At 29.2% G+C, this 57,671-nt stretch carries 51 protein-coding genes and 2 pseudogenes (2 of these 53 only partly in view); 27 read left to right on the forward strand and 26 right to left on the reverse strand.

Going from position 1 to position 57,671, the window contains the following annotated elements; all coding sequences use genetic code 11:
- The 5 genes in view from CHB63_RS00850 to CHB63_RS00870 are tightly spaced (at most 13 nt apart) and all read right to left on the reverse strand, a layout consistent with a single transcriptional unit that may run on beyond the window.
- Positions 1 to 732: the start of a glycosyl hydrolase gene (locus CHB63_RS00850; RefSeq protein ID WP_141107232.1), read on the reverse strand. The gene continues 831 nt to the left of window position 1, outside the view; the window shows 732 of its 1,563 coding nt (coding positions 1-732); its start codon is at positions 730 to 732; its stop codon lies off the left edge, out of view.
- 2 nt (positions 733 to 734) lie between these two features.
- Entirely contained in the window at positions 735 to 1,916 is a 1,182-nt protein-coding gene (locus CHB63_RS00855; RefSeq protein ID WP_089376546.1) for an AGE family epimerase/isomerase, read from the reverse strand.
- Entirely contained in the window at positions 1,916 to 3,097 is a 1,182-nt protein-coding gene (locus CHB63_RS00860) for a glycoside hydrolase family 130 protein (RefSeq protein WP_089376547.1), read from the reverse strand. Before CHB63_RS00860 ends, CHB63_RS00855 begins: the two co-directional genes overlap by 1 nt.
- 13 nt (positions 3,098 to 3,110) lie before the next feature.
- Positions 3,111 to 4,949, reverse strand: a complete 1,839-nt coding sequence (locus CHB63_RS00865) for a sodium:solute symporter family protein (protein WP_089376548.1) — start codon at positions 4,947 to 4,949, stop codon at positions 3,111 to 3,113.
- Between the two features lie 7 nt (positions 4,950 to 4,956).
- On the reverse strand, positions 4,957 to 6,099 hold the full coding sequence (locus CHB63_RS00870; RefSeq protein ID WP_089376549.1) for a glycoside hydrolase family 26 protein: 1,143 nt from the start codon (positions 6,097 to 6,099) through the stop codon (positions 4,957 to 4,959).
- Positions 6,100 to 6,529: 430 nt separating this feature from the next.
- On the opposite strand from CHB63_RS00870, the gene CHB63_RS00875 reads away from it, so the two are divergent.
- From CHB63_RS00875 to CHB63_RS00895, 5 genes are all read left to right on the forward strand, one after another.
- On the forward strand, positions 6,530 to 9,694 hold the full coding sequence (locus CHB63_RS00875; RefSeq protein ID WP_089376550.1) for a SusC/RagA family TonB-linked outer membrane protein: 3,165 nt from the start codon (positions 6,530 to 6,532) through the stop codon (positions 9,692 to 9,694).
- 22 nt (positions 9,695 to 9,716) lie between these two features.
- Positions 9,717 to 11,312, forward strand: coding sequence for a RagB/SusD family nutrient uptake outer membrane protein (locus tag CHB63_RS00880; RefSeq protein WP_176420171.1), 1,596 nt, complete (start codon positions 9,717 to 9,719; stop codon positions 11,310 to 11,312).
- A gap of 10 nt (positions 11,313 to 11,322) precedes the next feature.
- Positions 11,323 to 12,420: a hypothetical protein gene (locus CHB63_RS00885; RefSeq protein WP_141107233.1), complete on the forward strand. Its 1,098-nt coding sequence runs from the start codon at positions 11,323 to 11,325 to the stop codon at positions 12,418 to 12,420.
- 22 nt (positions 12,421 to 12,442) lie between these two features.
- Positions 12,443 to 14,887, forward strand: coding sequence for a glycan-binding surface protein (locus CHB63_RS00890; protein WP_176420173.1), 2,445 nt, complete (start codon positions 12,443 to 12,445; stop codon positions 14,885 to 14,887).
- A gap of 99 nt (positions 14,888 to 14,986) precedes the next feature.
- Positions 14,987 to 16,192, forward strand: coding sequence for a glycoside hydrolase family 27 protein (locus CHB63_RS00895; protein WP_089376554.1), 1,206 nt, complete (start codon positions 14,987 to 14,989; stop codon positions 16,190 to 16,192).
- Positions 16,193 to 16,283: 91 nt separating this feature from the next.
- Here the strand turns inward: CHB63_RS00895 and CHB63_RS00900 are convergent, their stop codons facing one another.
- Complete coding sequence (locus tag CHB63_RS00900; protein ID WP_089376555.1) at positions 16,284 to 16,649, reverse strand: hypothetical protein; 366 nt, start codon at positions 16,647 to 16,649, stop codon at positions 16,284 to 16,286.
- A gap of 479 nt (positions 16,650 to 17,128) precedes the next feature.
- Between CHB63_RS00900 and CHB63_RS00905 the strand changes: the two genes are divergently transcribed.
- Together CHB63_RS00905 and CHB63_RS00910 are read left to right on the forward strand one after the other, a co-directional pair.
- Positions 17,129 to 17,395: a hypothetical protein gene (locus CHB63_RS00905; protein ID WP_089376556.1), complete on the forward strand. Its 267-nt coding sequence runs from the start codon at positions 17,129 to 17,131 to the stop codon at positions 17,393 to 17,395.
- A gap of 119 nt (positions 17,396 to 17,514) precedes the next feature.
- Positions 17,515 to 17,727 carry a hypothetical protein gene (locus CHB63_RS00910; RefSeq protein WP_089376557.1) on the forward strand — a complete coding sequence of 71 codons (213 nt, stop codon included), beginning with the start codon at positions 17,515 to 17,517 and terminating at the stop codon, positions 17,725 to 17,727.
- Here the strand turns inward: CHB63_RS00910 and CHB63_RS00915 are convergent.
- Positions 17,724 to 18,671 carry a hydrogen peroxide-inducible genes activator gene (locus tag CHB63_RS00915; RefSeq protein ID WP_089376558.1) on the reverse strand — a complete coding sequence of 316 codons (948 nt, stop codon included), beginning with the start codon at positions 18,669 to 18,671 and terminating at the stop codon, positions 17,724 to 17,726. The two genes, CHB63_RS00910 and CHB63_RS00915, sit on opposite strands and share 4 nt — an antisense overlap.
- 124 nt (positions 18,672 to 18,795) lie before the next feature.
- On the opposite strand from CHB63_RS00915, the gene CHB63_RS00920 reads away from it, so the two are divergent.
- Complete coding sequence (locus CHB63_RS00920) at positions 18,796 to 19,266, forward strand: Dps family protein (protein ID WP_089376559.1); 471 nt, start codon at positions 18,796 to 18,798, stop codon at positions 19,264 to 19,266.
- Positions 19,267 to 19,329: 63 nt separating this feature from the next.
- On the opposite strand, the gene CHB63_RS00925 is transcribed toward CHB63_RS00920, so the two are convergent.
- From CHB63_RS00925 to CHB63_RS00940, 4 genes are read right to left on the reverse strand one after another with little or no spacing between them, the layout of a single operon-like run.
- Positions 19,330 to 20,136, reverse strand: a complete 807-nt coding sequence (locus CHB63_RS00925; protein WP_089376560.1) for a lysophospholipid acyltransferase family protein — start codon at positions 20,134 to 20,136, stop codon at positions 19,330 to 19,332.
- 36 nt (positions 20,137 to 20,172) lie between these two features.
- A complete protein-coding gene (locus CHB63_RS00930; RefSeq protein ID WP_089376561.1) occupies positions 20,173 to 20,808 on the reverse strand; it encodes an NUDIX hydrolase in 636 nt (211 codons plus the stop codon).
- Between the two features lies 1 nt (position 20,809).
- Positions 20,810 to 21,421: a trimeric intracellular cation channel family protein gene (locus CHB63_RS00935; protein WP_089376562.1), complete on the reverse strand. Its 612-nt coding sequence runs from the start codon at positions 21,419 to 21,421 to the stop codon at positions 20,810 to 20,812.
- Positions 21,421 to 22,140, reverse strand: a complete 720-nt coding sequence (locus CHB63_RS00940) for an RDD family protein (protein ID WP_089376563.1) — start codon at positions 22,138 to 22,140, stop codon at positions 21,421 to 21,423. The genes CHB63_RS00935 and CHB63_RS00940 overlap by 1 nt, the downstream gene beginning before the upstream one ends.
- 104 nt (positions 22,141 to 22,244) lie before the next feature.
- On the opposite strand from CHB63_RS00940, the gene CHB63_RS00945 reads away from it, so the two are divergent.
- From CHB63_RS00945 to CHB63_RS00970, 6 genes are all read left to right on the forward strand, one after another.
- Positions 22,245 to 23,213: a stage II sporulation protein M gene (locus CHB63_RS00945; RefSeq protein ID WP_089376564.1), complete on the forward strand. Its 969-nt coding sequence runs from the start codon at positions 22,245 to 22,247 to the stop codon at positions 23,211 to 23,213.
- A complete protein-coding gene (locus tag CHB63_RS00950) occupies positions 23,203 to 24,096 on the forward strand; it encodes a glycerophosphoryl diester phosphodiesterase membrane domain-containing protein (RefSeq protein ID WP_089376565.1) in 894 nt (297 codons plus the stop codon). The genes CHB63_RS00945 and CHB63_RS00950 overlap by 11 nt, the downstream gene beginning before the upstream one ends.
- Before the next feature lie 12 nt (positions 24,097 to 24,108).
- Positions 24,109 to 24,849, forward strand: a complete 741-nt coding sequence (locus tag CHB63_RS00955; protein ID WP_089376566.1) for a DUF4129 domain-containing protein — start codon at positions 24,109 to 24,111, stop codon at positions 24,847 to 24,849.
- Position 24,850: 1 nt separating this feature from the next.
- Positions 24,851 to 26,056, forward strand: a complete 1,206-nt coding sequence (locus tag CHB63_RS00960) for a DUF4350 domain-containing protein (protein ID WP_176420175.1) — start codon at positions 24,851 to 24,853, stop codon at positions 26,054 to 26,056.
- Positions 26,046 to 27,029, forward strand: coding sequence for an AAA family ATPase (locus CHB63_RS00965; protein WP_089377538.1), 984 nt, complete (start codon positions 26,046 to 26,048; stop codon positions 27,027 to 27,029). Before CHB63_RS00960 ends, CHB63_RS00965 begins: the two co-directional genes overlap by 11 nt.
- A 183-nt stretch (positions 27,030 to 27,212) precedes the next feature.
- Positions 27,213 to 28,544, forward strand: coding sequence for a DUF58 domain-containing protein (locus CHB63_RS00970; protein WP_089376568.1), 1,332 nt, complete (start codon positions 27,213 to 27,215; stop codon positions 28,542 to 28,544).
- Between the two features lie 458 nt (positions 28,545 to 29,002).
- Here CHB63_RS00970 and CHB63_RS00975 read toward each other — a convergent pair whose 3' ends face one another.
- From CHB63_RS00975 to CHB63_RS00985, 3 genes are all read right to left on the reverse strand, one after another.
- Positions 29,003 to 29,737, reverse strand: a complete 735-nt coding sequence (locus CHB63_RS00975) for a LytR/AlgR family response regulator transcription factor (protein WP_089376569.1) — start codon at positions 29,735 to 29,737, stop codon at positions 29,003 to 29,005.
- Between the two features lies 1 nt (position 29,738).
- On the reverse strand, positions 29,739 to 31,466 hold the full coding sequence (locus CHB63_RS00980) for a tetratricopeptide repeat-containing sensor histidine kinase (RefSeq protein ID WP_176420177.1): 1,728 nt from the start codon (positions 31,464 to 31,466) through the stop codon (positions 29,739 to 29,741).
- Positions 31,467 to 31,646: 180 nt separating this feature from the next.
- Positions 31,647 to 32,063 (reverse strand): hypothetical protein, encoded by a 417-nt coding sequence (locus tag CHB63_RS00985; protein ID WP_089376571.1) that lies wholly within the window; start codon positions 32,061 to 32,063, stop codon positions 31,647 to 31,649.
- A 287-nt stretch (positions 32,064 to 32,350) separates the two neighbouring features.
- Here CHB63_RS00985 and makC (CHB63_RS00990) point away from each other — a divergent pair, with 287 nt between their 5' ends.
- The 8 genes and pseudogenes from makC (CHB63_RS00990) to CHB63_RS01020 form a co-directional block, all read left to right on the forward strand.
- Positions 32,351 to 32,743, forward strand: coding sequence for an alpha-pore-forming tripartite toxin MakABE regulator (gene makC / locus CHB63_RS00990; protein ID WP_089376572.1), 393 nt, complete (start codon positions 32,351 to 32,353; stop codon positions 32,741 to 32,743).
- 31 nt (positions 32,744 to 32,774) lie between these two features.
- Complete coding sequence (gene makC, locus CHB63_RS00995) at positions 32,775 to 33,170, forward strand: alpha-pore-forming tripartite toxin MakABE regulator (protein ID WP_089376573.1); 396 nt, start codon at positions 32,775 to 32,777, stop codon at positions 33,168 to 33,170.
- Between the two features lie 31 nt (positions 33,171 to 33,201).
- The gene (gene makB / locus CHB63_RS01000; protein ID WP_089376574.1) at positions 33,202 to 34,260 is read left to right on the forward strand and encodes an alpha-pore-forming cytotoxin subunit MakB; all 1,059 of its coding nucleotides are present in this window, start codon (positions 33,202 to 33,204) and stop codon (positions 34,258 to 34,260) included.
- 11 nt (positions 34,261 to 34,271) lie between these two features.
- A complete protein-coding gene (makA, locus tag CHB63_RS01005) occupies positions 34,272 to 35,363 on the forward strand; it encodes an alpha-pore-forming cytotoxin MakA (RefSeq protein WP_089376575.1) in 1,092 nt (363 codons plus the stop codon).
- Between the two features lie 63 nt (positions 35,364 to 35,426).
- A complete protein-coding gene (makE, locus tag CHB63_RS01010) occupies positions 35,427 to 36,482 on the forward strand; it encodes an alpha-pore-forming cytotoxin subunit MakE (RefSeq protein ID WP_141107234.1) in 1,056 nt (351 codons plus the stop codon).
- Between the two features lie 473 nt (positions 36,483 to 36,955).
- A pseudogene (locus tag CHB63_RS17025) lies at positions 36,956 to 37,039 on the forward strand (hypothetical protein); the annotation flags it as partial.
- A 13-nt stretch (positions 37,040 to 37,052) separates the two neighbouring features.
- Positions 37,053 to 38,159: a GH25 family lysozyme gene (locus tag CHB63_RS01015; RefSeq protein ID WP_089376577.1), complete on the forward strand. Its 1,107-nt coding sequence runs from the start codon at positions 37,053 to 37,055 to the stop codon at positions 38,157 to 38,159.
- Positions 38,160 to 38,494: 335 nt separating this feature from the next.
- A pseudogene (locus tag CHB63_RS01020) lies at positions 38,495 to 38,733 on the forward strand (DUF58 domain-containing protein); the annotation flags it as partial.
- Here CHB63_RS01020 and ppgK read toward each other — a convergent pair.
- The 10 genes from ppgK to CHB63_RS01070 form a co-directional block, all read right to left on the reverse strand.
- Complete coding sequence (gene ppgK, locus CHB63_RS01025) at positions 38,726 to 39,469, reverse strand: polyphosphate--glucose phosphotransferase (RefSeq protein WP_089376579.1); 744 nt, start codon at positions 39,467 to 39,469, stop codon at positions 38,726 to 38,728. The pseudogene CHB63_RS01020 and the gene ppgK overlap by 8 nt on opposite strands.
- 118 nt (positions 39,470 to 39,587) lie before the next feature.
- Complete coding sequence (locus CHB63_RS01030) at positions 39,588 to 40,436, reverse strand: mechanosensitive ion channel family protein (protein ID WP_089376580.1); 849 nt, start codon at positions 40,434 to 40,436, stop codon at positions 39,588 to 39,590.
- A gap of 48 nt (positions 40,437 to 40,484) precedes the next feature.
- Positions 40,485 to 41,138, reverse strand: coding sequence for an alpha/beta hydrolase (locus tag CHB63_RS01035; protein WP_089376581.1), 654 nt, complete (start codon positions 41,136 to 41,138; stop codon positions 40,485 to 40,487).
- Positions 41,139 to 41,197: 59 nt separating this feature from the next.
- Complete coding sequence (locus CHB63_RS01040; RefSeq protein WP_089376582.1) at positions 41,198 to 41,524, reverse strand: DUF4870 domain-containing protein; 327 nt, start codon at positions 41,522 to 41,524, stop codon at positions 41,198 to 41,200.
- A gap of 42 nt (positions 41,525 to 41,566) precedes the next feature.
- A complete protein-coding gene (locus tag CHB63_RS01045) occupies positions 41,567 to 42,820 on the reverse strand; it encodes a dihydroorotase (protein WP_089376583.1) in 1,254 nt (417 codons plus the stop codon).
- The gene (locus CHB63_RS01050) at positions 42,817 to 44,775 is read right to left on the reverse strand and encodes a BatA domain-containing protein (protein WP_089376584.1); all 1,959 of its coding nucleotides are present in this window, start codon (positions 44,773 to 44,775) and stop codon (positions 42,817 to 42,819) included. Before CHB63_RS01050 ends, CHB63_RS01045 begins: the two co-directional genes overlap by 4 nt.
- A 41-nt stretch (positions 44,776 to 44,816) precedes the next feature.
- A complete protein-coding gene (locus tag CHB63_RS01055; RefSeq protein WP_089376585.1) occupies positions 44,817 to 45,551 on the reverse strand; it encodes a 5'-methylthioadenosine/adenosylhomocysteine nucleosidase in 735 nt (244 codons plus the stop codon).
- A gap of 9 nt (positions 45,552 to 45,560) precedes the next feature.
- Positions 45,561 to 46,223 carry an ABC transporter ATP-binding protein gene (locus CHB63_RS01060; RefSeq protein WP_089376586.1) on the reverse strand — a complete coding sequence of 221 codons (663 nt, stop codon included), beginning with the start codon at positions 46,221 to 46,223 and terminating at the stop codon, positions 45,561 to 45,563.
- Positions 46,224 to 46,275: 52 nt separating this feature from the next.
- The gene (locus tag CHB63_RS01065; protein WP_089376587.1) at positions 46,276 to 48,675 is read right to left on the reverse strand and encodes a DUF5916 domain-containing protein; all 2,400 of its coding nucleotides are present in this window, start codon (positions 48,673 to 48,675) and stop codon (positions 46,276 to 46,278) included.
- Between the two features lie 110 nt (positions 48,676 to 48,785).
- Positions 48,786 to 51,194 (reverse strand): DUF5916 domain-containing protein, encoded by a 2,409-nt coding sequence (locus CHB63_RS01070; RefSeq protein WP_245856725.1) that lies wholly within the window; start codon positions 51,192 to 51,194, stop codon positions 48,786 to 48,788.
- A gap of 624 nt (positions 51,195 to 51,818) precedes the next feature.
- Here CHB63_RS01070 and sucC point away from each other — a divergent pair.
- Positions 51,819 to 53,012 carry an ADP-forming succinate--CoA ligase subunit beta gene (gene sucC, locus CHB63_RS01075; RefSeq protein WP_089376589.1) on the forward strand — a complete coding sequence of 398 codons (1,194 nt, stop codon included), beginning with the start codon at positions 51,819 to 51,821 and terminating at the stop codon, positions 53,010 to 53,012.
- Between the two features lie 111 nt (positions 53,013 to 53,123).
- Here the strand turns inward: sucC and CHB63_RS01080 are convergent, their stop codons facing one another.
- Together CHB63_RS01080 and CHB63_RS01085 are read right to left on the reverse strand one after the other, a co-directional pair.
- Positions 53,124 to 53,492 carry a PUR family DNA/RNA-binding protein gene (locus CHB63_RS01080; RefSeq protein WP_089376590.1) on the reverse strand — a complete coding sequence of 123 codons (369 nt, stop codon included), beginning with the start codon at positions 53,490 to 53,492 and terminating at the stop codon, positions 53,124 to 53,126.
- Positions 53,493 to 53,572: 80 nt separating this feature from the next.
- On the reverse strand, positions 53,573 to 55,327 hold the full coding sequence (locus CHB63_RS01085; protein WP_089376591.1) for an ABC transporter ATP-binding protein: 1,755 nt from the start codon (positions 55,325 to 55,327) through the stop codon (positions 53,573 to 53,575).
- A gap of 173 nt (positions 55,328 to 55,500) precedes the next feature.
- Between CHB63_RS01085 and nusB the strand changes: the two genes are divergently transcribed.
- The 4 genes from nusB to CHB63_RS01105 all read left to right on the forward strand — a co-directional run.
- On the forward strand, positions 55,501 to 56,439 hold the full coding sequence (nusB, locus tag CHB63_RS01090; RefSeq protein ID WP_089376592.1) for a transcription antitermination factor NusB: 939 nt from the start codon (positions 55,501 to 55,503) through the stop codon (positions 56,437 to 56,439).
- 33 nt (positions 56,440 to 56,472) lie between these two features.
- Complete coding sequence (locus tag CHB63_RS01095) at positions 56,473 to 56,925, forward strand: DUF1573 domain-containing protein (RefSeq protein WP_089376593.1); 453 nt, start codon at positions 56,473 to 56,475, stop codon at positions 56,923 to 56,925.
- A 29-nt stretch (positions 56,926 to 56,954) separates the two neighbouring features.
- A complete protein-coding gene (gene yajC, locus CHB63_RS01100; RefSeq protein WP_089376594.1) occupies positions 56,955 to 57,275 on the forward strand; it encodes a preprotein translocase subunit YajC in 321 nt (106 codons plus the stop codon).
- 72 nt (positions 57,276 to 57,347) lie between these two features.
- Positions 57,348 to 57,671, forward strand: the beginning of a protein-coding gene (locus tag CHB63_RS01105) for a CdaR family protein (RefSeq protein WP_089376595.1). It continues 645 nt past the right edge of the window; only the first 324 of its 969 coding nucleotides appear in the window; the start codon lies at positions 57,348 to 57,350; its stop codon lies beyond the right edge, outside the window.

Here is a 57,671-nt window from a genome sequence, read left to right on the forward strand (position 1 = left end):
AATTTGCTCTTGTTGATAAAACCAGTTTGAAGAATTTCCATTATTTTGATCATCAGTAATAAACATAAAATCCGAACCTAATAAACCTGGGTCACTTCCTGTTAATTTTTTAATATCAGAATCTCCAGTATTGTCATTGTAAAAAGAATTAAAAGCATCTTGTTGTCCAATAATAAAACTAGATTTAGACATTGTTTTTAAATTGTAAAACAAGGCTACTGTTTCATCGGTTGCATTTGGATTTACCATATATGATCTCGTTTCTTCAGGTAAAAGAATGAATTCTTCTACAACCAAAGGTTTGTCTTCAATGGTAACAATAGCTTTACTAGAAGCGCTTATAGTTACATTATTATTGTTTGTACTTGATAGCGTAATAATAACTGTTTCATCACCTTCCTCTTCATTATCATCAATAATTACAACTGGAATAGTGTAGGTTGTTGTTTCTCTGGGAATTGAAATATTGCTCTCAATAGTTTCATAATCCGTTCCATTTATTGCACTTCCAGATATTGAAAATGAAACATTTGTAATCGTGCTAAGAGACTTACTTAACGTAATTTTAAATTCTCCATTGGTTGTAGGTTCTGATCCTGAAAAATTTGTTGTAATTTTTATAGTTGCAGTTTCAACTTGTGGTTCAGGATCTGGAGTATCTGAACTTTTCGAACAACTATTCAGAAAAGATATTGAAACAATAAATAGTAATAATATTAGATTTTTTTTCATTTTTAATTGTTTAATACAATGCAGGCTCTGGAATTATGATAAGGCGCTTTCCACATTCCAATTTTGTAATCATTTGAATATAGTTTTCCATTTTTATCAACTCTCCAAAACCACTCACCATTTTTATGGTCAATAATTTTTGTTTGAATAAAATTTAAAATTTTAGATGATATTAAAAGGTATTTTTCATCACCAGTAATATTATAAACATATCTAAGTCCAACCAGCGCTTCGGCTTGTGGCCACCAATGTTTGTCACCGTCTAAGACATTTGTTTCGGGCTCAAATTCATTCATAACACCTCCATCAACATCTATACCGTGTTTTATAAAAGTATCAGCAATTAACACAGCAACCCTCTCTGTTTCAGATAGTAATTCTTTATTTTCAATAACCTTTGCAGCCTCTATTAATAACCATGCTGTTTCAATATCGTGACCGAAAGAAATAACACTACTTTTTAAATTCCATTGTTCATCAAAAAATAAATTTAAGTTATTGTTTGAGTTTAAAAATTTGGTTAAAAATAAATTTATAAGTTCTGAAAGATCATTTTTTAAATTTTCATTTTTATAAACTTTATAAAGATTTGTATAAGCTTCTAAAACATGTAAATGAGTATTCATTGTTTTAGCCTCATTCTCATCTTTATCACTTAATCTCATATCTTCAATTGGAGACCAATCTTTATTAAACGCTTCAATATATCCTTTATATTTAGTGTCTCTGGCATTTTTTTCAATTAAATTATAGAGTTCTATAGCCCAATTGAGGGTATCTTTATTTTTTGAAAATATATAGTATTCAGACAATGCATATATCATAAATGCTTGTGCATAAACTTGTTTTCGAGTATTTATAGGATTTCCATTGGAATCTAATTCCCAATAAACACCGCCAAATTCTTCATCGTTAAAGTGAGTTTTTAAATAATTATAAGATCGTTCACAAATCGAATTATAGGCATCGGTTTTTAAATGATTTGAAGCGGCTGAGAAAGACCATAAAATACGAGAATTTAAAATTATTCCTTTTGATGCATTAGGTATAAGGTTATTATTATGATCACGTTCTCCTACAAAACCTCCATTTATTTCATCAATAGTATTTGTACTCCAATATGTTAGTATATTTTGAAGCTCTTTACCTAATTCAATGGATACTTTTTCTGCTAATGGATGCATTAATATAATCCTTTATTTTTTTCAATTAAATCTAAAATTGTTTGAACTGAACCAGCTGATGTAAATGTATCTTCAGGACTATTTGTTACATAATCAACTAATTTTTCAACTGAAGAAACTGCAACGTGCATACGAGTATCTGATGATGCGTAGTAAATATAAATCGAACCATCTTCATTTTCAATCCAACCATTTGTAAATAAAACATTGGAAACATCACCTAATGTTTCTTTATAATTTGGTGCCATAAAATAACCTGCAGGATGATGAATAACTTTAGTAACATTATCTAAAGCAGTCATAAACATATATAAGGTATATCTTAAACCAGCTGCAGTATTACGAACCCCATGAGCTAAATGTAACCAACCTTTTGATGTTTTTATAGGTGCAGGACCTTGTCCGTTTTTTAATTCATAAACAGTATGATATACTTTATTTGTGAATATTTTTTCATCTGTCACAATTGGGTTTGTTATGTCTTTTACATAACCAAAACCAATTCCACCGCCACTTCCGATGTCTATAAATCCATCTTGTGGTCTTGTATATAAACCATATTGTCCGTTTATAAATTCCGGATGTAAAACAACATTACGTTGTTGACCAGTATTTGATACCAAATCAGGTAATCGTTCCCAGGTTAATAAATCTTTTGTACGTACAATTCCTGCATTAGCAATTGCTGAACTTGTATCTTCACTTGGAGCATTTGGATCTTTTCTTTCAGTACAAAAGATTCCATAAATCCAACCATCTTCGTGTTTTATTAAACGCATATCATATACGTTTGTATCTGGGTTTCCTTTAATTTGGGGAATTACACAAGGTTTATCCCAAAACTTAAAATTATCAATACCATTAGGGCTTTCAGCTATTGCAAAAAATGATTTTCTATCATTTCCTTCAACTCTTGCACATAATAAGAATTTACCGTCTATTTTAATTGCACCTGAATTAAAAGCAGCATTAATCCCAATTCTTTCTAATCCAAAAGGGTTAGTTTGAGAATTTAAATCATATCTCCAATGTATTGGGGCGTGTTCAGCTGTTAATACAGGGTTTTTATATCTTTGATAAATCCCATTTGTTTTTGAAATAGGTTTATTTTTTTTCTTAATTAATTTAGCGTGACGCTTTAATTCTTTATCAAGAGTTTTAATTCTCATGTTAAGTTCCATCTTTTGTATTTTTTTAATCTAATTTTTCATTTAATTTATTCCACCAGAATTTTTTCAATAAGAATAAGCACACTACTAATAAAGCAAGTGAAATATATACAGGGGTACTTTGTCTAAAAATAATATACATTGGAATAATAACCAGAGCAGTTTGTGCAACAATACCAATTGCTACATTAAACATATCTAATTTAAAGTCTTTATTCTTTTTAAAGTATGGGTTTTCAGCAACACAAAGATCATTAATTGGCCCCCAGAAACCCCAAGGTCTCACATTTTTATAAAAATCTTTCAATACAGCTTCTTCAGTTGGAGGTGCAGAATAAGTTCCAATGATACTTCCAATTATTGATACTGCTAATAATACTGGAAATAAGTACAATTCGTTTTCTACATGAATTAACATTGGAGCAAAATAAGCTGCTAATAGTCCGGCAACCATTCCCCAGAAAAATCCTTCACCATTAAATCTCCACCAGTGCCATTTTAAGATATTTGCAGCTACATAACTACCGTATAATACAGATACAATTATGTTTAATACTGAATTTACATCTTCAGCGAAAAAACCTAAAACAATACTAACTACAACAACTACAACACCAGTTATATAGTTCATGTTTTTAATTTGATTTGTGGTAGCGTTAGGTTTTGCATATTTTAAATAAATATCGTTAACCAAATAAGCTTGAGCAGCATTTAATGTTCCTGCAAAAGTTGACATAAATGCAGCAATAAGTCCAGCCAATAACAATCCTAGTAAACCAACTGGAACAAATTCTTTTATTGCTGTTGGTAGAATTAATTCGAAATCAATATTGCCAGCAGAATTCATTAAATCTAATTTTTCATAATAAATTAATGCTAAAGCGGCAAAACCAGCAATCATTAAATATCTAATTGGCATTAATATTACAGATACAAATCCGCTCATTTTTGAAGCTTCAACTGCATTTTTAGTAGATAATATTTTTTGCATATCGTATGTTGGAGCAGGACCAGCAATACTTACTAGAATTCCTTTAAATACCATCATTATAAAGAAGTAGGTAAATAAACTATACCCATCAGACCTTATTTTATCATTTACTTCTGGGATAATTTGTGCCCAATCCATATTTAATTCAAAACCAAAGAATGGACTCAGCCAACCATCAGGAACACTTAAAGGGTGTGCTCCAATTGCTTGGAACCCTAAATAACCAATTACTAAAGCAGCAACCGTCATAATTGCAAATTGAACAACATCTGCCCAAACAATACCAGACATACCACCTAATAATGAATAAAATACAGCAAAAAGAGTAAAAATTACACCATAAAAATGAGGAACATATTCTGGAGTAACTGTAAAAGGAACATAGTTACTAACAACCTCCCAAGGAATAAATATTTCAATAAATTTTCCTAAACCTATAAACCCATATGCTAAATAACCCAAACAAACAACAAGAGCAAAAACTACTACAATAATATGAGATAGTTTTGCCCCTTTACCAAATCCAAAACGTGTTCCAATCCATTCAGCACCAGTTGTTGCATTAGATCGTCTCAGCCATTTAGAAAGATAAACCATTAAAAATATTTGATTGAAAACTGGCCAAATCCAAGGTAGCCAAGCACTTTTAATTCCGTAAACAAACATTAATGTAACTAACCAAATTGTACCTGAAATATCAAACATTCCCGATGCATTAGAAAGACCAAGCATATACCAAGGAATAGATTTTCCACCTAATAAATAGTCATCTTTACTTCGTTGTGCTCTTTTTCTAAGCACAAGACCTATTACAACTATTGTAACTAAGTACAATAATATTATTAGGATGTCAACGGTATTTAATAATTTCATAAATGAGTTAGTTTAAGTTAGAATTAATATCTTTTAAAAAAAGTGTTTTTGGCAGTGATTCAAATTGCTTAAAGTCATCTTCGCTCACATGACCTTTATAAGGCATATAATGATGATCTAATCGACCATTCCTCCAAAATAAAATATAAGAAATACCAGAATTTTCTATTGCTGGGTAAACTACTTCGGTAAACCATTTTGGTGTTTGAATTGTTTCGAGTCCTGTTTCTGTAAAAGCGAAAAGTTTATTTTTTTCAGTTGCTATATTTTTTACAATATTTAAATCGTTGATTACAGAATTTTTATAAGTATCAGAGTTTTTAAAGTCATAAATGTCAATTCCTAAAATATCAACAAATTCATCCCCAGGGTAGCATCTTAGATAATCGTCATTTGGATTTAATTTGTTTGGAGAGTATGCATATAATAGATTGTGTATGTTGTGTTTATCTCTTAACAAAACAACGGTTTCTTGCCATAATTGTTTGTAATCTGTAGTAGAGCAATTACCTTCACCCCACCAAAACCATCCGCCATTCATTTCATGATATGGCCTGAAAATTATTGGTATTTCTTCACCATTATATCTAAGTGTCTTTAAAAAATCTGCAACTCTGCTAACCCATAATTCATATTTATCTTTATGAATGCCTCCATTAATAATATCTTTTACAGCAGGAGTTTTATCCCAAGAATCACTTCCTGAAGTTGGATTGTCTAAATGCCAGCTAATAGTAATAATACCACCTTTTTTATGCGCATCTATAATTAATTTTCTCATACTGTTAAAATTAACAGAATCTAAATTAAATTCATGTGCCAATTCTAGATGGCCGATATCAAAACCATATACGGCAGGAAAGTCTCCAACAACTTCATTAACATCACTTTTAATTAAAGTTGTATCATTTTCATAATTCCAACCAATTCCGTAAGAGGTTGCATCTTGGTGTCCAATGGCAAAACCCTTTTTAGCAATATTTGCTAATTTTTTATGTAATGATATTACATTTTTTGAAGCTGTTTTATCAACTAATATAGGTTTCTTTAATTCTTCTTTTTTTATTGGACTGCATGAAAATAAAGCAGAAACAATTATTAATGTAGTTAAAAATTTAGTCACTTTAGTTTGATGATATGTATTAATCATTTTTGTTTAGTTGAAATATTGAAAAAATCTGCTATAAAGATAAAAAGATAATATGTATAAATTATAATTTTCAAATTTAACGATATAGTAACCTATTTGATGATATTATTTTATCAAAACGCTAAAAGAAAATTACATTTTTATTTTTTGGCTATGAAAATTGACTAATTTATACTAGTTATTATTCTCCTGTTTTCCCTTGTAATACTTGAAGTTTTTGTTAATAATTAGTAGGCGAGTTATGCATTTAAAAGTTTTTAAAAAGGATTAGTTGAATTTATTTTATTGATATATGACAAAATAATATTAACTAAAACTTAACATTTGATTTAATTTTGAGAAGAAGTAAAAAGTAACGTCATTTTTTACGAAAATAATAATTTGAAGAATTTAAAAGTTTTAAAAATTAATTAGTACAAATACCAAAAATATGCAAAAGTTTAATTTAAAAAACATTTATTATGGTACAAAACAATACTACTTATTAGTACTATTTTGTTTTGTAGGTCAATTAATGATGGCGCAAAGCCAAGTTAAGGGAGTCGTTCAAGATTCAGGAGGATTAACTTTACCAGGAGTTAATATTATTGAAAAAGGAACAAGCAATGGGGTTGTTACAGATTTTGATGGTAATTTCACAATATCAGTTCAAAGTAACGCTACTTTAGTTTTTAGTTATGTTGGTTTTGATACTCAGGAAATTTTAGTTTCTGGAAGATCAATTATTAATGTAACCTTAAAAGAAAACCTTGAAAGTTTAGATGAGGTTGTTGTTATTGGTTATGGATCACAATTAAAAGAGGATATTAGTGGGTCAGTTGCTACTGTTGATACAAAAGCCTTAGAGAATGTTCCACAGGTTGGGATAGACCAATTAATACAAGGTAGAGCAGCTGGTGTCTCTGTAACTTTAAATTCAGGGCAACCTGGAGCCGCAGTTTCGGTAAAAATTCGTGGTGTAAATTCAATTCAGGGATCAAGTGAACCATTATATGTTATTGATGGAATTCCAGTTTCTGGAGATTCAAGAAATATAGGTACAAGTGGTAGAACTGCAATAGATAGAAATAGTGAAGGTCAAAATGGAGTGAGTCCACTTGCAGCTATTAACCCAAATGATATTGAATCAGTTAACATTTTAAAAGATGCCTCTGCAACTGCAATTTATGGTTCAAGAGGATCTAACGGGGTTGTAATTATTACAACTAAAAAAGGTAAAAATCAAAAAGGAAAGTTAGCGTACAGTACCTTTTTCGGTATTCAACAACCAACAAACATTATGGATGTGTTGGATTTACCTGGATATGCAAGACTGCAAAATGAAATGGGTGTGATTTTTGGTTTAAATGAGAGTATTGAATTTCTAAGACCAGAACTTTTAGGAAAAGGTACAAACTGGCAAAAAGAAATTTTTGACATAGCCTATATGAAAAGTCACCAATTATCATTTTCGGGTGGTAGCGATGGTACAAATTACTACATTTCAGGAAGTCATATGGATCAAGAAGGTGTTGTAATTGGATCTGGTTTTAATCGTTCTTCAGTTAGATTAAATATTGAATCAAAAATTAATGATAAATTAAGAGTTGGAGCAAATATTACTGCAAGTAGAACAGATGAGAAAATAATTATGAATGGTTATAGTAGAGGTATAATATCTTTAGCACTACAAAATAACCCAGCACTAGCAGTTTTTAATCCAGATGGATCATATGCGGGGCCAATTACTCCAAATGAAATTTCTCTAGCAGTTCAAAATCCTATAGCAACTGTAAATAGTGTTTCAAATAAATTATTGAGAGACAGAATTTTCGCAAACGTTTTTGGAGAATTTAAAGTTGTTGATGGTCTTACGTATAGAGCTGAATTTGGTGGTGATTTTGGAAATAACAGAAATGATAGATTTCAAAAGACCTATTCTTATGGAAATATTTCAGTGGATGCAAATGGTTTAAATAAAAGAAGAGAAAATAACGATTTTTGGGTTATTAAAAACTTATTAACGTATAGCAAAAATTTTAATGATAAACATGATTTAACAGTTTTAGCAGGTCATGAAGTTCAAGAGTCTTCTTGGGGAGGTATTGTTGCAAATGCTGTTGGGTTTGTAGATAATGATGTGCCAACACTTGGTTTATCAAACACAAGTGGAGATACAAATGATGAGTATAAAGGAAGTACTGCTTTAGTATCTTATTTAAGTAGAGCAATTTATTCTTTTGATAATAAGTACAATGTAACCGCCTCAATTAGAGCAGATGGTTCTTCAAAATTTGCAGATGGACAAAAATGGGGGTATTTCCCCTCTATATCGGCATCTTGGAAATTATCAAAGGAAGATTTCTTAAAAGATTTTGAGCATTTACAAAATATTAAAATATATGGTGGTTATGGAGAGGTAGGAAATCAGAATATTCCAAATTTTGCTTATGGTTCTCGTTTAAATGCGGTTTCAACAGGAACAGGAACTGGGTTTGAAGTAGCAAATTTTGCAAACCCAGATCTTACTTGGGAATCTTCAAGACAAATAAATTTTGGAGTTGATTTTTCGGCTTTTGATTCTCGTTTAAATACTACAGTAGAACTTTATAAAAAAATTTCGAGTGATTTCTTATATCAGTTAGCATTAACTTCATTTGTAACAGGAGGGATTGGAACACCTGGTTCAATTGCCGCTCCTTGGGTTAACTTAGGAGAAATGGAAAATAAAGGTATTGATGTAACACTTAGTTATAATACAATAAGTAATGGTGATTTTTCTTGGAATTCAACGTTAACACTTTCACATTATAAAAATACAGTAAATGAATTGGTAGGTGATTATACAATTAATGGATCAACTAGTTTAGATGATACCAACCAGGTTTTAACTAGAACTAGAGTTGGTGATCCAATTGGAATGTTCTATGGTTACCAGGTTGAAGGTATTTTTAGAACAATGAGTGATCTAGAAACTGCACCTATTCAATTTGGACAGGCTATTGGTGATAATAGTGTAATAAGTAGAACATGGTTAGGTGATGTTAAATTTAGAGATGTAAATGGAGACAATATGATTGATGAGAATGATAGAACTGTAATTGGAAATCCACATCCGGATCTTACTTTTGGTTTTCAAAATACATTTAGATATAAAGATTTTGATTTTGCAATGTTTATACAAGGTTCTTATGGTAACGATGTGTTTAATGCCATTGGTAGAACTCTTACAGCAACAAACTTAACATATAGAAATCAACTTTCATCGGTGTTAGATTACTGGTCAGTTGCTAATCCAAATGGAACCGCTCCAAGATTTACAAGTAATTCTACTCCAAATATTAACATATCTGACAGATATATTGAAGATGGTTCTTATTTAAGAATTCAAAATGTTAGATTAGGTTATTCATTACCTTCCGATATAGCTAAAAAAGCTGGAATGAGTAAATTAAAAATTTATGGAAGTATTCAGAACTTACACACATTTACAAGCTATTCAGGATATGATCCAGAAGTAGGTTCTCTAAATCAAAATGCTTTATTAATGGGAGTTGATAACGGTCGTTATCCAACGCCAAGAACTTTTACTTTAGGTATTGATGTTGAATTTTAATCACTTTAAAAAGAAATATATAATGAAAAATATAATAAAAAATATAATGAAAATTAAATTTCTCTTAGCTACCGTGGTTTTGTTAACCTTTGGAGCATGTGGTGATGATTTTTTAGATAGACCACCAGAAGATTCTTACAATGTCGCAGATTTCTATAAAACTGTAGACCAAGTAAATACAGCAACAAATGCTCTTTATTCAAAGCCTTGGTTTGATTATGTATCAAACGTTTCATGGTGTATTGGAGAGTTAAGTTCTGGAAACGGAAGAACATATGATCCAAGAAATCAAGATTTTATGACATTTGCAATAACAGGTAATCATAATACACTTGGGCAGGCTTGGACATCTTTATATGCAGTTGTTGCTCAATCAAATGCAATAATTAATTTAATTCCTGATGCTGCCGGAGAGGACGTTCCTCAAGATTTGGTAAATAATGTAGTAGGAGAAGCAAAATTTATTAGAGCTACAGCATATTTTTATTTAGTAAGAATATTTGGTGCAGTTCCAATTATTTTAGATAATGTTGAATATGTTGATCAGGCTGAGATTCCAAAAAACACAGTTGATGATATTTATACACTTATTAAAAAAGATTTGGAGTTTGCTGCTACTAATTGTTATTCTAAAATTAGAGGTGGAAATTTTGATGCAAATGCAAAAGTATCTAGTGGTTCCGCAAAAGCAATGTTATCTAAAGTTTATCTTTATGAAGAGAACTACCAAATGGCTTATACCTTATCAAATGAGGTAATTTCATCTGGAGAGTTTAAATTATTAGGTGGAACTGAAGAAGATGGATATCCTGGTAGTTATTATGATTTGTTTTTAACAGAAAATGATAACAATCCAGAAACTATTTTCTCACTTCAATGGGGTACTTCAGGTGAATATGCAGAAGGTAATGCAGTACAATCATTATACGGTGCTTCTGGTATTACAGGTTTTTCTGATGGTTGGTCTGCAATAGGTCCATCATTAGATTTACAAGATGCGTATGAAGATAAAGTATTAGATGAGCGTTATTACGCTACTATTATGGATCCAGGTTCTTTTTACCCGGATTTAAATGGTGGATATACAGCATCCGATAATATTAACTTTCAGGATACAGGAGTTGGTATTAAAAAGTATGTTGTTGGTAACCCTGCTAATTTAGGTGGTGGAGCACAACAAAGTTATCCTAATAATACATATATTTTAAGATATGCGGAGTTGTTATTAATACATGCTGAAGCCATAGTTAAAGGTGGAGGTGGAACTTTATCCGAAGCTAAAAGATCTATTGATAAAGTAAGAAATAGAGCTGGTTTAGGTTCTCTTGTTTCAGACCCAACTTTTGAAGATGTTTTTCAAGAAAGACGTATCGAGTTAGCATTTGAAATGGAATTTTGGTTTGATGTTGCAAGGCTGGAAACTCAAGATGCCATTAGTTATTTAGCTGAAAGAGAAAGAGGAACTTGGAATACAGATACTGACCCAAGAACTGTAAATACATTACAGTATACGCCAACTCCAGATAAATTATTGTTCCCTTATCCAACAAGTGAAACAATTAATAATCCGGCATTATTAGCAGCTCCGGTTGCTTTTGATTTTACAAAATATAACTAAAATGAAAGTCATGAAAATAAAAAATAAATTAACGAAATTTCCATTTTTATTGATTATGGTAATTTCATTAGGACTTTTTTACACATCTTGTGAAAATGAGTTTGCTGTAGATAAAATTAGTCTGAGCACTGACCCACCTGTAATTAAGAGCGTTAGTGAAGCAAGAGAAGATGCGCCTGTTCAACAAGGTGTTGTAGAGAATATCTATTATATAAGAGGAGAAAATTTAGGTTCAGTAACATCAATTCAATATAATGGATTTGAAGCAGGATTTAACCCTGTGTATGTTTCTGAAAATTTCATAATTTCTAAAATTCCAGAAGGAGCTCCATATATTAGTGATAGTAATACATTAAGATTAGAAACTTTAAATGGGGTTGCTAATTATGATTTTTCTTTGTTAGCATTAGAAGAGTTTACAGAAGAAATAATTGATGGAAAAAGCGCTGTAATTCTTCATGGTGGTGATTTTACAGATGTAAACAGAGTTTTATTTGTAAGTGGGACTGAAGAAACAGGAGATTTAGTTGAAAGAGAAGCTACGATTATGTCAGTTTCTCAATCTCAGGTTGCTGTAGAAGTTCCTGCTGGAGTTGTACAAGCATTTATTTATGTTTTTACATCTAGAGGTGCTGTTATACAATCCGCTTCATATGGATTTAATTACCCTTTATTCACAGATGAATTTAGTCCAGGTTGGGAAATGGGCGGATGGGATGGTGACAATGCCTTGTCATCTTCGATAGCCTTAGGTTCAACTTCAATTGAAAGATTTGCAACCGCAAACTGGGGAGGGTTAACATTTACACCCGGTGATGAATCAGAAGATTTAATATGGTCAGATTACCGTACGGTTTCATTTCAAATATATTCTGCTAATTCTTCAACAAAGAGATTGAAAGTAGCTTGGAATGACTTTTCAAATGCGGAATTCTATATTACTTTGGTACCAAACCAATGGACAAAATTCGTACTTCCTATGTCAGGATTTTATCCTGCAGGAACCGCTCCTGAAAAAATTACAAGAATTGACTTTCAAATGGCAGCTGAAGATGGTGATAGTGGACCATATTTATATTATTTAGATCAATTCGGATTTATTCAATAGTTAAAAACTTTAAAAAATGATTATGGTTAAAATATCAAAAATATTATATCGATATGTGTTCGCTTTTATAGCGTTAACATTTATAACCTCTTGTGATGAAGATGAAGTAAAATATCCTCTTTTAGGAGAAGAGCCTAGAAATTTAACAGAGATTTTATCAGAAACACCTGATTTATCATCTTTATTAAATGCTTTATCTCAAGTTGGTTTAGACGAAACATTAGGTACGCAAACAACATATACGTTGTTTGCACCTAATAACAATGCCTTTAGTGGTGTTGATTTTGCAGCAATGGATTCAGCAGCGCTATCAAACATTTTATTAAATCATTTGATAGAAACAGGTACAGCTGATTTTACTTCTAAAATGGCAACCGGTTATTTACAATCTATGGCGACTGGTCCAGGAGGAAACAATCTTAGTTTTTACACAAATAATAGTGGTAGCATAATTTTTAATGGTGTTGCATCATTAGTTAGTGGTGCTTATGATAAAGGAGCTACAAATGGAATTTTACATACTGTAGATGCATTATTATTACCACCAACTGTAGTTGCGCATGCAAGAGCAAATTCAGAGTATACAATGTTTGCTGATGCAATTGCGGCAGCAGATTTATCTGAAACACTAAATGGAGCAGGACCTTTTACAGTATTTGCTCCAAACAATACAGCATTTTCTAGTTTTTTAACAGAAGTTAATGGTGCTTTTGGTTGGTCATCTTTAGGAGATATTCCTGTGGATATTTTAAAAGATGTTATTCAATCTCATGTTGTTTCAGGAGTTAATTTTGAAGCATCTGCGGTTGATGGAAAATCTCCAGTGACTATGCAGGGAGGATCTATTTCGGTAGCTGGAACTGTTATTGATGATGCAACTTATTCAAATGCTAACATTGTTTTAACAGATATACAAGGTGTTAATGGAATTGTTCATGGAATTGATAAAGTTTTATTGTCAGAAGAAGTATTCCAATCAGTTTTAAGTGCAACTCTAAATATGGCAGATAGATGTGCAGATAAAGGTTATACAACTTTCTTGGCGGCGATTGATAAAGCAGGTATGACCGAAGATTTTAAAAATAATGAACTTACTGGGTTTATACCTACAAATGATGCTTTCACAATATTTTTTATTGGCATAGAAAATTATGGAAGTTTAGATGATTTTGTTACAGAAGAAGATATAGCAGTGTTAAAAGGCTTATTAGAATATCATTTATATGCTGGAAAATTATTGTCAAGTAATTTAACCGATGGAGGAACTATAACGACTCTTTTAGGTGATGATATAGCTATTGATTTAAGTGGAGATAATCCTAAATTAATTCCATCTTTTTCAGAAGGAGCTAAAGCAACAATAGAGAATTTAAATATTGGGGCTTCAAATGGTGTTATTCATCAAATAAATAAAATATTAATTCCAAGTGACTTAGCACAAAGTTTAGGTATTGCCGGTGCAGGTGGTTTACAACCTGTAGCAGATAATGCTTTTGTCTATTTTGATTTTAATGGAAATGGATTTGATTCTTGGTGGGGAGATGTAGCTGGAAACCCGGTTTCTGATGCTGCAGCAAGTGCTGATGGAACACCGTTTTTTGATGCTACTGGAGTACAAGGTGGAGGATGGAATGGATTATTCTTTAGAAATGGTGGAAATAACTTTACGCCAGCAGCTATTGGAACTAACCTAGAAGCTTATGAATTTAAGTTTGATATTAATATGAAAGCTCCAACAACTGGAGTTATTAAATTTAGATTCCAAGGTTCTATAGGAGATGTATTTTATGACTATGATCTTTCTCAAATAGAAGAATCTGGTTGGGTTACAGTTGTTTTACCAGCAAATTTATTAGGTGTATCTGATTTTAGTTTAGTAGATGGCGAATTTGGAGCTGCTTATAGTGGTGATTCAATGTTAAACTTCTCACTAGATAATGTGCGTTTTGAAGAAGCAGGAGGAGGAATAGAACCAGTTGCTGATGATGCATATGTATATTTTGATTTTAACGGAGCTGGTTTCGATTCATGGTGGGGAGATGTTCCTGGAAACCCAGTAACGGATGCTGCAAATAGCGCAGATGGAACACCATTTTTTAATGCTACAGGAGTACAAGGTGGCGGTTGGAATGGTTTATTCTTTAGAAATGGAGGAGATAACTTTACACCAGCAGCTATTGGTACAGATATTAATAATTATGCTTTTAAGTTCGATATAAATGTTATTGAAGCTTTTGCAGATGGTGTAATTAAATTTAGATTTCAAGGTTCTATAGGTGATGTGTTTTATAGTTATGATCCAACAGAATTAGAAGGTGGTAAAGGTTGGCAAACTATTACAATTCCTGCATCTACATTAGGCGTGTCAGATTTTAGTCAGGTAGATGGTGAGTTTGGTGCAGCTTATAGTGATGGAACTTCTATGTTGAACTTTTCTTTAGACAATATTAGATTTGAAAAATTATAAAAGTCTTACATTATTTACGAATGATTTAAGTTAATAAATTAATAAATTTATACCCTGTAAAATAAAATGTTTTACAGGGTTTTATTAAATTTGAAAAAAATGAAAAAAATAGTAATCTTAATTTTAGTATTTACTTCAATAAATACTTTTTCACAAAAATTTGAAGGTTTAGCAGAAACACCACCTTTAGGATGGAACAGTTGGAATACTTTTGCAACTGATATAAATGAACAACTTGTAAAAGATATTGCAGATAAATTTGTAGAATTAGGTTTAAAAGAAGCCGGTTATGAATATATCGTTTTAGATGATGGATGGATGGCAAAAGAGCGTGATACTCATGGAAATTTAATTGCAGATCCAATAAAATTTCCTAGCGGAATGAAAGCCCTTGCTGACTATATTCATTCTAAAGGATTAAAGTTTGGATTGTATAACTGCGCTGGTTCAAAAACTTGTGCTGGTTATCCAGGTAGTCGTGGTTTTGAATATCAAGATGCGAGATCTTATGCTTCTTGGGATGTAGATTATTTAAAATATGATTGGTGTAATACAGATAAATTAAATGCTGAAGGCGCTTATATAACAATGAGAGATGCTTTAAAAGCAGCTGGAAGGCCAGTTGTATTTAGCATATGTGAATGGGGTGATAACGAGCCTTGGAAATGGGCTAAAGATGTTGGTCATGCTTGGAGAGTAACAGGAGATATTATTAATTGTTGGGATTGTGAAGTCGGTCACGGATCTTGGTCTTCCTGGGGAGTTTGGAAAATTATTAATATGAGAAAAGATATTCGTAAAGTTGCTGGGCCAGGGCATTGGAATGACTTTGATATGATGGAAGTTGGTAATGGAATGGCAGATGCAGAAGATAGAACGCATTTTGCAATGTGGACAATGTTAACATCACCTTTAATAATGGGGAACGATTTAAGAGTTGCTTCTAAAGAAACTATTAAGACACTTGCAAATAAAGAGGTTATTGCTGTAAATCAAGATAAGTTAGGAATTCAGGGATTTCGTTTTTCAAATGAAGGTGATTTTGAAATTTGGATAAAACCTCTTGAAAATGATGCTTGGGCAATTACATTTGTTAATATGAGTGATAAACCATTAAGTTTAAATTTTGATTGGGAGAAACATGATATTGGAGATGATGTGAATGGCAAAAGAATGGAAGCTAAACAACAAAAATTTAAAATTAGAGATTTATTTAACCATAAAAATTTAGGAGATACTTCAAAAAATTTAATGGCTGAGATTCAATCCCATGATGTTTTAATGGTAAAACTAGAGAAAAAATAAGATTAATTTTTAATAAAATAACCAGTAAAAGCCTCTGATTAGAGGCTTTTACTGGTTATAGGTAATAAGTTGTTAAACAATTATTTTTTTGTTAACAAGCTTCTGAAATATGATCCTTTAGCGGAAATCTAAACACAGCCTTACAAATAATATTTTCATTGGGATTATTTTCAACTTCAACAACAACCATTAGCTGTAATTCAGATTGACTTAATTTTTTGATTTGCGATTTTAATAATAAACGATCTCCTAAATGGGCATTTTTTAGAATTTGTAATTTATACAATTGAGGAATTGGGTAAGCAATATGAGTTTGCTTATTTATAACATCTTTTGAAAAATGTTCCATTTCATTATATAAAATATTTGAAAGTAAGGCATTGCTTTTATTTGTATCGTTTGCTGTAACTGTGAAATTTTTTGTAGGACTTGTAATTGAATTTTCTAAAGTTTTCATAATCTATTTTATTTAAGTATTAATTCTAATTGGTATGGGAATTGGTGTTTTGTTATTTGAAATGATGTACTTACAAAGCATATTAATAATTAGATTGACCTGTCGTAAAATCTTGGAATTTTTCATAATAGTTTGTTTTATTTATTAATTATTGATAAAAAAAAAAGGTGCTTTTTGTAAAAAGCACCTTTTAAAAATTTATTTATTGAAATTTATTTTCAATTTATATTGAAAGTGCTTTTTGAAACGAATATATGTTGTTGCTTAAAATTACGCATAACATAGATATTACAAATCGAATTAAAAATCGACTTGGCTTCCATCAGAATAGAGGATAAAATAAAATATATTGTTGTAATAACTTTCATAATTATAATCAAAATTAAAAAAAAAATTTAAATATCAAATAAATTAGCTATTAATTTAATGTTAATAAAGGTTTTCATGTAAATTTGCACCAACATATAAATACATAAGTTATGGCAAGTATAAAAAATTTAAAAAAAGATATTAATTACGTTTTAGGTGATATTATTGAAGAATGCTACACTTGGGAAATGTTAAACCCAAAAAGTGATAAAAAAGCATCTGAAGCAATAATAGATGAGGTAATTGAAGCATTTGATTCTTTAGTTGAAAAAGTAAACGCAAAAAATATTGAAAATAAGAAAGCTCATTTTAAAGCTCTAAATGCAGAATTAGAGTCAACGGCTTTAAAATTTATTGAAAAAGTAAACAAATTATAAAGAATTTTTTTTAAAAAATTATTTTTTTTTGTTTAATTATATATAATTTTTTGTAAATTAGTATAATAATAATATATAAAATTACGTTCTTAATTTTACCAACTAAAAATTTTTAATTTATGGCAAGAGCAATGTTTGAGTATACAAAAACAGTACTCGAAAAAGTTAGCTTTAATTTAGAATTGTTTAAAAAAGAATTAGAAAAAGCTGTTAATAGGCTATTACCTTATGAGGTTAAAGAGTTATACTTTTGGTTAAGAGAGTTTACTTTAAATAAACCAGACCTTCATAAATGCCTGTCATTGGTAGAAACTAACAAAAGGAGCCTTTAGGCTCCTTTTTTTTGTTGTAAAGGGCTTATTATTTTTACATTATTAAAGGCAATTACGCCTCTAACCAAACCATCTATAGTATTTTTTAAAGCTTCTATTAAATGAATTTTTAAATGAGATTTGTGGTAAATTACACTTACTTCTCTTGCAGGTGCAGGTTCTTTAAATTCTCTTAAAAAAATCTTGTCTTTATCATTTAAATCCAACGTTTGAAGATAAGGTAGCAACGTCATTCCTAAACCCTCTTTAGATAGCTTAATAAGCGTGTCAAAACTACCACTATGTAGTTGAAAATGTTGATTCTTATTTCCAAAAGTACTACATAAATTTATTACGTTTTCTTTAAAACAATGTCCATCTTCTAATAATAAAATATCTTCAATATTTAGATCGTTAATATCAATAGTTGTTTTATTGAATAATCGATGTTCACTAGGTACAAATCCTACAAAAGGTTCGTAATAAAGAACGCGTTCTTTTATGTTTTCATTTTCAAGTGGTGTTGCGGCAATTGCCACATCTATATGACCTTCACTTAGTTTATTAATAATTTCTTCTGTTGTAAGCTCTTCAATTTTTAAATTTATTTTCGGATACTTTTTAATAAAAGATTTTAAAAACATTGGTAATAAAGTTGGCATAATTGTAGGAATAATACCTAATTTAAAATCACCGCCAATAAATCCTTTTTGTTGATCTACAATGTCGCTAATTCTATTACTTTCATCAACTATTATTTTTGCTTGATCAATTATCTTTTTACCAATTTGAGTAAGTTGAATTGGTTTTTTATTTCTATTAAAAATTTTTGTTTCTAACTCATCTTCAAGTTTTTGAATTTGCATACTTAATGTAGGCTGTGTAACAAAGCAATGTTCAGATGCAATCGTGAAATTTTGATACTCAGCAACGGCCAATACATATTTCAATTGGGTTATTGTCATAACTATAAATATTTACGATAAAGATATTGAAACTATCGATAATATTTATGATTAAGAGAGTTTAATTTTGGGTAAATTTGATATGAAATAAAAAACAAGAATTACAAATTTTAAATATTATAAAATGAAAACAACTATTATTGGTTTAGATGAGCAAAAAACAGAAAAATTAACAATAAGTTTAAATGGATTATTATCAAATTTCCAAGTTTATTATCAAAGTTTGAGAGGATTACATTGGAATATTAAAGGTAAATCTTTTTTTGAACTGCATGTAAAGTTTGAAGAGTTTTATACAGATTCTCAAGAGAAAATAGATTCAATTGCTGAACGTATTTTAACTTTGGGAGGTAAACCATTACATACTTTTGCAGACTATAGTGAAAATGCAAAGGTGCCAGTTGGTAAAGACATTACAAATGATGTAGAAGCGGTAAGTTTAGTTGTAAAATCTTTATCAGAATTATTAAAAATTGAAAGAACTATTTTAGATGAATCTGATGAAGCTAATGATGAAGGAACAAATTCTATGATGAGTGATTTTATTGCAGAACAAGAAAAAACAATTTGGATGTTAAGTTCTTGGTTAAATTAGAATTCTAAAAAAAAAAGGCTGTCTGAAAAGTTTTCAAAACTTTTCAGACAGCCTTTTTTTTAATTAACTCCAGAATTTACGTTTTTTATTTAATTCGTCTTCCTGTTGTTTATATTCTTCTGGCGTAATAACTTTTAAAAGAGAAGGATGTTGCTCAATTGCAAATTGAATTTTTTCAATAATTTCTTTAAATGTTTCGTTTTCATAATCAATTTCTAACGGTTCCTTTATCACCATTGATTGCAAAACATTTCGTTTTTTAATTAACAATCCTTTCTTATCGTAAGCTCTTCTAAAACCATCAATAACAATTGGAACTACAATTGGTTTGTAGGTTTTAATAATGTGAGCTGTACCGCGTCTTATTGGTTTAAATGGAGTAGTTGTACCTTGTGGAAACGTTATAACCCAACCATCATTTAACGCCTTTTTTATATTACTTATATCCGACATTTTTACTTGGCGCTTAATATCTTTGCCTTCGCTTCGCCATGTTCGCTCAACAGAAACAGAACCAGCATAAGCAAATATTTTTGGTAGTAAGCCAGCCTTCATAGTTTCTGAAGCAGCAATATAATAGATGTTTAATTTTGGTTTCCAAATGTAACCGATATTCTTTATAGAATCATCTCTGCCTTTTAATGCAGCATTAAAAACATGAAACATTGCAGCAACATCGGCAAAATAAGTTTGATGGTTAGATACAAAAAGGACATTGGTTTCAGGAAGGTTTCTAATAATTTCAGATCCTTCAATTTGGAGACTGTTAAACCTTCGATATCTTCCGTGAGAAACAATTCCAAAAAAGCGAATAAGCCATCTTTTCAAAAATAAAATATGTCCAAACGGATTCCTCTTAAAAATTGGCATTTAGTTGGTTTTGGTTATGGCAAATTTAGTGAAAAATTACTTAATCTTATTTATGAGTTCTTTAATCTCACTTAACATCATAGCGGTTGCTCCCCAAACAATATAATTGTTTAATATAAAGCAAGGTACCTCAATTTTATTAGCGTAAGATGTTGATAGCGTTGTAGAAGTTACAGCATTATCATTTAAAAAATCGGATATTGTTACTTCAATTAAAACTTCAACTTCATAGTTTTTTATAAATTGAGGAGTATATTCTAGATAGCTTAAAAATGGAGTAACAATAAAATTACTTGGAGGGATATAAACATCTGTCATTTGTTTAAAAATTGAAACGTCATTTGTTTTAATACCAACTTCTTCATTTGCTTCTCGTAAAGCTGTGTATTTTAAAGATTTATCTTTTACATCAAACTTTCCGCCTGGAAAACTTATTTGAGCCGAATGTGTTCCATTATAACTTGCTCTATGGGTTAATAAAAAATTTAATTTACCATTAGAATCTGGATAAAAAATTACCAAAACTGCAGCTTTTTTAGGGCTTTTTGAGTTAATAATATCTTCTGAATATTGTTTTCTAATTTTCGGGGCTAATTTAAATTGAGCCTCTAATCCTCCAATTTCAAAATTAGATAGTTTTGTAATCTGCTTTTTAAAATAAGAAAATTCCATTTTATTTTTTAGTATAAAAGGTTGGCAAAGATAAATGAAACCTTACTGCAACTAGTCTTATTGCAATTACAACAAAAAATGTTGAAACATAAACAATTGGTTCATGAACATTTAAATTATGTAAAACTAAAAAAGTAATTGAACCAAAAACACAAGCTGTTGCATAGATTTCCTTTCTAAAAATCACAGGAATTTCATTACATAAAATATCTCTAATTACACCACCAAAAGATGCAGACATTGTTGCTATGGAAATAATAATTAGGGGATGAAAATTTGCGTTTAACCCAATTTCTGTTCCCATAATGGTATACAAAGCAAGTCCAATTGTGTCGAATAAAAATAAAGATTTATTTAAATACTTTAATTTTTTTCTAAATAAAATTGCAAATAGGTAAGATCCAATAATTAGGTAAATTACTTCCGTGTTTTTCATCCAAAAAACAGGTTGTGCTCCAATTAGAACATCTCTAAGAGTACCACCACCAACAGAAGTTGCAAAGGCAATAATAAAAACTCCGAATGGATCTAATCTTATTCGCATAGCAACTAGCGAGCCTGAAATTGCAAAGGAGATTACTCCTAAAATATCTAAAATGTGAAATAGTGTCATTACATTTGTTGTGTGAAATAGTTATAGTCTTTTATAACAATATCAATTAAATCAATGGGTTTCATATCAGAATTAATGCCGGTAATTTCAATAATTTTTTGATGAAGTTTTACAATTGTATTGTGATTTCCTTTTCTTTTAGCTTTTAAATACAACTCTTTAATAGTTTGAACATCTTTATCATTAAGCATAGTAACTTGAGGAAATGTAGGCTTGTATTCTTCAGGGATATCAACAATTAACGTACTTTTTATTGAAAATTTTTTTCTTTCAGATATTACGGTTGTTCCGGCAGCAATATCACCTAATCTTTGACCTTTTCCATTTAATAAAATAGTTAGTAAGGCAATTGACCCTGATGCAATAGTTATATCTATTAATCGTAAAACCCATCTAATTAAATAACTTCCAAAATTAGGTTTGGAACCATCAATTTTTACGACTCTTATTTTGTTAAAATATTTTCCTGGTGTTTGACCATTCATAAAAGTTTCAAAAATTAAATTATAGAAAAATATGGGCAAACTAAGTATCGTATAAAAAACATAAACGTTTTCTGTAGGCATGTAACCCAAAGCATTTAAAACTAGAAAAATCAATAAATAAAATGCACCAATAATTAGCATATCAATTAAAAATGCTCCAATTCTTGTGCTTAGTGATGCAACATTTTGTTGAATGGTGATATTTTGTGCTGTTTCTATCTGAAAATTATCCATTATTAATCTTTAATCTTTTGGATGAGACCAATTGATTTTTTACATTCGTTACTTAAAATGTCAATATAAATAATTGCTATATTGAGGAAGCAAAAATATAAAAAATGCGTGAAGCATCATTTGTAAAAAGAAATAAAATTAAATGGCTTTTATTTGAAAATGTTCTTGATAATAAAGAGCAAATTTCTCCAAATAAATTGTCCGATTTATATATTGAAATTACAGATGATTTGAGTTATGCAAAAACTTTTTACCCACTTAGTAATACTGCAAATTACTTAAATTCATTGGCATCAAAAGCACATCAAAAAATCTACAAAACTAAAAAGGAAAGTAAGAACAGGTTATTTAAATTCTTTAAAACTGAATTCCCTTTAGAATTTGTAAAATACCATAAACAATTGCTAATTGCGTTTACTACATTTTTGTTTTTTGCGATAGTTGGTGCTTATTCAGCAGCAAATGATGGCGATTTTGTTCGATTAATTTTGGGCGATAATTATGTAAATATGACCCTTGAAAATATTGAAACTGGTGATCCAATGGCTGTTTATAAAAAAATGGATGAAGGTAATATGTTTATTCAAATTACTTTAAATAACATTAAAGTTGCTATGATGGCATTTGTTTTAGGAATGTTATTTTCAGTAGGGACTTTATATGTAATGATGCAAAATGGCATTATGCTAGGTTCTTTTTTATACTTTTTTTATGATAAAGATTTACTTTGGGAATCTTCCAGAACAATTTGGATACACGGTACTATTGAAATTTCAGTGATTATAATTGCTGGCTGTGCAGGTTTGGTGCTAGGAAACGGATTGCTTTTTCCTAAAACATATTCCAGATTGGCTTCATTTAAACAAAGTTTTAAAGCTGGGTTAAAAATTATGGTAAGTACCATTCCATTTTTTATAGTTGCAGGATTTTTAGAAGGTTTTGTAACACGCCATACTGAAATGCCAGATTGGTTAGCCGTATTTATTATTTTAATATCATTTATATCAATTATTTACTATTACGTAATCTATCCCATAAAATTAACTAAACAACAAGAATTAAATGGAAACTAATAATTTTATTGAATTTAAAAAAGAGCGAGATTTAGGTGCAATAATTTCAGATACTTTTAAATTTATTCGCGAAAACTGGAAAGAATATTTTAGTTTTATTGTTAGAATAATTGGTCCAATATTATTAATTGGTGCCGCTTTTTTAATGTTTGCAGTAATATCTTATTCTGGTGCAGCAAAAGGGCTATTAACATTAGATCAAGGTGATCCATCATTATTTTTAAAAGGATTTTCAGGGATTTTTGGTTGGGCTTTTGTTATGATGATAGTTTGGGCGCTAGTGTATACATTATTAGCTGAAGTTTCTTTATACTATGTAAAATCTTACATTAATAATAATGGTGTTGCCAATTTTGAAGAAGTAAAACAAAATACCTATAAAAATATTTGGAAATTTATAGGCTTAGGAATTTTATCGATATTATTAACATTGGTAGGCTATGTACTTTGTTTCTTGCCTTCAATTTATATTATAATTGTATTATTTTTAGGGTTTCCAATAATGGTTTTTGAAAATAAAAGTGTAGGTGATACAATTTCCCATTGTTTTAAATTGATTAAAGGAGAGTGGTGGAATACATTTGGAGTAGTAATAGTTTTAAGTTTACTTGTAGGTATTCTTGGAATTGCATTTACAATTCCTCAAATGATTTATCAACTTATTTCAACAGGACTTTTTATGAATATTGAAGATCCAACAGCTATTATTGGACTTTTTGATGACCCAATTTATATGGCACTTACATTTATCGCTTATTTTGGTAAATTCTTATTTTACTCAATTACGCTAATAGCTTCAGCTTTTATATATTTTGATTTAAATGAACAGAAAAATTTCACTGGTACATTTGAAAAAATTGATAGTTTAGGTGAAACCAATTAACAAGAATAGCAAATGAATAAAGCAATACTGTTTTTTCTCTTTTTTATAATATCTTTTGGGGCATTTTCCCAAAAAGATAGCACAACTGTAAAAAGTGATAAAAGTATTATTGTTCCAAAAAAGTTTGATAAAAATAATTTAGACAAGTATAAATCCGACAAGGATTTTATATATACTGTTGATAAGGTAAAAAAAGACCCTACTTTTCTTGAACGGTTGTTTAATTGGTTAGGAAGACAGTTTTTACGTTTTTTAGAATGGATTTTTGGAGTTAAATATGCCAAAGGTATTTTTGGAACTATTCTTAAGACTTTACCATATTTAATTGTTGGTATTTTAGTGTTTCTTTTAATAAAAATATTTTTAAAAGTAAAGTTAAATGCTATTGTTTCAAATGGATCAAACAAAGCAATTGTATCAATTACAGATGAAGAAGCACTCATTAAAAATAAAGACCTTTTAAAGTTAATAGAACAAGCCATTGCTCAAAAGAATTATCGATTGGCTGTAAGGTATTATTATTTGAATATTCTAAAACAGTTAGAGAGTAAAGAGTTGATTGTTTGGGAACAACAAAAAACAAACGAAGATTATATTAAAGAGATTTCAAAAGAAAATATAAAAACTTCTTTTGAAAACCTTACCAGATTATATGAATTTGTTTGGTATGGTAATTTTGAAATTAATGAAATAGAATTTGCAAGAGTAGAAGGTGATTTTGAACAAACTAATAAGTTAATAAATAATAAATAGTTTGGATAAAAACACAAAAATATACATAGTTACTTTTGTACTTTTAATTTTAGGCTATATCTATCTTGAAAGCACTAAAAAACAACCTGTTAATTGGTTTCCAAGTTATGCAGCAAAACATAAAATCCCTTATGGAACTTTTGTGTTGGAGCAGGAATTAAAAAACCTGTTTCCATCAACACAAATTAAAACAGTTGATATTCCTCCTTATATTTATTTAGGAGATTCTACAAGAGTTGGAACCTATTTTTTTGCCGATGAAGCCCTTAATTTTGGGGATGCCGAATTTTTACGTTTGATAGAATTTGTTGAGCGCGGTAATGATGTTTTTATTTCAACTCACGGAATGGATATTGACACTTTAAATTTTGAGACTGAAAGGTTGGTTAGTAAAAATTTAGATGAAAAAGTTTTTTTTAAACTTTTAAATAAAGCATTTAAAGGAAAAGAATGCTCTTTTGATAGACCTTTTAGCAATCAGGTTTTTACAAAAGTTGATACGTTAAATACAACTATTTTAGGAATAACTGGTTATGTGAATGAAGCTAACCAAAGAACTGAAGAGGGAATAAATTTTGTAAAAACTAGCTTTGGAAAAGGAAATTTTTATCTACATACATTTCCAGAGGTATTTACAAATTATAATATTTTAAATGCACCTAATGAGCAACTTGCTGCAAATATTTTATCTTATTTACGAGAGGATTTACCAATTTTAATGGATGGGTATTATAAAACAGGGAAGAGTAGAATTACTTCGCCAATGCAATATGTTTTAGGTTCAAAACATTTAAAGTGGGCTTATTATATGGCATTAATTGGGATCTTGTTTTTTATTGTTTTTGAAGGAAAGAGAAAGCAACGTAGTATTCCAATAATAACTCCATTAAAAAATCAAACAATTGCATTTACACGTACTATTGCGAATATGTATTTTGAAAAGCAAGAACATAAAAATATTGCGGAGCATCAAATAAGTTACTTATTGGAATTTGTAAGAACTAAATTACACGTTCCAACTACTAAAATGGATGCCACTTTTTACGAATATGTTTCTTCTCGTAGTGGAAATTCTTACGAGGAAGTAGAAAAGCTCTTTCAATTTTGTGATGAAATTCATTTAAGAAATCAGATTACAAATGAAGAACTTATTAGATTGAATAAAATGATTGAAAAATTTAAAAAAACAATTCAATATGGAAAATAACGATTTGAATTTTGAAAATAGAATAGATTTAGAAAAATTAAAAAATGCAGTAATTCAGATTAAAGCTGAATTAGGGAAAATTATTGTAGGTCAGGAAAATTTCATCGATTTACTAATAGTTGCCTTATTGGCAGATGGTCACGTTTTAATTGAAGGTGTTCCAGGAGTTGCAAAAACAATTACTGCAAAATTACTTGCAAAAACTATAGATACGGGTTTTAGCAGATTACAATTTACACCAGATTTAATGCCAAGTGATGTATTAGGGACTTCAATTTTAAATATGAAAACTTCAGAATTTGAATTTAGAGAAGGTCCAATTTTTTCTAATTTGGTGTTAATTGATGAAATAAATAGGGCACCCGCAAAAACGCAGGCTGCTTTGTTTGAAGTTATGGAAGAACGTCAAATTTCTATTGACGGGCATACTTATAAAATGAAACCTCCATTTATGGTTTTGGCAACCCAAAACCCAATAGAGCAGGAGGGAACATATGCATTGCCAGAGGCACAATTAGACCGTTTTTTATTTAAAATTGATGTTGGTTATCCTAATTTAGAAGAAGAAATTTTAATTATTAAAACACATCAGGACAGGAAAGGAGCATTGCCACAAACATTAATTTCATCCTTACTTTCTGAAGCCGATTTATTAGAATACAAAAACAAGATTTTTGAAATTTTGGTTGAAGAAAAAATCATGAAATATATTGCGCAACTAATAACAAAAACACGTAATCACCCTCACTTATTTTTAGGAGGTTCGCCAAGAGCAAGTATTGCAGTTTTAAACGCATCAAAAGCATATGCAGCAATAAATGGACGCGATTTTGTAATTCCAGAAGATATTAAAAAAGTAATTTATCCAGTTTTACGTCATCGATTAATTTTAACTCCAGAACGTGAAATGGAAGGAATGACAACTGATAAGGTTATAGAAATAATAGTACAATCTGTTGAAGTACCAAGATAGGCTTAAAAATAGTTAGAAAGTTTTAAAGGCTTAAAGGTTGAAATGTAAAAAGTTGGAAAATATAAAAGTTCACTGCCATTGTTAGTGTTTTTACCAACAAAGACCAAAATTGTTGTCATTCCTGCGAAGGCAGGAATCTATTTCTTTAAAATTAAGATAAACTAAAATAAACGAACAATAAAATTGAATCTAATTAGAAACATATACATTCATCAGCGCTTTTATATTTATATAAGTATAATTGCAGCCACTTTTTTGGTATCCTTTTGGTTTCCGATTTTATATAGCGTTTCCTGGTTTTTAGTAACCATATTAGGAGTGTTATTTATAGGTGATATTTTTATACTTTTTAGTGTTAAAAACGGTGTAAATGCTCGCAGAATTTTAACTGAAAAGTTTTCTAATTCAGATGAAAATCCGGTTCCAATAACAGTTAAAAGTAATTATAAATTTAAGGTTGAAGTTAAATTGATTGACGAATTACCAAGTCAGTTTCAAAAAAGAGATTTTGAACATATTGCCAAATTAAATGAGTTAGAGACATACGACTTTGAATATCAAGTAAAACCAGTTGAAAGAGGAGAGTATCATTTTGGGAAATTAAATGTATATGTTTCATCACCTTTAAGAATGGTTGCAAGACGTTTTAAATTTCAGGAGAATGATATGGTATCAGTTTATCCATCATACGTTCAAATGAAAAAGTATGAATTTTTGGCAATGAGCAATCGTTTAACTGAATTTGGCTTAAAAAAAATCAGGAGAATTGGACACACACTCGAATTTGAACAAATTAAAAACTATATAGCCGGTGATGATGTTAGAACTATAAATTGGAAAGCAACTGCAAAACGTTCACAATTAATGGTAAATCAATATCAGGATGAAAAATCACAACCAATTTATTCAATTATTGATTTGGGAAGGGTAATGAAAATGCCTTTTGAAGACTTAAAATTATTAGACTATGCAATAAATTCAACATTGGCTTTTTCAAATATTGCCCTTAGAAAAAATGACAAAGCCGGATTGATAACTTTTGCTAAAAAGGTAGATAAGATTGTTCCTGCAAGCAATAAAAAAACGCATTTAAATAGTATTAATGATGCTTTATACAGTATAACCACAAAATATACCGATTCTGATTTTGGCCTTTTATATGCTGTTATTAAACGAAAGATTACCCAACGCAGTTTATTAATTTTATATACCAATTTTGAGCATATTTCATCATTAAAACGTCAATTACCATTTATGCAAGCTATTTCAAAGCAACATTTAGTAGTGGTTGTGTTTTTTGAAAATACAGAATTGGACAAACTTATCACTGAAAATGCTGAAGATTTACAAACAATTTATCATAAAACTATAGCAGAAAAGTTTACTTATGAAAAAAGGTTAATAGTTAAAGAATTAGAAAGTAAAGGTATTTATGGAATTTTAACAAAACCTAAAAACCTTACTGTTAATGTAATTAATAAATATTTAGAATTAAAAGCCAAAGGCTTTATTTAAAATTATGTAAACTTCACCTTTAAAACTCCTTTTAAGTTATAAGTTTTGAAATACCTTATATTCTTCTGTTTGTTAGGTGCTAGTAAAAATCTTCTTAAAATTACCTGAGAGCTTTGTGGGACCTCAAAAAGATGCTTTTACTCTAGAAACACCAATAATATACTTAAAAAAGAGAATGAAAATCAATTTTGAAGAAGGTTAATAAATTTATGGAAGTTATCGAATTCAAAATATGTTAGAACGAGAAGGACTTTTACATTGAAATCATACATAGTTTTATTAATAAAAAAAATGGGTTTTAAAAGTATATTAAAATGAAAATTTTAGTAAGAATAAATTCTAATCAAGCCTTTCCAATATCTAAAAATATATTAAACATAAATTTAAAAGCCTTCAAACAGGGAAAAAATGAATTTCTGACTTTCGTTGTTGCCTTTCAAATAAAAAGACTTTATATACTACTTAAATATACGATACTTAGTAAAAAAATCGCTTTGAAGCCTCCTGCTCAAAAGAACTTTATCCTTATTTTTAAGTATTAAAAGATTATCATTTGGATAAATTGAATCTACCATATTTAGGTTCACTACATAATTACGATGTGTTTTTATAAATTTCTCTGGAGGTAAATCTTTTAGTATTTGAGTAAGAGAGATTTGCAATATAAAGTTTCCGCTTTCAGTAATCATTTTACAATACTGACTATCAACAGTAACATAAAATATTTGATCAAAAGTAATTTTAATTAGAGAATTATTTTTTTTCACAAAGAAACAATCGTTACAAAAAACTGTTTTCTTTTCAGCAAATGCTCCTTGTTGTTCAGCATATTTTTCTATTGCCAATTCAATTGAAAACAAAAGTTCAAATTTATTAAATGGCTTTATTAAATAATTAAATGGTTGTGTATTTTTAGCGTTTTTAAAAATATGCTGTTCTATGGAACTTGTTAAAAAAATAAAAGGTTTTGGTTTAGTTGAATTGTTTATTTCATTTGCAAATTCAATTCCTTCAGGTTTATCACCCATAAAAATATCAATAATGGCTATATCAAAATCTAATTGTTTTATTTGTTGATTCCCATCTTTTAAATTACTGCTAATACCTACAATTTCGAATTCATTTTTTGGCAATGATGCTTTTAGTTGTGCAACATCATTTTTATTGTCTTCAAAAAGTAATACATTAATCATTTTAAGCTATTTTATATTTATTTAATGTTACCGAAACTGTGGTTCCCTTTCCTTTAATGCTTTTTATTTCAAAACTTCCTTCATTCTTTTTTGCCAAGACTTTACATAATCTTAATCCAAGTCCTGTACCAATATTACCTGAAACATCTTTGTTTGTTTGATTAACTTTATGAGAGTCTTCATTTTCAGTATTTTGGTCAAATCCTATTCCCTGATCTTTCCAATGAATTGTACAAGTACTTTCATCACAATTAGAACTTACAAGCATTTCACTTTTTGGATGCGAAAACTTAATTGCATTGTCTAAAATATTTCTAAAAATTATTTTTAATGAATTTAAATCGGCTTCAACAAAAAAAGATGAATCAACTTCGTTTTTAAATTTAATTTCCTTTTCTTCTAATTGAAATATATAATCAAAATGAACCATATTAATGATACTTTCGACAGGTAACTTTTCTTTACTAAATAATAGTTCTTGTTTGTTTCCAATTACCCAATGCAAAGTATTATCAATTAATAAATGTGTCCTTTTTGAAAGTTGAAAGCTGTCTAAAATGAGCTGTGTTGCTTCTTCCTTGTCAATGCTAACTGGTTTCAACATTTCGATTGCTCTCATTAATTTATTTTTTAATAGACCAATAGGAGATTTTAGATCGTGTGTTATTATAGAAAATAATCTATCATTCGTTTCAACTAACTCTACCAATTCATCTTTTTGAATAGAAATAATTCTGTTCTTTTTTCTAATTTTAAAGTTTGTAAAAACACTTAAAATGATAATTATTAAAAAGAAAATGGCAATACTGGAATAAATTATATTTCTTAATTGTGCTGTTTGTAAACGTTCCTTCTGAAGTTCACTAGATAATTCAAGAGTTTTTATTTCTTTGTCCTTAACGGCTAAGGTTATTTCTTTGTCTTTTTCGGCTAGTTTCCATACCTGATCTTTATTCCAAATACTATCTTTAATTTTTTCAAAGCCCTTTCTATAATTTAAAGATTTCCCATAATTCTTATTGTTTTCCTCAACAATAGCTAAATTCAAATAAGCGTTTTGTAATAAGGGAAGATTTGTAGTTTTTTCAGCAAAAGCTAATCCTTTTTCAAAATATCTTAAGGCAATTGCATCTTTATACTGAACATAGTATAAGTTTGCTAAATCTAAACAAGATCTTGCTAAACCTAACGTATCTTTAGCTTCCTCATTAAAGTTAAAACTCTCCTTTAAATTTATCTCTGCTTTGTTAAAATTTTGTAAATGCAAATAGCTAACACCCAAATTATGAACATTAATACGGCTATTCTCTGTGTTTTCATTATTATAAGATTTTTTCCAGTTTTCTAAAATTTTTACAGCTTTGTTAAACTCCTTTTGTTCAACATGGATTCTACCAAGAATTGCATATAAATTAGTCGTATAAACATTATTAATATCTTCTCCAATTATTATAGCCTCTTGTAAAATACCTTCGGCAGCATTATACAATGCTTTCTCAGTTAATACGCGACCTTTTAACACATAAAGAATAAAATTTATATCCTTTTTTTTAAAAGATTTGTTCTCTAAAAGCTTAGTTGCATAAATATAAGAAGAATCAATTTCACTTTTTGAAAAAAAATCATGTGCTTTATGAAACTCCATAAAAATATTTGAGTGTATTTCTTTATTTGGGTTTTTACAAACTAAACAAACTTTCTCTAATTCATTTTTAAATAAATCTGACACCAAATCCTGATTTTGCGCAATACTGAATCTAGTATTAACAAGAATAGATAGAATTAAAACAAATCTTAAGCCACTGAGAAAAAAGAAATTATTGTAAGTAATTAAAGGCATAAAAATGCTTCATTAATAAATTATAACTTTCGAATTTACTATTCAAAACTTCAAAATTATACAAGTTTTTTAATTTGGATTTCCTGTAGTAGTAACCGTTCCTCTAGTTGTTTCCGGATCGCCATATTCGTAAATTACACGAATAATATTATCCTTTTTCTTACTAGATGCAGCATTATAATTCACTACAACAGACCAAAGGTCATGTGGTTCAACAGTAGGCTTAACATCATCCTCCCATTTTATTGTTATAGTTCTTGTAACTACATTTCCATTATCCGTTTTTACTTTTTCTTTATTTCCTGGACCAAGTACATCAAAGCTTTTAACAGAAGAAGGTATAAATACCAGTATATTAACTGTATTGTTATAATCTCCGGTTTCATTTAAGGCAAATGTCACATACGGCTCTGATGACGAAACATCATTTAGGCCACTAATAATTAATTTCTTAGTAATTGTTTCATTCAGCAATTCATTATCCATTTTTTAAATTTTTAGGTTAGTATTTTTTTAAGACTTGAAATATAAGCAAAAATATTTAAGAAAATATCTTCGACTATTATTCCTTTGAAAATTAAATAATTACCACTTATACTTATTTTATAACCACCTAATCAATAAACTCAATTTACTTTCTGAATTTAACCAATCTTTACCTTAATAAATAATCCGAAACTTATTTGTGAGACCAAATCGAAGTCAAGAAAAATTTAAAAAAAACTTTTGGAGTTACTATTTTTTGAAGAGTTTATAAAAAAACACTATGTACTATGAGAACTATTGACGTTTTAGTTATTATCGATTGTTTAAGTGCAACTGCATCTGGAAATCTTAAAAACAACGCATACATTGTAGATACAAATGGCTATGAAGGTTCTTGGAATGAAGGAACATCTCAACTAGTAACAGTCTGTCAAGATGGACAAGGGTTGAGTTGGGGAATAACAAGTGTCAATCCTGGTAATCAAGTAAACATTGTCAGTTTTTCTGGCCAGTTGATTACTTCTAAAATTTGCATTCCACAAAAACAAGGAATTCCAGGCGCTGAAACTTGGAAAGGAAAAGTCCAAAGCCGTGGAGGTATTGGACAATACAAATACACCTTAGCGCTATCAATTAACGGTAAATCTATGAGTTTCGACGCATTCATTAAAGTAGTATAAACACACTAATTATAAATCTAAAACTGAAATTATGAAACAAATTGACATTTTAATGGTGGTAGACACCCAAGGAGCATTGGCAAGTAATGATCTTACTTCAAACATTTACTTAATTGATACTAACAAGTATGTTGGGTCAGGTAATGAAGGACAAGCAGAATTGAAGACAGCATGTAAAGACGGTCAGATCATAAACTGGCGAGTATCTGCAATTAACCCAGGAAACGATGTTGAAATTGTTAGCTTTTCTGGTCAAATGATTACAGGAAATTTCTGTAACCCAATAAAACAAGGCCTTTCTGGAGAAGAATATTGGGAAGGACGAATAGAAGTACAAGGAAAAGCTCAAACTATTCAGTATAACGCTACTCTTTCTATTGATGGAAAAGCGATGACTTTTGATCCTTACCTTATTGTAAGTGTATAAGTAACTCATTTTAAATTTCAAACACCAAACTATGTTCGCACCAGATATAAATACCACTAAAAATCAGCTCACGACTTTGTTTAACGAAATCAGAGGAGTCTCAGCGTATTCAATAGGTGTGCAAGATACGCTTATTGGCACGCTCCCTGAAGAACCAAACTGGATTCCTGCTGTTCGTAGCGAAATGAAGCTATTATCTAAAGCAGGATCAAATTGGATTCTTAATTATCCAAACTCTTGGGCAGATATTCTCACTTCTTTTGCAAATTATGGAACTGACTTCGCTGCTTTCAGTGAAGAAATTAAGAAAAACATACATAATTTATCAAAAAATCAAATCATCTCACTGCTTTCTGCACTGAGCGATGAATTAGGTAATTGTGCAAGCAATACGAAGAAAAGTTTAGATGCATTGATAGGTTTTGAGAATCAGTTTACATCTGTCTTTCCAGCCCTTAACGCTAGTATTAATTCAGGTTGGGAAGAGTTGAGCGAAGAGGAAGCAGAAATGGTTGCTATTGCAGAAGCGTTAACACATTTGCAAGATGAAATAGCTAGTTTACAATCGAAAATTGACAGTTCAAGCATTTCAGGAGGAAAAACTTTTGTTCAAACAAATGTTAAAATTGCATACAGTATTTTAACCGCAGCAGGAGAAGTAGCTGTCCCTTATCTTACAATCGTAACTCTTGCCTATACAATTGGTAAAACATTTTACGATATAATTTCCGATACTGATAAAATTAATGAAGACCTTATAAAAATAGGGAATCTTCAAATGAAAGCTTCAGAAGAGGCACAAGCTGCAGCTGCAACCAAATCTATTATTCAATATTTATATAATATCGAAATCCAATTTTTATCGCTCAAAAAACATGGAACAGGGCTAATGGTAATGTGGAAAGATGAAAAATCGAAAATTGATGAAGCAATCAATGCCATCAATGCTGGAGCCGATCCAGCTTCTTTTCTAGATATTTTAACCATGAGTATAGCCAATAAAAATTGGGGTGATCTATTAAAATACACACAACAAATTTTAAATATCCAACGTGAATACGGACCCGTTGTAAATCTTAAAACTAATTAAAATCAAATATTATGTTAAAAACAGATCAAAGTAAGGACCTAAATCAACAAACTTGGGCAGGATGGTCTTCCCTGCACATTATCACAGCTAGTTGTTTAGCTGTACAAAACACAACTTTTACAGCACCTAACCCAAAACCAGATTGGTTTGACTCCCTAAATTCTGCGTTGGTAAATGCTAAAACAGTTGCTGCAGATTGGGTGGATAATCTTTCAGTTGAAGTAACGCAAAGCATTCCAACTGCCATTGCAGACTATGGAACAGATTATGCAGCATTTTCTCAAAAAATTAGAGATATAGCTACTCAATATCCAGATGCTACAGGAGCAAATGATCCCCACGTAAAGCAAGTAAATGCACTCATAGAAACACTTTTAGCCGCCTTAAATGAAATATTATCTAGTGTAGATAAGGTAAGTGAAGGGATGAAAACTTGGGGGCAGCAAATGCAATCCGCGCATGATAATCTTACAACTGGAGCTGCAAATATTCAATCAGCTGAAGTAGAACTTAGAGCTGATATTGACAAAATGAATACTGCCATTTCAAATTTGCACAAAATGATAGATGGTGAAAATAAAGCAATAGCTGCTGCTGCAATAGCGGTTGGAGTTGGAATATTTGCGTTAATTGCAGGTATCGCATTAGCATTCATAACATTTGGTGCGGGAGTGGTTGTTGCAGGTGCAGGAGCAGTTGCAATTGTTGGTGGAGCTGTAACTTGGGGAGTTATGCAACATAAAATTAACGAGCAATATGATGAAATTGCTCAAGATATAAAAAACATGGATCAAGATAAGCGACAACTTGTAGCTCTTCAAGGATTAGCCCAAGCAAGTAACTTATGTATTTCCTCTATCTCAAATGCTACTGCAGCTTTAGCCGATTTCCGTTCATCTTGGGGTGTATTCCAAGGAGAACTGAAAGGAGTTATCACTAAGCTTGAAAAAGGAGAGGCTTCATTAAGTACTCTTATCGCTGGAACGTTTACAGATGCAGCAGAAAAAGAATGGAATCTTGTTATGGAATTCGCTCAATCTTTACTTAATCAAAAAGTTGAGGCTCAAAAGCACGAAGTGTCAATAGAACCAAAAGCAGCATAAAAATCATTCATTTAAACCTAAGAGTCTTATTAGATTCTTAGGTTATTAAAAAAAAATATCGTCATGAGTTTTCAAGCGTCCCAAATACAAGAAGAAACTAATTTAAGCATGAACGCTATGTTAATGCTTAATTCGTCCTGTCAAGGTCTTATTCAATCAAATATTGAAGAGGTGGACACCCCTTGGTATCCAATACTTTCAGGTGAATTGAAAAATGCTGAAGAATTAGTAATTGACTGGCGAAACAATGGCTTTCTATATTTTAAGTCTGCTATTTTAAATACAATGACAACAACTGGTCAGGAATTCTTAAACAACCAAACTGTTATTGATAACTTGTATAACCAACTGAATTCTAATTATTCGGTTACTTTGAAAGAAAAAATTGTAAGTCAGCTACAAAAATTAGCAGCTCCAATTTCTAATATAAGTGTTCAAATGGAAGCTTATTCACAAAAACTGACTGAATTTGGCAGTAAAATGCAAGTGATTCACAGTAATATGGAATCTACTATTAGCAAAGTACAAGCAGAAGAATCAGTATTAAAAGATGAAATTAATGAGATTAATAAAAAAATTGAAAATCTAAGAAAACAAATTAGGATAGACAGAGAAGCCATTTCGAAGGCAAAGACAGCACGTAAAAAGGGGATTCTTGAAACAATCTTTGGGGTGCTACTTGCTCCTTTTACATTAGGTGCGTCGCTCATTTTGGCTGGAATTGGTGTTGCTTCAATTACAGAAGCTGAAAGTGATATTTCCAATATGGAAAATTCCATTTCAGGATACCAAAAATCAATAGCTGGAGATCAAATAAACCTATCTAAAGATCAAGTAGAAGTTGCTACTCTAAAATCCCTTTTATTAGGAACTGGAATGACTTTAGACGATATGAATTTAATTTCTAGCTCGTTACAAGTACTTAAAGTCTCTTGGTCCGCTTTAGGAACTGAACTAGGTCAAATAATATCAAAAACTGAAAAGGCAGAAAATGCGCAAGAAGCCGTTGTTGGACAAGCTTGGTTTGATGCAGCTTGTTTAGAGTGGAAAACTATCATTCCACATGCAGAAAATTTAGATAATCGTACCATCCAGACTAAACATGTTAGCATTGGTTAATTATCTATAATTAGCCACTCATATTTGCTTATTAACCGTTAATATATAAACTTAAAGTTTCAATCTAAATTACAATCATCTTTGCATCATTAAAATAGTACTATTAAACACAGGATTGTGCAATAGTTAAGTTTATGGGGTAACTTATCCATTTGTGCAATCCTTTTGTATTCTAACTAGAATACAAAAAACAATAACCATTATAAAAAAATATTTCTTCAAAATAAATAAGGTGAAAAAATCTAAGATTAGTAAGAAAATATTATGATAATCAATTTCCTTATTTAAAGTATATACGCCTTTAAAAAGGCGTATATATCACTTTCAAAATACACTAGCTTATATTTAATATTCATGATTTGGATGCACTAATTTTTAAAAAAAATTAGAATAAACCTATTTCCTAACAACTTTTTCAAGTTACCTTTTGTTAACTAAAATAGCTTTAGTACTTTTGCCCAAACCTAAGATTAATGAAAAATACAAAATACGTTTTTGTAACTGGTGGGGTTACTTCTTCACTTGGAAAAGGTATTATTGCTGCCTCCAAATGTAAAAAAGGAACAGTCTATGTATTTTATACAAGATGGTTTTAAGAATCCAATTCCTGGAAATGGAAAAATTGTTTTAAATGAGAGAGGAGATTATACCAATAAACCTGAATTTATTTCTGATAAAGAAAATAATGTAATTTATCAAGGTGCTTTTTTTGATTTGAATACTTATCATTCATTAGATAAAAATCTAACTGGTATTATTTTGGTATCGGAAAAATGCAAAGAACTTGTAAAAAATGATTTTAAAACAAAAGAAGATAGAGTTCAGCATTCTCAAAAATGGATTCTAACTGCAATTACAACTTTTATAATTATATTACTTTCTGGAATGTTGTATTACAACATTCATAGCTCAAAAAAAAATGAAGCAAAATTTGACCAAATTTCATCTTCAAACACTAAAATTCAAGAACAATTATCATTAATTGATAATAAATTAAAACTTTTAAAGGAGACACCAAAAAAAATTGACACCTTAGTAAATAGTATTAAACCAGAAATTATTACGTATCATGGATTAGATATTTCGCATCATAATGGAAATATTGTAGATGAAATTTCCCAAATTGATTCTATTTCATTTGTGATTTGTAAAGCAACACAAGGAAAACATTTTAGAGATCCTTATTTCAATTCGAATTGGGAAAGTTTAAAAAATAAAAAATTAATACGTGGTGCTTATCATTTTTATGAAGATGACTCAACACCTATTAAGCAGGCTAATCATTATTTAAGCGTTGTGGGCGTATGGAGAACTAATGACATTGCTCCAATTATTGATATTGAGGATGGTAGCCTTTCAACAACAAAGCAAATCAATATAGAAAAGCTTCAAAAAGATGTTCTTAAATTTTTAGAACATATAGAAAAAGAAACGAAGCGTATACCAATGCTATATACAAATCTGTACTTTGCAAATATGTACTTAAAAGATAAAGCTTTTTCAAAATACCCTTTATGGTTAGGTGAGTACACTTCAAAAAACCAACCTATTCTGCCAAAAACATGGCAAGATAAAGGGTTTAAAATTTGGCAAAAAAGTGAAAATTATCATTTTAAATCTACTAAAGAAGATTTAGATATATTTTATGGAGATATAAAGGATTTATATAAAAATTAAAAGCTAAGAAATAATAGTTTTAAATATATTTCAATTTAAAGGATTAGTGTAAATCAATTAAACGTAGTATTTAGTAATTCTTTTTTAACCAATAAATACAATATTCAGAATAACTTTTTTAAGTTCCCTTTTGTAGATGAAAATAGAGTTAGCACTTCTGTTTTCCGCTATAGTATACCTTTAAAATGTTTTTCAAAACTCTTTCTAGTTCTTTGTAAGTGGTGTATGTGGCAAATGATAAACAAATATGTTCCTCAATTCGACTTCTTAATCTATGATAAATAGAACGGGTTTTTAAATCAGTTTTAGACATTTTAAAAGCCATTTCAAAGTAACATTTATTAGTGGTTGTGTTTTTTGAAAATACAGAATGGACGAACTTATCAACGAAAATGCTGAAGATTTACAAACAATTTATCATAAAACTATAGCAGAAAAATTTACTTATGAAAAAAGGTTAATAGTTAAAGAATTAGAAAGTAAAGGTATTTATGGAATTTTAACAAAACCTAAAAACCTTACTGTTAATGTAATTAATAAATATTTAGAATTAAAAGCCAAAGGCTTTATTTAATATGGAAATTGGCAGCCATAGCGGCACCAATAATTCCGGCTTCGTTCTCTGCTTCTGCAGCAACAATTGGAGTATCAATTTTAATTTGATCAACAAATTTCCCTAACTTTTTACTTGCTCCACCACCAATAATAAATAAATCTGGAGATAAAATTAAGTTGATATGCTTAAAGTATTTATGCAATCTTTTTCCCCATTCTTTTCTGGTTAATTTTTCACTTTTCCTTACGGAGTCAGCAGCATATTTTTCAAATATTTCTCCATTTTTGTAAAGTACATGTCCGAGTTCAGTATTTGGTAATAATTTACCATCTAAAAAAACACCAGAGCCAATTCCAGTTCCTAAAGTTATCATAATTACTACACCCATTTTACCTTTTCCGGCTCCAAAACTTATTTCTGCAAGCCCAGCGGCATCTGCATCATTTACTACAGAATATTCATTACCAGTTTTATTTCCAAAAAGTTCATCAACTTGTACGCCTTTCCAATCTTCGTGTAAATTTCCTCCAGTTAAGCATTTTCCATGTTGAAGTGGAGTAGGGAAACCGCATCCAACTTCGCCTTTCCAATCAAAATGCTTTACCATTCTTTGAATTGCATTCGCAACTTTTTCTGGAGTTGCTGGTCTTGGTGTAGCTATTCTATGTCTTTCAGTAGTTAAATTACCAGTTTCTGTGTCAACTATAGCTCCTTTAATTCCTGTTCCACCAATATCAATTCCTAAAATTTTCATAAGTATTTTTATTTTTTTAAAAGCTGTAATTTATTTAATATTTATCGAATAAATTATAATTTAACAAAGTCTTTTTAATCTTTAATTCTTTTTGTTTAAGCCTTTTTAAGAGTATTTATCAAATTATTCTATCTATATCAGCACTTTTTGATTTAAAATGCAAATCCATTTGAGGGAATGGAATTTGAATATTATTTTCGTTAAATTTTTTATTGATAATTCTTCTAATATCACTTTTAGCTTTTCCAATTCTAAATATATTTTTGCTAAAAAATAATAATTCAAAATCCAAAGATGAATTTCCAAAATGCATTAATCTAGCCTCAACAAGATCTCTATTTGTAATATCAGGATGTTCATAAGCACTTTCTTCTAAAGTTTTTATAACTAAATCCACATCACTACCATAGGCAACACCAACATCAATTCGAAATCTTGTTTTTTGAGATTGATGGCTCCAATTAATTACTTTACTAGTTGTTATTAATGAATTTGGAATTATTATAGTAATATCATCTCTATTTAAAGCTTTTGAAGTTCTTAAGCCAATACTCAGTATTTTTACAACATCATTATCTATTTCTAATACATCATCAATTTTTATAGATCTTTCTGTAAGCAAGATAATTCCTGAAATAATATCATTAAAAGTTTGTTGCAATCCTAAACCTACTCCAACTAATAATGCAGCAGAACCAGCTAATAATATGGTAACTTTAATCCCAATATTTTCGAATATAAAGGCAATAGCAACTACCCAAATTACATATTTTATAATTTTAAATAGGGCATAAGATGTGCCGGAGTCAAGAGTTGTATATTTTCGAAATAGCGCCTTGTTAATTAGCCATAAAACTAATTTGGTAACCATAAATATTAATAAAATAGTTACCAATTTTGATACTTTTATTGTGTATTCTCCTAAACTAAATAATTCAAAATTTAATATGTTATTTATTGTTTCCATTTTGATTTGTTGTGTTAATTAAAAAATACTAATAATAATCAACCAAAATTAGAGTCTTTCTTCAATCCAATTTTTAAAATCGAAGAAATTTTTTGGAGCAACTCCATGTCCCACAGGATATTCTTGATAACAATGTTTTATTTGTAATTGCTTTAAAAATTCGGGTGCTTTATTCGCCCATTCAACAGGTATTACCTGGTCTACTGTACCGTGTGAAATAAAGAAATCTAATTTAGAATAATCTTTGATTTCAAGGTTTTTAGGTAATAATTCAGCATTAACATATCCACTTAATGCAATTATTTTTTGTACTTTCTCAGGGTAATTTAGTGCTACGGAATAACTTAATATAGTTCCTTGACTAAAGCCTAAAAGAAATGTTTTTGATGGCGCAATCTTATAATGTTCTTGAATTTCAGCTATAAAAGTAGCAATTAATTCACGTGCTTCAATTGCTTCAGGAATGTCAGAAAATTTTCCTTCAGAAGCTGTAAAATTTATGGTGTACCAAGAGTAACTCCCAAAGCCTAAACTTTTTGGTGCTCTGGCACTTACAATTAATAAATCTTCTGGAAGTTCACTTGAAAATGAAAATAAATCTTCTTCATTACTTCCATAACCGTGTAATAAAATTAATAGCGAAGTTTTTTCAGAGGTTACTTTTGGTGTTCTTACAATATATTCTAATGATAATTTTTCCATTTTTTAAAAATAAAAGTCGCGCTTTAGGCACGACTTCAAAAATAATATTTTATAATTTGTTAACCAATTCCTTTAAACCAATCTTGAAATAAATCTCCAATTAGCGGAACTCTTTTTTCTTCACCTTGAAAGGCACCAATTAACCCTATTACCCAAAGTACAAATGTACCAAGCCCTAATAGCATTCCAACAGAGGAGCCAACATATTTATAAATTAAACTTACACCAACGTTAAGCAATAATAAACCTATCATTTGTCTAATGTGAAATGATGCAAATGTATTTCTTTTGCTATTATTCATAATAAAAGCAATAATTAATCCTATCCACCAAAAATAGGATATAATTGCCATTGATTTCCCTTCTTTTACTGTTTGATTTTCCATTTTTTTGATTTTAATAGTTTTAGTAATTGTAAATATATACAATTACAGCACTAATTTATTGTTTGAAATCACTCCATAAACTTTTCCATTCAATTTTTTATTTAAAAATATTGAATTTTTTGAAGTTGAAAGTATGTTATTTAATTTAAATTCATATTCAGAATCAGGGTTAAAGAGGGTAATATTTGCTTTCTCACCTTCTTTAATTGACGAATTTTCAATATTAAATCTGTTTCTAGGGTTTGTTGTTAAACAATTAATTAATGTTTCCAGTTCAACTACTTTATTTAATGCTCCAAAAAGACTTTCCAATCCAATTGTTCCAAATTTAGCATTATTGAATTCAACTTTTTTGTGTTCAACATCAATAGGATTATGATCACTTGTAATTATATCTATAACACCATCCTTTAAACCTTTTAAAAGTGCTTTAATATCCTTTGAAGTTCTCAATGGCGGCATTACTTTAGACTTGGTGTCAAATTCCTTTAATTCATCATCAGATAAAACTAAATGATGCGCAGCAACACTGCAGGTTACATTAAGACCTTTCTTTTTAGCGTTTTTAATAAGTTTAACTGATTTCTTAGTTGAAATTGTAGGAATATGTAATTTTCCGCCTGTATATTCTAACAAAAATAAATCTCTAGCCACTTGTAACTCTTCAGCTAAAGTTGGGATTCCTTTTAAACCAAGTTTTGTACTGTTAATATTTTCATTTGCTAAACCAGTGCCTGCAATAGAATTATCTTGAGGGAAACTAAGTACAAGTGCATCAAAATTTTGAGCGTATAGCAAAGCTATTTTTAATAAATTAGCGTTTGAAATGGGTTTATTATAATCTCCAAAAGCAATAGCTCCAGAGTTTTGCATATCGTATAATTCTGCAAGGTCTTCACTTTTAGCATTTTTTGTTAGGCTTCCAATTGGATAAAGTGCTGTTGCAAAACCATTGGCTTTATTTTTTATAAATTCTATGGCAGATTTATTATCAGCAATAGGATTTGTATTTGGATTCACAGCAACTGCAGTAAATCCACTTTTAGCAGCGGTGTTTAATCCGTTTTCAATAGTTTCACGTTCTTCAAAGCCAGGCTCGCCAAAACATACGCTAGAGTCAAACCAGCCTTGAGAAATATGAAGATTTTCTAATGAAATCTCCTTAAAATTATTGATGTTTTTAATTGAGTTGGAAATCTTTTTAATAATACCTTTTTCAATTAAAATGTCTAGATTTTGTTTGTGAAACGGACCTGCTGGGTCAATAATTGTTGCAGATTTTATGAGTAGATTCATATATTGAAATATTTTAATATCAGTATTTCAATTAACAAAAATAAGGCAGAAAATGCTAAAAACCATTTAAAAAGCCAATTGATTTTCCCTTGTTTGTTAATTTCTTCAAAAACTTCACTAATTGATGACGAAATTGAAATATTTTTATTGTTCTCAGCTATTAAATTTATATCGGTATAATTTAAATCACTTTCGGCTCTATTATAATTAAAAGCCAGCGTTTTTATGTTTTTGTTATTACTAAAAACATTGTAAAATCCACTTTTTATAATATTATCTTTAATTGTAATAGTTACTTTATTTTGAGATAATTGTTGAAGCGGAATAAATTCACGGTCTTCATTTGAAATCTTAAGAACATCATCTTTACCAATTGAAGTAAGTAAGTCTATTTTAGTTTCCGGTCCAATTACATAATAAAGTTTAGAGAACTTTGAACTGTTTTTAGCAAAATTGTAAAAAACAGGAACCACTAAAGGAGATTGAATGAAATCTGAAAATTCATTTTTTAACGGAGATGCTACCCAGTAAAAATTACTATTCTCAAGGTTTATAGATGTTATAAACGATTCGTTATTATCAAATTTTATAATTGGAGTAGCGTTTCTTAAATTACTTTTGTAAAAAAATGAAGTTTTCGGGTATTGAAAATTAGAAACCCTTTTTTCAAAAACATCTATAATTAAAGGATGATCATAATTGATTGTAGTTATTTTATGTTCTGTTGCAATTTTAGAATTTATAGTTCCAATTTGTAAGCTATTTAATAATCTATTGTAGGATTCTATATTAGAATTTACAGAAGGAATTACAACAATATCACCTCCGTTTTTAGAAAATTCATTTAAACTATTTATTAATTCTGTTGGGATTTTTTCAAGCTCATTTAAAAGAATTAAATGTTGATTTTGAATTGAATTATAGTTTAAATTTTGAAGCTCGTTTGAGCTATAATTAAACTCATTTTTAGTATAAATTTTCGATAAAAATGAACCTGAACTTCCAATGTTTAAAACATTGATTTTTTCAGGTTTTGATATAGAAAAAAAGAAATCGTTATCAAATTCTAAATTTTCATCAATTAAGGAGATTTGTCCATTAAAATTATCTGAATTTGGAACTGTAAATGTAATAATAGAAAGCTTAGAATTGTTAAACTTTGAAGTGGTTTTACCAATTAATTTTGAGCCTTCTAATAATGATACGGGAACATTATCAGTAATATTATTTGTGCTTTTTACAATTACTTTTATAATAATTTCAGTAGTGGTTTTTGATTCAATATATAGGCTATCAACTAAAATATTATTTGATGTTTTTGGAGTTACTTTTAATAGATTTATTGATGCGATTACATTTGTGAAGTCATTACTATTTTTGCGGTTAATATTTTGAAAATCAGATATTAATATGTTTTTGTATAGAGTATTGGTTTTATTATTGTTTAGGTTGTTTAATTTTAATAAAACGGTGTTTAAATCTAATCTATTAGGTGAATATTTAATATTAATAAGTTCGTTTTTAAGGTTTTGGGTCTCTAAATTCGTATAGCTTTTATCGTTTGTAAATATGGATAAGTTTGTGTTATTCTGGTTATTTTTTTCAATAATATTTTGTGCAATCGTTTTTAATAATTCACCATTTTCTCCTTTAGCTTGCATACTATAAGAATTGTCCAAATAAATGGTTGTATTATAATTTTTTTCAATAGTAAATTCCGATAAAAAAGGCTGTGAAAAAGCAATAATTAAACAAGCGAAAGCAAGCATTCTTGTTAGTAAAATTAACCACTTTTTTAAACGGGCACTTTTACGTGTTTGCTTTTCAATATTTTTTAAAAATTTTACATTAGTGAAAGGTACTTTAACAAAACGTTGTAATTGAAATAAATGAACTATTATCGGGATGATAAGAAACAGAAGTGCGTATAAAATTTCCGGATGCTTAAACTGCATTATTCAAAATGGTTTATCAAAGATATTAAATTCAATAGAACTTATGCAAAATAGTTTTTTAAAATTCCCAGCGCGTAATTACTTGCAATTGAATTTGCAAATCTAGAAAAATCTATAGTGGCATTGTCATTTGCTTTGTCAGAAATAATTCTAATTATTGAAAATGGAATGTCATACTCAAAACATATTTGAGCTACTGAAGCACCTTCCATTTCCACACAAATAGTTGTTGGTAACAAAAAGTTTAAGTGTTTTATTTTATCAATACTTGAAATAAATTGATCTCCACTTGCAATATCTCCGTGCATTACTTTTGGAATTGTAATATCAAAATCTTTAGAATCTTTCAGATCAATAAAATCGTTATAAGTTCTGATAAATTGATTTGTAGCTTCAATTAGCTTTGTAGCATCTTTGGTTTCAACAAATTTCTTTTTTAAAATTGGGATTTCAAATTGTTTATAAAACGGACTAGCATTTAAATCGTGCTGAAATAAATGCTTACCAATTACTACATCACCAATATTTAAATTGTTGTTAATTGCACCAGCAACACCGGTAAATATGATTTCATCAACATTAAAATCATTAATTAATTGAGTTGTAGTTGCAGCTGAAGCCACTTTTCCCCAACGAGAAAATACTAATACAACATTTTTATTAAAAAGAGTACCGGAATAATAAGTCCGCATCCCTTTTTCAGTTGTTTTTGTATGTTGAAGTTCATTTAATAATGCCTGAATTTCTTCTTGCATTGCACTTATAATCCCAATCATAGGTTATTTTTAGTTGATGATTTTTCCGTCTTTCATTTCCAATTTTCTATCAGCCATATTTGCTAAAGCTTGGTTGTGAGTTACAATAACAAAAGTTTGATTGAACTTTTCTCGAAGTGTAAAAAATAATTCGTGCAAATTATTTGCAGAAGCAGAATCTAAATTACCACTTGGTTCATCGGCAAAAATAACATCAGGATTATTAATTAAAGCACGAGCAACGGCAACACGTTGTTGTTCACCACCAGATAATTCGTTTGGCTTATGATTTATTCTATGGGAAAGTCCTAGAAAATCAAGTAATTCTTTTGCTTTTACTTCAGCTTCACTTTTTGTCTTATTGGCTATAAATGCAGGAATACATACATTTTCTAATGCAGTAAACTCTGGAAGTAATTGATGAAATTGAAAAATAAAACCAATATGTTGATTTCTAAAATTTGAAAGGGTTTTATCTTTTAAATCCAATAAGTTAATATTGTTTATAGAAAGTTCAGAGTTTTTTTTATTAGTTGGTTTATCTAGAGTTCCAAGAATTTGAAGTAGCGTTGTTTTTCCAGCTCCTGATGGCCCAACAATGGCAACAACTTCCCCTTTTTTAATAGAAAGATTTACTCCTTTTAAAACCTCTAATTCTCCGTAAAATTTATGAATATTTTTTGCGTCAATCATTATTTTAAATAAACAGGTGTGAAAATACGTATTTAAATTAAAATTACAACCACTAAGCTTTAAGTTTGTTATAATCTAAGAAATAAATAAACTTCACAGAAATGTTATTTGTAATAGGTTCTTTAAATAAATTTTTTAAATTTTTATGAAATTTTAATCCAGAAAATTGATCTTCATTAAAAATAGTATTTCTATACAAGGCAACTAATTGACTTCCAGGTGCAAATTGCCAAGAATAATTTAAGTCAAAATTCCAAATATTATAATTAATGTCATTATTTGCTGAATAACTATGATTTTCTAAGGTTCCCAAATCATTTAAAAAAGAATATTGGGAATCGTAAACGACTGGTGACCAATAATGACGAAATGATAACTCTACAGATGATTTAATATTAAAACTTAGCTTTCCCGAAATTGAATTTGTAACCGATTTAAAATCTCTATTTCCAAAAATAATATCACCATTTGAAAGTTCTTCAACATATCCATTTTCATTTGTTAATTTTGAAATGTCAAGAGAATAAATCATTGAAAATTTATCAGAAAATCTAAAACGTGGAGAAACGTTTATTCCAATATATCTTCCTTCACTATCATATCTAAAAGCATATTCACCACGCAGGTCAATAGCAAGTTTTTTTCTATAATCTGTTGAAATCCAGGCGGAGGATTCAGATACAGGGTTTTGTTTAAAAAATCTGTCTTCAACACGAGGTTCATAAAAATCATATTGTTTTCCTATTCCAGTTTCAATGCCTCCACCAAATGCAAGACGATTTTTTGTTATAAAAAAGGCATCTAATTCAAAATTATTTTCAGAATATTCACCGCTATTTCTGTAGCGAGTACTTGCTTCTAAATTAATTCTAAAATTGTTGAAATTTTTTGTTGGTTCAAATATTCGATATGATATAAAGCTAAAATAGTTTGAATAATTATTTCTTCTCTGGAAACCTAAATCGTTATAATCATACTTGTCATCGGCACGCCAATGTCCAGCACCATACTGAACATTTCCATGTGTTTTAGCAAGCCTTAAAAAACCTGCATACCCAGCTGTGTTTTCACTGTTTTCAAGTACATTACTCATTTTTAGATTACCAGAGACTTTGTATTTGTTTTCTTTATCAGCAATATCAAATATAAGTGCTGTTACATTTGCATCTCTAAAAATACCATCTCTTAAAACGTTCGTATTTACTAAGCTAATGGATGAATTTTTATTAAACTGTTGGTCTAAAACCAACACGTTATAGTTTGCTAAAGGTTCTGTAATTATGGATATAATCTCATCAGAGTCTAAATTTTTAATTTTTGCTGAAGTTTTTTCTGTAATTGCATTAAAAAAACCAATACCTAATCCACCTTTAGTTCTTCCTGAAACCTTTACGGCATTAAGCATATTAACTTTTGAAGGATTGTCAATAATTTCTTCATTATTATTCAAGTTATCTTCAATATCAGAATAATTAATAGGTGTATTTCCAACTCTACGAGAATAAAATAATCCACCTTTACTAAATAATTCAGTTCCTTCAGTAAAAAAAGGTCTTTGCTCTTGATATCGTTGTTCAAAAGGACCTAAGTTTAATACTTGTTCATCAAAAGCAGTTTGACCAAAATCTGGAATTAGGGTTGCATCAAGGGTGAAACTTTCGTTTATTCCATATTTTAAATCCATACCAAAATTAGTTTCAAAATTATTTTCACCGTCAAAAGTTGTATAAGATAATGTTGCATATGGTGAAAAATTTAATCTTGTTGGTGGTTTAATGTTTTCAATCCCTTCTAAAAGACCAGAATATTGAGTGAAAATACCAATTTTTTTATCTATGTAATTCCAAACATATTCTTCATTAATATTGTTTATTTTTCGTATAAAATTTATACCCCATGTTTGGATATTTGAATTTGAAAAACGAAGTGCAGAATAAGGTATTTTAATTTCAGCAACCCAACTATTATCATTAATTACCACTTTACTTTCCCAAACTGCATTCCAGCTAAAATCTTCACGGCCTGATGAAACTTTAGAATCTGCCTGTGCACCTGTGCTCATAACTATAAATTCCGTATCGTTAAGTCCATCATTATTTGGGTTTAAACTTATAAGAATAAAATCAGTTTGCCCAAATTGATCTCTTCCTCCAAATTGCATAGCTATATCTTCAGGGCTATCATCGTACATCGTAGCTCCAAAATAAATAGCATTATTGTCATAAATTACTTTAACGGTTGTTTTTTTGTCTTGTCGTTCTTTGGTTCCGTCTCCAGGTTGAAACATTACAAAGTCTTTAGCAACATCTGTTGCTTGCCAGGCGCTGTCATCTAAAACACCATCTATTTTTGGAGGATTATCAACTCTTTTTGAAATGACTGTTTTTTTATTTTCTTGGGCGAAAATTGAAATAATACAAAATAAGGAAAGTGCTAAAAAAACTTTTTTCATAAAACGAGTTGGTCGGGTGACTTGAAATTATTATGCGAAAATATTTAACATTTTCTCCAATAAATCTTAAAGAAATGTTAATTATGAAAGAAGTTTAATTATTTAATAATTTACAACCAAGTTTTAATTTTATTATAATCTAAATAATAAATTAATTTTAATGAAAGATTGTGTTGTTTTGGTTGCTCAAAAAGATTTGTAAGGTTGTGGTTAAAACTTAAATATGAATTTTCATCTTCATTAAAAATGGCATTTCTATACAGAGCAACTAATTGACTTCCAGGTGCAAATTGCCAAGAATAACTTAAGTCTAAATTCCAAGAATTAAAATTAATATCATGACTGTCTGTATATGAATTATTAAGTGATAAAGAGCCATTATTGTTTAGAGTAAAATACTGTGAGTCATATTCAACAGGTGACCAATAATGTCTAAACGTTAGGGCTAAACCAGATTTTACACTAAAATTATATCTTCCTGAAATTGAATTTGTTATATTTTTACTGTCTCTGTTTCCAAAAATAATAGTTCCGTCCTCTAATTCGTTTACCCATCCTTTACTGTTTTTTCCAACACCCATATTAAGCCCATATGAAACATTAAATTTATCGCTAAAACGGTAACGAGGTGAAAATTCAAACTCATAATATTCTCTATTTTCTCCAATTCTTATTCCGTAAAAGACATAGGTTTCAAAAGAGAATTTTTTGCTAAAATCAGTTGATATCCAGCCATTAAAATGTAGCCTAGGTTTATCTTTATAAAATCTATCTTCAACTCTTGGCTCATAATAATCATTAGTTTTACCAATTTTACCATTTATATTTGTTCCAAATGATAATTGTTTAACAGTTGTTGCATTAAAATTAATACCAACGTGGTTATCCATATAAGCTCCATCACTTTTTCTATAATTTAAATTACCCCAGGTGCTGATCCGGTATCTATTAAATGTTTTTGTAGGTTCAAAAATTCGAAAAGAAAAGTTACCATAAACGTTTTGATAGTCGTTTCTATTTTGATATCCAAGGTCATTTATATCAAAATTTTCATCAACCATTCTATATCCTGCTTCATATTGAACTTTACCTGCAAATTTTCCAATACTTGTGTCAAAGTAATAACCATTAAGTTTTTCTCCATCTTCTCTAATGGAACTGGTTTTAACACTTCCATCAATATAGTGTGTGTTTTTTTTATTTACAAGGGTATAGAGTAATCCAGTTGCGTTTGCATCTCTAGCACTTCCATCTCTTAAAACATTTGTGTTTATAAATGAAACAGATGAATTTTTATTGAATTGTTGATCTAAAATTACCACGCTGTAATTTGCTAATGGTTCTGTAACAACCCTCCTTGTTTCATCAGTTGTTGGGTTTTTAATTTTAGCCTCGGTTTTCTCTGTAATTGCGTTGAATACTCCAATTCCTAAGCCTCCTTTAGTTCTTCCAGAAACTTTTACGGCATTCAGCATGTTTACTTTGTATGGGTTGTCTATAACTTCTTCATTTTCTTCTAAATTTTCTTCGTCGAAATAATTAATGGGCGTATTTCCTATTCGTCTTGAATAAAACATATTTCCTTTACTAAAGAGCTCTGTTCCTTCAGTAAAAAATGGTCTTTGTTCTTGGTATTGCTGCTCAAATGGACCTAAATTTAAAACTAAATCATCAAAAGCCGTTTGTCCAAAATCTGGTATTAAAGTAGCATCTAAAGTAAAGCTTTCATTGATACCATATTTTACATCTAAACCAATACTGTTATCAAAGTCTTCTTCACCATCATAAGAATTAAAAGCAGATGAAGCATATGGTGAAAAACTTAATCGGGTAGACGGTTCAATACTTTTAATACCGCTTAAAGTACCAGCGTATTGTTGTATAACTCCTTTTGTTCTATCAATAAAATTCCAAGTGTACTGATCTCGTGATTTTGAAAATCTTCTATGAAAATTAAGCCCCCAGGTTTGTACTTCTTGGTTTGAGAATCGTAAAGAAGAATAAGGTATTTTAACTTCTATAATCCATCCGTTTTCAACTATTTTAACTTCACTATCCCAAACGGCACTCCAGCTAAAATCTTCATTAAAAGCATTGGATTTGGCATCGGCTTGATTTCCAGAGGCTTGAATAAAAAATTCTGTATCATTTTGCGAATCGTTATTTGGGTTTAACATGATTCCAAACCAATCTACAGCACCAAAATTATCTCTATTGGCAAATTGTTTTGGAATTTCATTTGGTTTGTCATCATATAAATAGGCACCAAAATAAATAGCCTCATCATCATATACTACTTTAACTTCGGTTTTTTGATTTTCATTTTCTGGAGTACCTGAAGATGGGCGAAACATGACAAAGTTTTTTGCTATATCACAGTTTTCCCAAGCAATATCATCAAGAATACCATCAATTTTTGGTGGATTTGAAACTCTTTTAGTAATTAGGTTTTTTTTGGTTTCTTGTGCAGAAAGAGAAACACAACTTAAAACGATAAAAAGTATAAAAACTTTTTTCATAAAATGAGCCAGTTAGTTTATTCTATATATAATGCTAAAATATTTAACATATTTTTTTAACAATCTTAAATTAATGTTAATAATTAGAATTCATCAATTCATTAACACTTTAAAAGACTGTTGAAAAATTAATTTGTTACATTTTTATATAGTTAAACTTAAATTTCAGAAAGCATTAATTCTAAATATTATAGAGTTAAATCATTAAGAAGTAAACTCTAAAAAGCATAATTAAATAATGTATGTAAGAAAAAGTAAATAAAACAACAAAAAGTAATACAGGGATCATAATGACTGATTTTATAACACTATTTTTCATGACCTTGTTGTGTTAAATAAATAATATTTTACAATGTAAATTTAAATTAAATTAAATTTTTCCTTTAAGAATTTAAATAAGAATATTTTAGATTTTATGATGGTATATTACATTATTAAAGATGTAATTCTACATTATTAATGATGGGTAGTTTTAAAATTCTTGACATTTTTACAAATAAATGTGTTCAAATTATTTATTGTATGAAAAGATTAGCTCTCAAATTTCATTTTTTTTTAATACAAACTAAGATTTAAGTTTTAGATTATTACATTTGTAATTATTATTTAAAACCATAATTTCTAATGAATTTACACGAATATCAAGGAAAAGAATTATTAAATAGTTTTGGCGTTAGAATTCAACGTGGAATTGTTGCTGATAACCATAAAAAAGCTGTTGAGGCTGCAAAACAATTAGCAACAGAAACAGGCACCGGTTGGTGGGTTGTGAAAGCTCAAATTCACGCAGGTGGTCGTGGTAAAGGAGGTGGAGTTAAGCTTGCAAAAAGTTTAGCTGAAGTTGAAAAAATTTCGGAAGATATAATTGGAATGATGCTGGTTACACCTCAAACTTCCGCTCAAGGTAAAAAAGTTCATCAAGTTTTAGTTGCAGAGGATGTTTACTATCCTGGAGCAAATGAACCAGATGAATATTATATGTCTGTTCTTTTAAATAGAGGTACAGGTAGAAATATGATTATGTATTCTACAGAAGGAGGTATGGATATTGAAGCAGTTGCTGAAAATACACCACATTTAATTTTTACTGAAGATATTGATCCGCTTTTAGGATTGTTACCTTTTCAGGCACGTAAAATTGCTTTTAATTTAGGTTTATCTGGTGTGGCATTAAAAGAAATGATAAAATTTGTTACTTCTTTATATACGGCATTTGTAAAATCGGATTCTTCTTTATTTGAAATTAATCCAGTGTTAAAAACATCAGATGATAAAATTTTAGCTGTAGATTCTAAAGTAACTATAGATGACAATGCTTTATTTCGTCATAAAGATTTAGCATTATTAAGAGATTTAAGAGAGGAAAATGAAATAGAAGTTGAGGCGAATGCTGCTGGTTTAAATTATGTGGATTTAGATGGGAATGTTGGTTGTATGGTAAACGGAGCCGGATTGGCAATGAGTACCATGGATTTAATTAAGCAATCAGGTGGGGAACCAGCAAACTTTTTAGATGTTGGTGGTACTGCAGATGCGAAACGTGTTGAAACTGCATTTAGAATTATTTTAAAAGATTCAAATGTAAAAGCAATACTAGTTAATATCTTTGGAGGTATTGTTCGTTGTGACAGAGTTGCACAAGGTGTGATTGATGCCTATAAGAATATGGGAGACGCTATTAATGTTCCAATTATTGTTCGTTTGCAAGGAACAAATGCTATTGAGGCAAAACAGTTAATTGATGACAGTGGTTTAGATGTAATTTCTGCTACTGAATTTCAAGAAGCTGCTGATAAAGTACAACAAGTTTTAAAGTAATTAATAATTCTATATAAATTAAAAAAAACCGACTATTGTCGGTTTTTTTATGGCATAAAAAAAGCATCTCAATTGAGATGCTTTTTAATTAAGAGTTATATTTATAACTTACTAAATATCTTCAAAATTTACATCAGTAAAACTTTCAGTTCCAGCAACTTCATCATTCATTTCTGATGGTTTTTTAAAATCTTTTTGGTGACGTTCAGAAATAACTTCTTCACCTTTTTCACTTAAAATATAATCAGTTGCAGCTCTTAGCATCTCATTAAACTCAGTAAAATCTTCTTTGTATAAATAAATTTTGTGTTTTTTGTAATGGAAAGTTCCATCGTCATGTGTAAATTTTTTACTCTCAGTTACAGTTAAGTAATAGTCTTCTGCTTTTGTAGCTCTTACATCAAAAAAGTAAGTTCTTCTTCCCGCTCTAAGAACCTGAGAGAATATCTCTTCTTGTTCTAAATGTTCTTTGTCATTCATAATTAACTTTCTATATTTATTTATCTTTTTATTAGATTTCTACACAAATCTATAAAATTATTTGGGTTATTTCACAAATTTTAAATTTCTTTTTCTAAAAGTTGTTGTTCATAAAGTTCCTTATAATAGCCTACTTTATTAACGAGCTCATTATGTGAGCCTTGTTGTACAATTGCCCCATTTTCTATCACAATAATTTGGTCTGCATTTTTAATAGATGACACTCTATGACTCACAATTATGGTTGTTTTATCTTGGCTTACTTTTTGTAAATTATTTAATATTATTTCTTCGGTTTCCGTATCAACTGCAGAAAGACAATCATCAAAAATTAATATTTTGGGGTCTTTAATTATTGCTCTGGCTATAGAAACTCTTTGTTTTTGTCCGCCCGATAAGGTTACACCTCTTTCACCAACATAGGTATTATAACCCTCCTTAAATTCTATTATATTATGATGAATATATGCGTCTTTTGCTGCTTGTTCTATTTTGGCATCAGAAGCTGATTCATCTCCAAATTTTATGTTGTTTTTTATGGTATCTGAGAATAAGAAAGCTTCTTGTGGTACAAATCCAATATTTTGCCTTAAATCATCTAAATTTAAGTCCTTTATATTTGTTCCATCAATTAACACTTCTCCTGAATCTGTATCGTATAATCTAGCTATTAGGTTTATTATTGTAGATTTTCCAGAACCTGTATTTCCTAATATTGCTAAAGTTTTTCCTTGATCTAATTTAAAACTTAGATTTTTAAGTGCAGTAATATTTGTATCGTCATAAGTAAAAGTAACATCTTTAAATTCTATAGCTCCTTTAATTATAGATGTTGTACTTACTAAATTTTTTATTTCAGGTTCGTGTTTAAGAAACTCATTGATTCTTTTTTGAGATGCTTCTGCTTGTTGAACAATTGACGTAACCCAACCAACTACAGCTACAGGCCAAGTTAGCATATTTACATATAGTATAAATTCAGCTATTACTCCAATAGTAATTGAACCTTCAATATATCGTAAACCACCAATGTATATTACCAAAATGTTGCTTAAACCAATTAATAGAATCATTAATGGAAAAAATAGCGCTTGTGCCTTAAATAAGTTAATATTTTTTTCTTTAGATGTTTCAGCTAAAATTTCAAATTCTAGCATTGCATTTTTTTCAATACCATATGATTTTAAAATACTTATTCCAGAAAATGTTTCTTGAGCATTTGCAGTAAGTTTAGATAAATATTGCTGCACAATGGTACTTCTTTTATTTATAACTCTACTTAAAATGTATATTGAAATTGATAAAATTGGTAGTGGCAATAATGTGTAATTAGTTAAGGTAGCATCTATATTGTACATTTTTATAATTGCTACTATAAAAAGAACCAACATATTCATTGTATACATAACCGCAGGCCCAAAATACATTCGAACTTTACTTACATCTTCACTTATACGATTCATTAAATCGCCTGTTTTGTTTTTTTTATAAAAATTTAAAGAGAGTCGCTGGTATTGTTGATAAATCTCATTTTTTAAATCGAACTCTATCAATCTGGATGAAACAATAATCATTTGTCTCATTATAAATGTAAAGAAACCAGATAATAAAGCTGCTCCAAGAATTAGCAAAATATTGTTAAGTAAATCAGTTTTTACAAGATCTAAATCTGTAATTAAACCAAGTCTATAATTTTCGGCAGCATCTAGAGATTCACGAATAAGTTGGGGTATTTGCAATGCTAAATACTTTGAGCAAAAGGTAATTATCAAACCAATAATTAGGCGATATTTGTATTTTAAAAAGTATTTATTTAAATATTGTAAAGCTTTCATAAAAAGGAATACCTACGTTTCAATTTTAATGCACGAATATACATGATTATAAATTTATTTAAGCTTTTTAATATAGATTTAACTTTGAATAAAAAATGAAAAACTCAATAATTTTTATAAAAAATAATAGTATTTTTGCGCCTTAGAAACAATAAATGTTTAAAGTTCTTTAAATGGTAAATAGAAGACATATTAGAATTAAGGTAATGCAATCGGTTTATGCAATGCTACAATCTAAAAGTGATAACCTTGATAGGGAGGAGAAATTTCTATACAATAGTATAGATAGAATGAAAGATTTGTATGTTTTAATTTTGCAAATTTTTATTGAAGTAAAAAATATGGAAAAAAAACATATTAATATTTCTCAAAAAAAGCATTTAGCCACACCAGAAGAATTAAATCCTAGCACAAAATTTATTGACAATGCAATTATTAAATTGTTTGAAGGTAGTAATTCTTTGTTCGATTATATAGATTCTAAAAAGCTAAATTACTGGTTATTAGATGATGAATATATTAAGGACATTTGGAGAAAAACCAAAGAAAGTAGTATTTACCTTGCTTATATGAACTCTGAAACTTCATCATTTCAAAGTGATAAAGAATTTATTGCTGAGTTATTTAAGGAAATTATTGCTCCAAATGAAAAACTGGCAGATTATTTTGAAGATAAAAATATTAGTTGGGTAGATGATATTCCTTTTGTAAATACGTGGGTTTTAAAAACTATAAATCAGTTTAAAATAAACAAACCTTTTATTTTAGGTGACCTTTATAAAGATGAGGATGATAAAAAGTTTGTAAAAGATTTGTTTAGAAAAGTTGTTCTGAATCATACCGAGTTTGAAAAGGATATTATTGATAAAACGCCTAATTGGGATGCAGATCGAATTGCAGATATTGATATGATTTTAATTAAAATGGCAATTTGCGAATTTTTAAAATTTCCATCAATACCTTCAAGAGTAACTATTAATGAGTATATAGAAATTTCAAAAGATTATTCAACTAATAAAAGTAGCTTCTTTATAAATGGAGTGTTAGATAAAATTTTAAAAGATTTTATCGCTTCAAAAAGATTGAATAAAATAGGAAGAGGATTATTATAATTTTATATTTTTACAAAATAAAACTTTATTACCATGAAAAAATTTACAGCTGTTTGTGTTTTATTAATGAGTATCGCTTTTTTTTCTTGCAAGGAAAATGCGTCTTCAAAAGTTAACACATCAAACTTAGAAAGTGCAAAAGAAAGAGATGCCGTTATTAATTTAGGATCTGCAATAATTGAATTTGATAAAACTGAATACGATTTTGGTGAAGTAACAGAAGGAGATTTAGTTGAAGGGTCTTTTGAAGTAACTAATACAGGAAAAGTAGACTTAATTATTACAAGTGCTAAAGCAACTTGTGGATGTACGGTTCCAGATTGGCCAAAAGAAGCAATTAAACCAGGAGAATCTGGAGAAATAAAATTTACATTTAACTCAAGAGGTAGAGTTGGTAAACAAAGTAAGTCTATAACATTAAAAACAAATACAGAAAAAGTTACAGAAACCGTACGTATTAAAGGGACTGTAATTAAGAATAGTTAATATTATCATATAAACACACAATTAAAATAATGTATACAACAATTTTATTACAAACAGAAGGTAGTTCATTAACAAGTATGTTACCATTTCTATTAATGTTTGTGGTTATCTATTTTTTTATGATTAGACCACAAATGAAAAAAGCAAAAAATGAAAAAAAGTTTCAAAGTGAAATAGCTAAAGGAAATAAAATAATTACTTCTAGCGGAATTCACGGAAAAATTGTAGATATAGTAGATAGTGATAACACAGTTATAATTGAAACTGGAGCGGGGAAAATTAAATTTGAACGTTCAGCTATTTCTATGGAGCTAAGTAAAAAATATTTAGCACCAACAGAAAAGAAATAACAAATATTACATAAATTAAAAAGTGAGCAGAAAAGCTCACTTTTTTTGTATATTTAATATTTATTGGACAAAATGAAAACAGTTGTTAAAACTTCAGGTGTTTCCCTTAGAGATAACCGTAAAATAAAGGTGTTTGTATTCTTTTTAATACTAACATCAATAATATGGTTATTAATAGAATTGTCTAAAACATACACAAGTTCAGCAATTTTTAAAGTTGAATATAAAAACTTACCAAGCGATAAATTATTACAAATTAAACCAGTATCTAAAATTGATATAGCCGTTAAAGCTCCAGGTTTTAATTTATTAAAATATAAAGTAAAGCAACAAAAGCTTAGTTTTGACTTAAATAATTTATCGAAAAACAAGAGTTCATATTTTTTATTGCCTAAT

It is taken from the genome of Lutibacter flavus, from assembly GCF_900188355.1.
Classification (GTDB): Bacteria; Bacteroidota; Bacteroidia; order Flavobacteriales; family Flavobacteriaceae; genus Lutibacter; species Lutibacter flavus.

Excerpts from the sequence above, each read along its gene's own strand:
- CHB63_RS00855 (WP_089376546.1), bottom strand. The coding sequence starts at position 1,916 with ATGCATCCATTAGCAGAAAAAGTATCCATTGAATTAGGTAAAGAGCTT.
- CHB63_RS00860 (WP_089376547.1), bottom strand. The coding sequence starts at position 3,097 with ATGGAACTTAACATGAGAATTAAAACTCTTGATAAAGAATTAAAGCGT.
- CHB63_RS00865 (WP_089376548.1), bottom strand. The coding sequence starts at position 4,949 with ATGAAATTATTAAATACCGTTGACATCCTAATAATATTATTGTACTTA.
- CHB63_RS00870 (WP_089376549.1), bottom strand. The coding sequence starts at position 6,099 with ATGATTAATACATATCATCAAACTAAAGTGACTAAATTTTTAACTACA.
- CHB63_RS00875 (WP_089376550.1), top strand. The coding sequence starts at position 6,530 with ATGCAAAAGTTTAATTTAAAAAACATTTATTATGGTACAAAACAATAC.
- CHB63_RS00880 (WP_176420171.1), top strand. The coding sequence starts at position 9,717 with ATGAAAAATATAATAAAAAATATAATGAAAATTAAATTTCTCTTAGCT.
- CHB63_RS00885 (WP_141107233.1), top strand. The coding sequence starts at position 11,323 with ATGAAAATAAAAAATAAATTAACGAAATTTCCATTTTTATTGATTATG.
- CHB63_RS00890 (WP_176420173.1), top strand. The coding sequence starts at position 12,443 with ATGGTTAAAATATCAAAAATATTATATCGATATGTGTTCGCTTTTATA.
- CHB63_RS00895 (WP_089376554.1), top strand. The coding sequence starts at position 14,987 with ATGAAAAAAATAGTAATCTTAATTTTAGTATTTACTTCAATAAATACT.
- CHB63_RS00900 (WP_089376555.1), bottom strand. The coding sequence starts at position 16,649 with ATGAAAACTTTAGAAAATTCAATTACAAGTCCTACAAAAAATTTCACA.
- CHB63_RS00905 (WP_089376556.1), top strand. The coding sequence starts at position 17,129 with ATGGCAAGTATAAAAAATTTAAAAAAAGATATTAATTACGTTTTAGGT.
- CHB63_RS00910 (WP_089376557.1), top strand. The coding sequence starts at position 17,515 with ATGGCAAGAGCAATGTTTGAGTATACAAAAACAGTACTCGAAAAAGTT.
- CHB63_RS00915 (WP_089376558.1), bottom strand. The coding sequence starts at position 18,671 with ATGACAATAACCCAATTGAAATATGTATTGGCCGTTGCTGAGTATCAA.
- CHB63_RS00920 (WP_089376559.1), top strand. The coding sequence starts at position 18,796 with ATGAAAACAACTATTATTGGTTTAGATGAGCAAAAAACAGAAAAATTA.
- CHB63_RS00925 (WP_089376560.1), bottom strand. The coding sequence starts at position 20,136 with ATGCCAATTTTTAAGAGGAATCCGTTTGGACATATTTTATTTTTGAAA.
- CHB63_RS00930 (WP_089376561.1), bottom strand. The coding sequence starts at position 20,808 with ATGGAATTTTCTTATTTTAAAAAGCAGATTACAAAACTATCTAATTTT.
- CHB63_RS00935 (WP_089376562.1), bottom strand. The coding sequence starts at position 21,421 with ATGACACTATTTCACATTTTAGATATTTTAGGAGTAATCTCCTTTGCA.
- CHB63_RS00940 (WP_089376563.1), bottom strand. The coding sequence starts at position 22,140 with ATGGATAATTTTCAGATAGAAACAGCACAAAATATCACCATTCAACAA.
- CHB63_RS00945 (WP_089376564.1), top strand. The coding sequence starts at position 22,245 with ATGCGTGAAGCATCATTTGTAAAAAGAAATAAAATTAAATGGCTTTTA.
- CHB63_RS00950 (WP_089376565.1), top strand. The coding sequence starts at position 23,203 with ATGGAAACTAATAATTTTATTGAATTTAAAAAAGAGCGAGATTTAGGT.
- CHB63_RS00955 (WP_089376566.1), top strand. The coding sequence starts at position 24,109 with ATGAATAAAGCAATACTGTTTTTTCTCTTTTTTATAATATCTTTTGGG.
- CHB63_RS00965 (WP_089377538.1), top strand. The coding sequence starts at position 26,046 with ATGGAAAATAACGATTTGAATTTTGAAAATAGAATAGATTTAGAAAAA.
- CHB63_RS00975 (WP_089376569.1), bottom strand. The coding sequence starts at position 29,737 with ATGATTAATGTATTACTTTTTGAAGACAATAAAAATGATGTTGCACAA.
- CHB63_RS00985 (WP_089376571.1), bottom strand. The coding sequence starts at position 32,063 with ATGGATAATGAATTGCTGAATGAAACAATTACTAAGAAATTAATTATT.
- makC (WP_089376572.1), top strand. The coding sequence starts at position 32,351 with ATGAGAACTATTGACGTTTTAGTTATTATCGATTGTTTAAGTGCAACT.
- makC (WP_089376573.1), top strand. The coding sequence starts at position 32,775 with ATGAAACAAATTGACATTTTAATGGTGGTAGACACCCAAGGAGCATTG.
- makB (WP_089376574.1), top strand. The coding sequence starts at position 33,202 with ATGTTCGCACCAGATATAAATACCACTAAAAATCAGCTCACGACTTTG.
- makA (WP_089376575.1), top strand. The coding sequence starts at position 34,272 with ATGTTAAAAACAGATCAAAGTAAGGACCTAAATCAACAAACTTGGGCA.
- makE (WP_141107234.1), top strand. The coding sequence starts at position 35,427 with ATGAGTTTTCAAGCGTCCCAAATACAAGAAGAAACTAATTTAAGCATG.
- CHB63_RS01015 (WP_089376577.1), top strand. The coding sequence starts at position 37,053 with ATGTATTTTATACAAGATGGTTTTAAGAATCCAATTCCTGGAAATGGA.
- ppgK (WP_089376579.1), bottom strand. The coding sequence starts at position 39,469 with ATGAAAATTTTAGGAATTGATATTGGTGGAACAGGAATTAAAGGAGCT.
- CHB63_RS01030 (WP_089376580.1), bottom strand. The coding sequence starts at position 40,436 with ATGGAAACAATAAATAACATATTAAATTTTGAATTATTTAGTTTAGGA.
- CHB63_RS01035 (WP_089376581.1), bottom strand. The coding sequence starts at position 41,138 with ATGGAAAAATTATCATTAGAATATATTGTAAGAACACCAAAAGTAACC.
- CHB63_RS01040 (WP_089376582.1), bottom strand. The coding sequence starts at position 41,524 with ATGGAAAATCAAACAGTAAAAGAAGGGAAATCAATGGCAATTATATCC.
- CHB63_RS01045 (WP_089376583.1), bottom strand. The coding sequence starts at position 42,820 with ATGAATCTACTCATAAAATCTGCAACAATTATTGACCCAGCAGGTCCG.
- CHB63_RS01050 (WP_089376584.1), bottom strand. The coding sequence starts at position 44,775 with ATGCAGTTTAAGCATCCGGAAATTTTATACGCACTTCTGTTTCTTATC.
- CHB63_RS01055 (WP_089376585.1), bottom strand. The coding sequence starts at position 45,551 with ATGATTGGGATTATAAGTGCAATGCAAGAAGAAATTCAGGCATTATTA.
- CHB63_RS01060 (WP_089376586.1), bottom strand. The coding sequence starts at position 46,223 with ATGATTGACGCAAAAAATATTCATAAATTTTACGGAGAATTAGAGGTT.
- CHB63_RS01065 (WP_089376587.1), bottom strand. The coding sequence starts at position 48,675 with ATGAAAAAAGTTTTTTTAGCACTTTCCTTATTTTGTATTATTTCAATT.
- CHB63_RS01070 (WP_245856725.1), bottom strand. The coding sequence starts at position 51,194 with ATGAAAAAAGTTTTTATACTTTTTATCGTTTTAAGTTGTGTTTCTCTT.
- sucC (WP_089376589.1), top strand. The coding sequence starts at position 51,819 with ATGAATTTACACGAATATCAAGGAAAAGAATTATTAAATAGTTTTGGC.
- CHB63_RS01080 (WP_089376590.1), bottom strand. The coding sequence starts at position 53,492 with ATGAATGACAAAGAACATTTAGAACAAGAAGAGATATTCTCTCAGGTT.
- CHB63_RS01085 (WP_089376591.1), bottom strand. The coding sequence starts at position 55,327 with ATGAAAGCTTTACAATATTTAAATAAATACTTTTTAAAATACAAATAT.
- nusB (WP_089376592.1), top strand. The coding sequence starts at position 55,501 with ATGGTAAATAGAAGACATATTAGAATTAAGGTAATGCAATCGGTTTAT.
- CHB63_RS01095 (WP_089376593.1), top strand. The coding sequence starts at position 56,473 with ATGAAAAAATTTACAGCTGTTTGTGTTTTATTAATGAGTATCGCTTTT.
- yajC (WP_089376594.1), top strand. The coding sequence starts at position 56,955 with ATGTATACAACAATTTTATTACAAACAGAAGGTAGTTCATTAACAAGT.